Source organism: Dyella agri (assembly GCF_044904705.1).
Classification (GTDB): Bacteria; Pseudomonadota; Gammaproteobacteria; order Xanthomonadales; family Rhodanobacteraceae; genus Rhodanobacter_A; species Rhodanobacter_A agri.
The window spans coordinates 340,130-395,220 of record NZ_JADIKL010000001.1 but is presented as its reverse complement, the minus strand read 5'-3'; the positions used below and the strand labels follow the sequence as shown (position 1 = coordinate 395,220).

Sequence of the window (55,091 nt, the reverse complement as noted above, 5' to 3'; positions counted from 1 at the left end):
CGCTGATGTTGGTGAGCTTGAACGGCAGCGATGCATCGCGCTGGCAGCCGGCCAGCAGCAGGGCGCCCGCCAATGGCAACAAGAGCAGGGCGAAGCGCAGGAGGCGCGGGAACTTCATGCAAGAATCCGAGGGTCGCAAGCGCCAAGCATACGCCAGCACTTGCGCCGAACGACCGCCTGCATCCGGAGCCTGGCCATGCTGCGACAAATTGCCCGATCCCGTACCGGCCTGCTTGCCGGTATCGCTGGTGCCAGCGCGGTGTTGCTCGGCGCATTCGGTGCGCATGCCTTGCGCGGTGTGCTCGATCCTGCCCATCGCGAGCTGTGGCACACGGCGGTGGAATACCACGTGTGGCACGCGTTGGCGCTGGCCCTGGCGGTGGGGTTCGGCGGCGGACGCGCACGCCGTTGCGCGATCGCGGCGTTTGCTTGCGGCATCGTGCTGTTCAGCGGCAGCCTGTACGCACTGGCCCTGGGTGCGCCGCGCTGGACCGGCATCGTCACGCCGTTCGGCGGCTTGGCCTTCGTGGTCGGCTGGATCGCACTGGGCCTGGCGCTGCGCTGCGCCGACGACTGAATCGCGTGTCATGACGCTGCCATGCGCGGGGCGCAGCATGGCGACATGAACCCCGTACGCAAACGGTCGAACACCTGGTTGCAGGCCAGCGCCTTGTTCGCTGCCTGCGTGGTGCTAGTGCTTGCGTCGGTTGGCGACTTGCGCCACGGCGCATCGTTGCAGGCCGCGGCGTCGTTCGATCTGCGGATGCCCCAAGTCGAGGGCGGCCACGAATGGCTGCAGGTGGCGAACAGCCAGGACGGCTCAGTACGGATGTACGACGCGCGCGACGGCCGCTTGCTGTCCATCGCCGCAGCCAGTTCCAAGTGACGCGTGTGCGGTGGCAGGGCGCCCGCTGCGAGCCGGGTACGGCTTCAGCGGCCGCCACCTGCGCCATTGCCGCTGATGCCTTGCCCCTGCGGGCTGGGTGCGGGTGATGTCTCGACCGGCGTGTCGAACAGTTCGTCGGGAGACTTGATGCTGTCGATGCGCAGCCGGCCGAACAGGTAGGTGGCGCCGTAGAAGTGCCAGGGATCGCCATCGCCGCTGTCGATCGCGATATGCGTGCTGTCGAAACGATGCAACGCGGCGTCATAGCTTTTCCAGCGCGTGCCCAGCCAGGCCTGCACCCAGGCGTGCGGTACGAATACCCGTGAATGGCCGTCGTAGCGGCTCGCGTAGGCCATGCCGGTGACTACGCGCGCGGGAATGCCGGCGGCACGCGCCATCGCCGCGAGCAGCACGGCGAATTCGGTGCAATCGCCCTGGCGGTTGGCGACCACTTCCAGCGCCGAGGCGTAGCCCACGTCCAGGCCGTGCTGCACGATGTAGTCGCTGACGAAGCTGCGCAGGCGCCGCATTTTCTGCTCGGGCGTGCGTGCCGAGCCGATGGCCTGGACGGCCAGCTCGCGGATCGCCGGTGCGTCGGATTGCAGCCAGGCGTTCGCGGCGAGGTCGTCTGCCTGCGGCGGCGGTTGGCCGTTGGCGCGGTAGCCGCCGATGTCGATCTGCCAGTCGCCGTGCCCGAGCGCGGTGACGCCTTGCTCGCTGGTGTCGATGAATGGCTGGGCAATGTCGCCGTCCACGTGGACGCGGTAACGCAGCAAGGTGTTGCGCAAGTCGGCGGTCAGCGGGCGCGGCGCATCCACCGTGGCCGCGCGGTACATGTCCACGTTCTGCGCCGGCGCCTGCGCGCAGGCAGGGTCGCAGGCCAGCATCTCCAGGCGACGGCCGAGCATGCCGATCAGTCCCTTGCGGGCTGTGCCGCTGCTGTCCAGCCACAGATCCATCGTCTGGTCGCCGCGCGACTGGAACAAGCGCTGGCGCTGATGGTTCAGCGATTGCGCACCGTCCGGCAACGTCACCATTTCCTCGCCCAGCACTTCCACCTGCGTCTGCGCCACCTGCCGACTGGCGGGATCGAAGATCGCCAGTTCGTAGTGTGCGCCGGGATGCGCGCTGGCACGCAGCATGGCTAGCCGTTGGCCCTCGGCAAGCAGGGCGCCCGCGGGCCAGTCCATGGTTTCCTGCCGCGTGGCGCCGCCCACGGTGATGTCGACGCGGAAACGGCCGCCGGGCTGGCGCCGGCCCTCGACCGTGCTGTCCATCGCCGACATCGTGCTGCGTGCGCCGAAGCCCAGCGGCTGGCCGTCGGGCGTTTCCACGCTGCGGATCGTGTTGCCCAGCGGGATGCTCTTGCCGTTGCGGGTCAGCAGGATGGCCAGGGTCTGGGTGGTGGTTACCGTCTGTCCGTCGCGCTGGCGCTCGATGTGCAGGCTGCCGATCTTGCGGCCGCCAAGCAGCACGCTCATCCAGGTGTCTTCGGTGTTTGCGGGAGCGGTGGCCGAGACCTGGGCGAGAACCGGCGTGGCGACCGCACAGGTAAGGCAAAGCGCCAACCGGAACAGGGCGATCGGATGACCCATGGAACGGCTCCGCGGGGACGGGTGCGATCAGTGTGGAGCCGGGCCCCGAGGCGCGGTCAATGCGCAGCGCAGCAAAATCTTGCGATGGCGCGACGACCACGGCGCTCCCCCTACAATGCGCTCCCGCCCAACGACGGAGCACCCCCATGAAACCCTTCGGCACGCCCCATTCCGACCATGCCGTGCGCGTGCTGCTGCTGGGTTCCGGCGAGCTGGGCAAGGAGCTGGCGATCGAGCTGCAGCGCTATGCGGTGGAGGTGATCGCGGTGGACCGCTACGCCGACGCGCCGGCGATGCAGGTGGCGCACCGCAGCCACGTGATCGACATGCTGGACGGCGCCGCGCTGCGCCGTACGATCGAGGCCGAGCATCCCGATCTGGTAGTGCCGGAGATCGAGGCGATCCACACGCCCACCCTGGTGGAGATGGAGCGCGAGGGCCTGCACGTGATCCCCACCGCGCGCGCCGCCTGGCTGACCATGGATCGCGAAGGCATCCGCCGGCTCGCCGCGCAGGAACTGGAGCTGCCCACCTCGCCCTACCGCTTCTGCGACAACGAGGCCGATTACCGCCGTGCAGTGGCCGACATCGGCTACCCGTTCGTGATCAAGCCGGTGATGAGCTCCTCGGGCAAGGGCCAGAGCATCGTGCGCGGCGAGTCCGAACTGCAGCATGCCTGGGACTACGCGCAGTCCGGCGGCCGCGCGGGGCAGGGCCGGGTGATCGTGGAAGGTTTCGTCGACTTCGACTACGAGATCACCTTGCTTACCGTGCGTCACAAGGACGGCACCAGTTTCTGCGCACCGATCGGCCATCGCCAGGAAGACGGCGACTACCGCGAGTCCTGGCAGCCGCAGCCGATGAGCGACAAGGCCATGGCCGAGGCGCAGCGCCAGGCCGCGGCGGTGTCGAACGCGCTGGGCGGCTGGGGCGTGTTCGGCATGGAGTTCTTCGTCAAAGGCGACAGCGTGATCTTCTCCGAGGTCAGCCCGCGCCCGCACGACACCGGCCTGGTCACCCTGATCTCGCAGGACTTGTCGGAGTTCGCGCTGCATGCGCGGGCGATCCTCGGCCTGCCGATTCCGGTGATCCGCCAATTTGGTCCCTCAGCCTCGTGTGCGGTGCTGGTGGAAGGCGAGGGCCGTGCGCCGCGCTACCACGGCGTGGCCGCGGCACTGGCCGAGCCGGACACCCAGCTGCGCCTGTTCGGCAAGCCCGAGGTGAAGGGGCGCCGGCGCATGGCGGTGACGCTGGCGCGCGATGCCAGCATCGAGGCGGCGCGCGCGAAGGCCGTGCGCGCGGCGGCGCAGCTGCAGGTGGAGTTGTAATGATTTTCTCCCTCGCCCCGCCAGGGGGAGGGAGACGGCATGCTTCGACTTCGCCCACCACGCGAGCTACGCTCAGCGCGAGCAGTATGTCCTTGCAACGCACGGGAGTCGCACATGCAATCGACGGGTTTTGCGCACTGGCTGGTGGTGCTGGTGGAAACGTTCGCGGCGCTGTTCATGCTGCTGCTGGCGTTGGCCGTGGTGGTGATCGCGGCGGTGTGGGTGGTGGACCGCAACCAGACGTCCAATGCGGTGTTGCGCAACTTCCCGGTGATCGGCCACTTCCGATACGGCTTCCTGCGCCTGGGCGAGTTCTTCCGCCAGTATCTGTTCTCCAGCGACCGCGAGGAATTGCCGTTCAACCGCGCCCAGCGTGTGTGGGTGTACCGCGCGGCGAAGAACGCGGAGAACACCAACGCGTTCGGCTCCACCCGCGACCTGCGCGGCGAAGGCGTGCCGTTCTTCGTCAACGCGGCCTTTCCTTCGCTGGGCGACCACCACGTGAAGCCCAAGCCGGTGCGCATCGGCCCCTACGCGCGCGAACCCTACGACCACGCCGCGTTCTTCAACATCTCCGCGATGAGCTTCGGCGCACTCGGCGCGCCGGCGGTGCGTGCGCTGTCGCACGGCGCTGCCAAGGCCGGCATCTGGATGGACACGGGTGAGGGCGGTCTGGCGCCTTACCACCTCGAAGGCGGTTGCGACATCGTGTTCGAGATCGGCACCGCCAAGTACGGCGTGCGCACCCCCGACGGCAAGCTCGACGACGACAAGCTCAAAGCCATCTGCGCGCACAAGCAGGTGAAGATGGTCAGCATCAAGCTCGGCCAGGGCGCCAAGCCGGGCATGGGCGGCTTGCTGCCGGCGGCCAAGGTGACGCCGGAGATCGCCGAGATCCGCGGCATTCCGGTGGGGCAGGATTCGCAGAGCCCGAACCGGCACCTGGACATCGGCAACGTGCCGCAGCTGCTGGACGCGATCCGCCATATCCGCGAACTCACCGGCAAGCCCACCGGCTTCAAGGCGGTGTTCGGCGACATGACGATGATCGAGGAGCTGTGCGACGAGGTGCGCAAGCGCGGCATCGAGAGCGCGCCGGACTTCATCATCGTGGACGGTTCCGAGGGCGGCACCGGTGCGGCGCCGCAGACCTTGATGGAAGGCGTGGGCCTGCCGTTGCACGAAGCCTTGCCCGCCCTGGTCGACACGCTGGTCGTCAAGGGCTTGCGTGAACGCGTCAAGGTGATCTGCTCGGGCAAGCGCATCACCGCCTACGATGTGGCGTGGGCGCTGTCGATGGGCGCCGACTTCGTCAACTCCGCGCGTGGCTTCATGCTGGCGCTGGGTTGCATCCAGTCACTGCAGTGCAACCGCAACACCTGCCCCACTGGCATCACCACGCAGGACCCGAAGCTGCAACGCGGTCTGGTGGTCACCGACAAGAGCGAGAAGGTGGCGAACTACGCGCACAACGTGATGCACGAGGTGGGCATCATCGCTCACAGTTGCGGCGTGGATGACCCGCGCCAGCTCGACCGCACGCATTGCCGCGTGGTCGGCGACGACGGGATTTCGGTGCCGCTGGTGAAGCTGTTTCCGTATCCGGAAATACCCGAGGCATGAATCTGTAGGAGCGCACCCTGTGCGCGAATGCTCCGGTGCTTGATCGAAGCCAAAAGCATTCGCGCACAGGGTGCGCTCCTACATCAAGGCATGAGCTGCCAACCCTCGGCCGTGCGCAGCTGCAGCGGCCGGAAGCGCCGCTTGTAGTCCATCTTCGGGTGGCCCTCGATCCAGAAGCCCAGGTATACCCAGGGCAGGTTGCGGCGGCGGGCCAGTTCCACCTGCTTGAGGATGGCGAAGGTGCCGAGGCCACGGCTGTCTTCTTTGGGGTCGTAGAAGGTGTAGACCGCCGACAGGCCGCTGCGGCAGATGTCGGTGACCGCCACGCCGAGCAGGCGCCCGCGCAGGCGGAATTCCAGGAAGACGGTAGGGCTCCACGGCGCGGTAAGGAAGCGGCGGAAGTCGCTGGCGTCGGCCTCGTCCATGCCGCCGCCCGGGTGGCGCTGGCGCAGGTAGTTCTCGTACAGCGCATGGCGCTCGGCGTTGTAGCCGGCCAGGCATTCGGTCACCACGAGGTCGGCGTTGCGTTTCAGGCAGCGCCGCTGCGAACGGTCGGGCTCGAAATGCAGCGCGTCGATGCGGCAGGGCGTGCAGGCGCGGCATTCCGGGCAGTGCGGAAAGTACAGGTGCCCGCCGGCGCGGCGGAAGCCGCGTTCCAGCGCCGGCCCGTACAGCCGGTCCAGCTGCGGCGCGGCCGGATCGATCACCAGATTCTGTGCCGTGCGCTCGGCGTAGTAGCCGCAAGCATGCGGCAGGGTCTGGAACAGCCGGACTTGTTCGGAGCGCATGGCCGGATTCTAGGCCGGAGTTGCGGCAGGCGCACGCCGCATGGCGCAAGCGTCAGACGATGTGAAGGTAGCGCAGCGTCATCATCGCGATGATGCCCAGTATCGCCAGCATCACGATGCGGCGAACGCGCGCCACGGTGTGCCGGCGCCGGGCCAGCGGCGTGGGATTGCGCGCCTCGGCCAGGTCCTGGCCGTGGCGCACCACCGGTTCGATGCCCAGGTCGCGCAGCAGGGCGCGGGCGCGGGGATAGTCGTCGGCGCGAGTGATCCACACCTGCTCCCAGCCGCTGCGGTCGTAGTCCGGCTCGCGGTAGCTGAAGCGGCGGTGGCCGGGCTTGCGCCAGTTGGAACGGTTTTCCACCGAGGCCTCGATGCCGTGCTCGGCCATCAGGGCGATCACGCGGTCGATGTTTTCGGGGCGGGGCGAGGTGTAGATCTGGCGCATGTCAGAACCTGCTTATGGCCTCCGCGCCGGGAACGGTTTGCGCGCGGGCCAAGGAAGAACGAAGGAGTGGACGTCCGTCCACGAGGGAGTGATGACGCGGGCATGCGGGCAAACAGACCCGGCCCGATGGCAACGCGAGGTACCTGGCGGCCATAAGCAAGCGCCTGCCTACTCGCCGCGCAGGCGGATCAGGCCTTCCTGCGCGGTGGAGGCGACCAGCCGGCCGTCGCGGCTGAAGATCTGCCCGCGCGCCAGTCCCCGGCCGTCCTGGGCGGTGGGACTGTCGAAGGAATACAGCAACCATTCGTCCACCCGGAACGGGCGGTGGAACCACAGTGCGTGGTCGAGGCTGGCCATCTGCACGTTGTGGGTGAGATAGGAGATGCCGTGCGGCAGGGTGGCGGTGCCGATCAGGTGGAAGTCGGAAGCGTAGGCGAGCAGGGCGCGGTGCAGGACGGCCGAATCGCTGATCGGCGCGGCCAGCCGGAACCAGATGTGCTGGATCGGCGGCCGCTTCACCGGGTGCAACTCGTCGCGCGGCCACACCAGGCGGAACTCGAACGGGCCGTCGATGCCCAGCCAGCGTTGCAGCTTCACCGGCAGCTTGGCCAGTTCGTCGGCCGGCAGCGGGCGCATCGGCTCCACGTCCTCGGGAGCGGGCACCTCGGGCATCGCGGTCTGGTGCTCGAAGCCCTTTTCCGGAATCTGGAACGAGATCGAGCCGTTGAGGATGGGTTGGCCATGCTGGATCGCCACCACCCGCCGCGAGGAGAACGAGCCGCCATCGCGCGCGCGTTCCACGCTGTAGACGATCGGCGCGTCGATATCGCCCGCACGCAGGAAGTACGCATGCAGCGAATGCGCTTCGCGCGAGGGGTCGACAGTCTGCTGCGCCGCCGACAATGCCTGCCCCAGCACTTGCCCGCCGAACACGAAGCGCGTGCCTATGTCGCGGCTCTGGCCGCGGAACAGGTTGTCCTCCAGCCGCTCGAGCTGCAACAGCTCGACCAGTTCGTTGACGTGTGCTTCGCGCATGGCGGGTCCTTGGCGGGGATTCGCCAGTATACCGGGGTGCCCGCCGGGGCCGTGCCAGGAGGTGTCCGCCTCCGCCCCGGCGACAGCCCCCAGCGTTATCGCAACGCCGGTGTGGCCATAAGCCCGTATACCGCGATGCGATGGGAGCGGGCTGCGTTCATGCCTGTTCCTTCCAGAGTTTGAGTGCTTCTTCGGCGATCACGTCCGGGCGTTCCTCGGGCCAGAACAGCTTGCTTTCGGGCAGCCGGCGGACACCTTGCGAATGCCCGAAAGCGCGATCGAGAAAGTCGGCGTTGTTGGGGGCAAAAATCGTGTCGGCCTCGCCCCAGACGATGCGCACCGGCATCGTGGCACGCGCCAGCGCGGGGCCAACGCCGGCCAGCGGGTTGTGCTCCAGCGCGGTGGCGTAGGCGTGCGCCAGGTCGCGGCTGTGCTGCGACGCCAGCAACGGCCCGAAATACGTATCGATGGCCTCGTCGCTGGGGTCCGCGGGATTGGCGTAGCACATGCCGCCGATGCCTGCCGCCGAGCGCGCCAGGGCATGGTCGCGGTACCAGTGGCCCAGCCAGTCGTCGACGAAGCGCCCCTGCTTGGCCAGTTCGATCACCGGCAGCATGGCCGGCGGCGGGCAGTCCTGCTCGGTGTCGCAGTTGGCCAACAGCAGGCTGCGCACGCGCTCCGGGTGGTGGGCAACCAGCAGTTGGGCCACGGCGCCGCCGCTGTCGCTGGCGATCACGTCGGCGCGTTGGACGCCCAGCGTGTCGAGCAGGGCGACCAGCATCGCCACTTGCGCGGCGGGCGCGCATGACTGCCCTTCGGCCACGCGGGTGTAGCCCAGGCCGAGGAAATCCGGCGCGATGCAGCGCCGGTACGGCGCCAGCCTTCCCAGTGCACCGCGCCACTGGAAGCTGTTGAGCGGGAAGCCGTGCAGGAACAGCGCCGCCGGCCCGTTGCCGCGCTCGACGTAGGCGATGTCGCCGAACGCAGTGTGCTTGTAACGGCGCGCGGCGTGGAACGACGCGGCATCCATGGCTGTAGCGGTTGCGGCGGTGGAGCGCGGCCAGCGGGCACAGCCGGCGATGCCGGCCGCGCAGACGGCCGTGGCGAGGGCGAGGAAACGGCGCCGACCAAGATCCGGCGCCATGGGTGAAAGGATTCCATTGCTCACGACTGTGCTTCCGCCTCGCGCAGCTTCTGCGCGCACTCTTCGCAACAGACTTCGACGGTGCGGCCGCCGATGGTCACCTCGATGGCGTTGCCGTCGAGCGGATAGTCGCAGGCAGCGCAGGTGGCTTCTTTCGCTTGCATGGTGATGCTCCGGTGATGCCCGTGATCGGGCAAGCAAGATGAGACCACGCACCGCTGGCGGTGGCTGTCAGGATCTTTAGCTCTTCGCAGCGCCCGGGGTCAGCGCAGCCTGGCGGAACTCGCTGGGCGTACGCCCATAGGCCTGGCGGAACGCGGCGCTGAAGTGGCTGTGGCTGGAGAAGCCCAGGTCCAGCGCCAGCGCGGCGACGTCTTCGCAATCGGCGATCCGGTCCAGTGCCTGCGCCAGCCGCAGGCGCAGGTGGTAGCGGTACAGCGGCAGCCCCTCGACCTGCTGGAAGGCCTGGGTGAGGTAGACCGGCGAGCCGCCGACTTCCGCCGCGATGTCGGCCAGGGTCCAGCGCCGGGTAAGGTCGCTGGCCAGCAACAGCTTGGCCCGGTCCACCAGCCGTTGCCGTGCGTGGGTGGCGCCGGGCGCGTGGGTGGTGCGCGGGCCGAGGCTGCGGCACACCAGGGTCAGCGCCAGGCTCTCCGCTTCCAGCGCCTCGATGCTGCCGTTGCGCAGGCTGTGGCGCAGCAGCGCCACCAGCACCTGGGCGCGTTCGTCGATGCGCAGCGACTGGCCGTGGAACACGGGGACGTCGCGTCGCTGCAGCAGCGCTGCCGGCGCCAGCTCGCTCAGCAGCGGCTGCGAGATCGACAGCGACAGGCAGGCGTCGCCGCCGGTCGTAGGATGGCTGACCTGGTAGCCCTGGCCGGCGTTGAAGAACAGCACATGGTTGGCGTCGGCCACCGACTGCGTGCTGCCGACGTGGCGCAGGAACAGGCCGCGGTAGGGAAACACCAGCTGGGTGGCGTTCGCGCATTCCTCGGCACTGCGGTGGCGGCACTCGCCACGGCAATGCACGTCGTGCGCCGAGACAGTGGCCGACCGCATCAGCGTCTGGACGGTGAACTCAGGCATGCGGCGCGAGCCGGGGGAAGGTCGGCGCAGTCTAGGTGTTCGGGCAGCAGAAAGCATTCGGGCGGCAAAGCCCGCCATGCAGTGCAACCTTCGGTCGATGCTATGCCCCATGGAGCCCGTCGAGGCTGCGAACGGCTGAAAATCTGCCCTCGCATGGCGAGCTTTTCGCCTTGGGTATTTCTACCGCTCAAGCTCCGGGCGCAGCCGCTCCAGTCCGCAGGCAGGGACGATGGCGCCCCACGGGAACAGCGGGCCGGGGTCGAGTTTGCGTGGTACCTGCGCGGCTGGGTCGTCGCTGGCCGCCACGCGGGCGGTGTCCAGATCCTCGTGACCGGCGATCTGGCGCAAGTTGGGGAATTCGCTGCGAAGCAGGGCCAGCAGCGCTTGCAGTGCGGCGATTTGCGCCGCGGTATACGGCTCGGCCATGGTCTGCCGGTGCGAGTCGAACCAGTCGGGGTAGCGGCCGGTGTTGACCAGCTCGATGCCGATGGACTGCGGGTTCCAGCCACGCACGTGGTGCGCCACGCGGGTACCGGGCACGTAGCGGTACACCGCGCCGTCGCGGTCGATGTAGTAGTGGCCGCTGTTGCCGGCGCCACTGTCGTACAGCACCTTCTCGCCGTACTCGCGTGCCATCGCGAGATCGGGCAATTCGGTGCAGTGGATCACCACCAGGGTTACCGCGTCGGCAGGCCGCTCGGGCAGTTTCGCCGCGTAGGGCAGGGGCTGGTCGTGGATGGAAAAGGCGGGCATCCGGCTAGTCTCGCATGGCGGCCAGCTATCATGAGCGTCCTGCCACCTGTACCGGAGACCGCCATGCGCGGCCAGATCATTCTTTCGCACGGTTCGGATGCCGGTCCGGGCGCCACCAAGATCAGCACGCTGGCTGCCCAGGCCGGTTCGCTGGGCTGGCGTACCGAACGCCCCGATTTCCGTGCGGACGATGCCGCGGGCTACACCGCTTCGGTGGCGCCGCGTGTGGCACGCCTGCGTGCCGCCGCGGCCGCCTGCGACACGCCGCCGGTGCTGGTGGGGTCGAGCATGGGGGCGTTCGCCTCGGCCCTGGTTTCGCTGCAGGTGCCAGTGGCGGCGTTGTTCCTGATCGCCACGCCGCCGGCGATTCCCGGCTGCCCGCAGGCGTTGGAGCTGCGCACGGGCGTGCCCACCTTGCTGATCCACGGCTGGCGCGACGAGTTGTGTCCGGTGGAGGGCGTGCAGGCCTTTGCCGCGCGCCACCGCCTGCCGCTGTTGCTGCTGGACGACGACCACCGCCTGCTGACCAGCATGGACATGATCGTCGCGCAGTTCGGCGCGCTGCTGGGAGCCCTGGCATGAGCCGCTGGTTTGCCACCTGCCCGAAGGGGCTGGAATACCTGTTGCGCGACGAGTTGGTGGCGCTGGGCGCGCAGGAGGTACGCGAGGCATTGGCCGGCGTGCATTTCGAAGGTCCGCTGGAAACCGCCTACCGCGCCTGCCTGTGGTCGCGGCTGGCCAGCCGTATCCTGCTTCCGCTGGCCGAATTCGACGCCGCCACCGACGATGCTTTGTACACCGGCGTGCAGGCCATAGCCTGGTCGCAACACCTCGCCGCGCACGCCACGCTGGCGGTGGATGCGCACACCGCGCTGAGCAAGCTCACCCACAGCCAGTTCATCGCCCAGCGGGTGAAGGACGCGGTGGTGGACCAGTTCCGCCAGCAGGGCGGCACCCGCCCCGGCGTGGACACCGAGGAGCCGGACGTACGCCTCAACCTGCGGTTGAAGCGCGACCGCGCCACGCTGTCGCTGGATCTCGCCGGCAGCCCGCTGCACCGGCGCGGCTGGCGCGAGCTGCAGGGCGAGGCGCCGCTGAAGGAGAACCTCGCCGCCGCGATGCTGCTGCGCGCGCGCTGGCCGGAAACCTACGCGGCGGGCGGCGCCTTGCTCGATCCGATGTGTGGCTCGGGCACTTTGCTGGTCGAGGCCGCGCTGATGGCCGCCGACGTGGCGCCGGGCTGGCGCCGCGACTACTACGGCTTCCTCGGCTGGCAGCAGCACGACATCGCGCTGTGGCGCAGCCTGCTCGACGAGGCGCGGCAGCGCGCCGAAACGGGACTCAAGGCGTTGCGCAGCTGCTTCTTCGGCAGCGACGCCGACCCGCGCATGGTGCAGACCGCCAAGCGCAATGCGCAGGAAGCCGGTGTCGCCGGTTTCCTCACGCTGGAGAAGCGCGACATGGCGCACGCCGCGCCGCCGCAGGGCGAGGAACGCGGTCTCGTCATTACCAATCCGCCGTATGGCGAACGCTTGGGCGAACGGGCGCAGATGCCTGCGCTGTACCACGCTTTGGGCGAGCGCCTGCGCACGCAGTTCGCGGGCTGGCGCGCGGCCGTGCTGGCCGGCGATGCGGAACTGGGGCGTGCGCTGGGCCTGCATGCGGAGAAGAAATACGCGCTGTACAACGGCGCGCTGGAGACCCAGCTGCTCACGTTCGAAATCCGTCCACGCGACGCGGCGCCGCGCGAACCGAAGCCGTTGTCTGCCGGCGCGCAGATGCTGAAGAACCGGCTGGAGAAGAACCTCAAGCATCTGCGCAAGCGGCTCGCGCGCGAGGACATCCACTGCTGGCGCGCCTACGACCAGGACCTGCCCGAGTACGCCGCCGCGATCGACGTTTATGCGCGTGAGGGTGCGGAGCCCTGGCTGCATGTGCAGGAATACCGCGCACCCGCCGAGGTGCCCGCGGAGACGGCGCGCATCCGCCTGCGCGAGATCGCCCGCGCTGCCGGCGAGTTGTTTGCGGTGCCGCGCGAGCGCATCGCGATCAAGACCCGCGAGCGCGGCAAGGGCGGCTCCAAGTACGGCCAGTTCGACCAGCGCGGCGAGTTCGTCGAGGTGGCGGAGGGCGGGCTGAAGTTCCTGGTCAACCTCAACGACTACCTCGACACCGGGTTGTTCCTCGACCATCGCCTGGTGCGCGCCAAGCTGCGCGAACTGGCGGCGGGCCGGCGCTTCCTCAACCTGTTCGCCTATACCGCCACCGCCAGCGTGTACGCGGCGGCCGGTGGTGCGCGCGATACCACCAGCGTGGATTTGTCGGCCACCTACCTGGACTGGGCTTCCAGCAACCTCGCGCTGAACGGCTTCACCGGCGCGAAGCACCGCCTGATGCAGGCCGATGCCTTGACCTTCCTGCGCCAGGACCGCGCGCACTACGGCTTGATCTACGTCGATCCGCCGACCTTTTCCAATTCCAAGCGCGCCGACGACTTCGACGTGCAGCGCGACCACGTGGCGCTGCTGGAGGCCTGCGGCGAGCGGCTGGTCAACGACGGCGTGATCGTGTTTTCCAACAATTTCCGCCGCTTCAAACTGGACGAGGCAGCGCTGGCGGAGCGCTTCGATATCGAGGACTGGAGCGCCGCCAGCATCCCGTTCGACTTCGCCCGCCGGGCCGATATCCACGGCTGCTGGCTGCTGCGTCACCGGAAGGCTGAAGCGGCGTTCAATCCGTGGAATGGGGCGCATCCGAAAAACTGAACCCTTCAGTCCGGATTAAGCGCCAGGAGTCGAGCATCAGCACCGCAGATCAACAGAGGTGTATGTCATGTCCAAGCGCAATGTCGGCAAGGTGATGGCGATCGGTCTGGCCGTGGCCGCTGCAGTGGCGATGCCGCTGAGCGCGTCCGCGCACGGCTGGGATCATGGCGGTGGCTGGGGTCATGGCGGCGGCTGGGGCCACGGCGGTTGGCATGGTGGCTATTACCATCACGGCGGTTACTGGAGCGGTGGCCGCTGGATCGCGGGTGCGATCGTCACCGGCGCGGTGGCGGGCATCGTCAGCGACGCGCTGGCGCCGCGGCCGGTGTATTACGGGCCGGCGCCGGTGGTTTACGGGCCGCCCGCCGTGGTTTACGAAAACGCGCCGCCGGTGCGTGTGGTTACCCGCACCGTGGTGTACGACAACGGCTACCCCACGCGCTATGTGCGCGACGACGGTTACGATGGCGATTGATTGCCATCACCGCTGGCAGTGAAGAAAGAGCCCGGCTAATGCCGGGCTCTTTTCGTTTGGCAGGTGATCCGGCTCAGGGCTTGGTAGGCTGATTCGCACCGCTGCCACTGCGGCCGGCATGTGCGCCCAGCTTGTCGAACTCGGCCTTGTCGATCTTGCGCACCGACTGGATAGGGCAGGACGGCGGTTGCGTGGAGCGCACGGACTCGCCGGCTTCGCCGCAGATACTGAACGGAGCCACCGCCTTGTTCGCATCGCTGGCCCGGAACAGCAGGGTAGGCGCGCCGTAGCTCAGTTGCGGGCAGGAGGCCCGCAGCTTCACCAGGTAGCGGTCGGGGCCGGTACGCACGGTGACCGTGCGCGAGTTCACGATGTGCCATTCGTTGATGCGATCGGTGCGCAGGCAGTCGGAAACCGGGCGCAGCGGCGTGTAGGCAGGGGCGTGCGGTTTCGTCTGGGCGTTCGCGGCGTTCGTGGCGAGCGTGATCGAGAGCGCGAGCAGACCGGTCAGTACGGACTTCATGGGAACACCTCATCAGCGGATGTGGTGGATCGGGATGGTGCACGGTGGCGGCACCGTGCGCAATCATCGACCGGCCGGGTACCACAGAAAGTGAACGGCTCGAGCGAAAGCACCCCTCCCCCGCATGCGGGGGAGGGGCGAAGTCGCGTCACGGTGCGCCGTACAAGGCCTTCACGTCGCGCAGCAGGTCGGCCTGGCTGGACGGGCGGGCGTAGAACATGTGGCCGCCGGGGTATTCCTTCACCTGCACGCGGGTGGGGTCGCCCATCGCCGGCATCTGGTCGACGATCAGCACCGAGGCCATGAACGGGCAGGAGAGGTCGTCCCAGCCATGGGCGATCAGCACGCGCAGGCCTGGATCGTTCGCCACCGACTCGCGCAACTGCTTCACCGAGCCCAGGTTGGCGTCGTCGTCGTCGTGCCACAGCCGCCCCACCTCGTAGCTGAGCGCGTTGTAGCGGCCGTCGTACTTCCAGCCCACGGTCTGGGTGACGAAGTTCACCATCGCGGTGGTGGTGGGGGCGATGATCCCGTTGAGGATGGGGTCGCCCGAGCGCTGGTGCGGCGCATAGGGGAACGGGTCCCAGGCGGTGACGTTGGAGTCGTAGCGGCTGCCCAGCTTGCCCTCGGCGCGGTACACCTCGCGCAGATAGGCCTGGGTTTCCAGCCGGCCGCCGGAGCGCTTCACGAACAGCGGGTCGAGGCCGGTGAGTTCGGCGACCTTTCCGATCATCGCCTCGGTGGCGGCTGTGTTGCTGCGGCCGCCCATCAGCGTAGTGGCGTAGGTGGTGCGGGTGTAGTCGACGATGGACTGCATCGCCTCAGCCGTGAGCTTGTGCTCGCGCTCCAGGTGGGCGGCGGCGATCGAGGGCAGGGTGAGCATCCAAGGCAGCGGCGAGACGTTCTCGTCGTCCGAGGCGGCCGGGTCGAGGTAGGGCGACAGCAGCACTACGCCGTTCATCGCGACGCCGAGCTGGGTCTGCAGGTAGTCGGTGATGCGCGGGCCACGGAAACCACCGTAGCTCTCGCCCACCAGGTACTTGCGCGATTCCATGCGGCCGTTCTTCACCAGCCAGTCGTAGACGATGCGCGAGAGGTACTGGATGTCGCTGTCGGTGCTGTAGAAGTCCTTGGTGGCCTGCTTGTCGTCCACCAACGCGCGGCTGAAGCCGGTGCCCACCGGGTCGATGAACACCAGGTCGGTGAAGCCCAGCCAGGTGCCCGGGTTGTCGCGCAGCACGGCCGGGTCGGAGGGGTTGTCGCCCTCCACGCCGAAGTTCACCTTCTTCGGGCCGATCGCGCCGAGGTTGAGGTAGACCGAGGAAGCGCCGGGGCCGCCGTTCAGCGCAAAGGTCACCGGGCGGTTCTTGCCGGGCATGGTGTAGGCGGTGAACATCACCTGCGCGATCACCTTGCCCTTTTCGTCGCGTACCGGCAGCGAACCTACCGTGGCGGTGTATTTCAGCGTGCGGCCGTCCGCGGCGGTGGACTGGGAAACATGCGCGTCGGCGGGGAAGGGCGGCAGGTGGAAGCCGTCGCTGGTGCCAGGCGCTTCCGCCGCGGCCGGCGGCTTGCCGTCGGCAGCCAGCGCGGGGGGGTGGAATCCGGCCAGCAGCAGGGCTGCCAGCAAGCTCGTCTGCAGCGGCTTGCGCACGGGTGTGTCCTCACGAGAAAAGCATTTAGCCTAGCGACCAAGGGGGGGCCGCGTGACCGTGCCTGAAGGCATGGGTGAGCCGGCGTGGGGTGCTATGACTTGGCCATCCGGGCATGCGATGCTTGCCTGGCTGAGGGGGCGGGCAACGGAAGGTCGCTGGGGCCGGAGGCCGGGTGCGACACGTCGTTGCACGAGTTCATGGGGGTTGGGCATGGCTTGGCTATCCGGCGGCATGGGAACCCGGCTCGCGTGGGCAGGCCTCGCCGGTTGCCTGTGTTGGCAGGCCGGCTTTGCCGCCGCCGCCGACCCGGATGCCTTGATCAAGCAGATCTACCAGTTGCAGGTCACGGATCACGCACGATCCCTGCAGGTGCTGGCCCAGCTCAACGACGAAGCTGCCAGCCTGACGCCGGCCCAGCAGTGGCAACGGCGCTATCTCAATGCCTGGGAGGTCATGTACCAGGGCGACTACGCCAAGTCGGAGGCCATGCTCGACGACGTCATCGAGCACTCCGGCGATCCGCATCTGGCGAACCATGCGTCGGCCGTGCTGCTCAGCCAGCTCGGAGCCAGCCGGCATTACACCGAGGCGTTCGAGCTGGCCAACCGCATCGCGGCACGCCTGCCGCAGGTCACCGACGCCAAGGATCGCCGCCTGCTGCTGTCCAACCTGTCGCAGGTGATGGGGTCCGCCGGCCAGACCGACCTGGCCGTGCACTATGCGCGCATGGCGTTGGCCACCGTTCCTGCTGGTGAAAGCCGGTGTTATCCCGCGTCGATCCTGGTCGAGGCGCTTTACTACGGCAAAAGGCTCAAGTCCGACAGCCCGGCATTGCAGGAAGCCTTTGACGACTGCCCGGCGGCCAAGGCCCCGCTGTACAACACCAATCTGCATTTCATGCTCGCCGACCAGCTCCTGCACGAGGGGCAGCCGCGCAAGGTGCTCGCCCTGCTTGAGCGGATCCAGCCCAGTGTCGATGCCAACGGCTACGTTCCCGCCAAGTTGTCGGCGCTGGTGGACAAGGCCACGGCGCTGGCTGCCGTGGGCGAAGGCGACGCGGCTAGGCGATTGGCCTTGGCCGTGATCGCCGAAGGGAAATCGGGCGACATCGACGCGTGGCTGAAAGACGCCTACGAGACGCTTTACCAGGTCGAGAAGAAACAGGGCCATGCCGCTGCCGCGCTGGGGTACTACGAGAAGTTCGCTGCGCTGGACAAGGCCTATCTCGACGACATCAACGCGCGCACGATGGCCTACGAGACGGTGCAGCAGCACGTGCTGGCGCAAAAGCTGGAGACGGAAAAGCTGAGCCAGCAGAACACCGAGCTGCTTGCGCAGCAGAAGCTGGGCGCCAAGACGGCCGAAGCCAACCGCCTGTATCTCCTGCTGCTGCTCCTGGTGCTGGGCTTTGGCGCGCTGTGGATGTTCCGGCTCAAGCGCTCGCAGCTGCGCTTCAAGCGGTTGTCCCACCTCGATGGCCTGACCGCCATCTACAACCGCCAGCACTTCATGGGCGAAGCCGAGCGGGTGCTGCACCAGCTGGAGAAACGGAAAGGCGCGGCCTGCGTCGCGATCATCGACCTCGATCACTTCAAGCGCATCAACGACACCCATGGCCACGCCATGGGCGACCAGGTGCTGTGCCGCATGGTCGCTGCCTGCAAACAGCACCTGCGCCCCGTCGACCTGTTCGGCCGCCTTGGCGGCGAGGAGTTCGGCATCCTGCTGGTGGATTGCACGCGCGAACAGGCTCTGGCGATCGCCGAACGCATCCGCGCGGCCATCGAGGCCGCCGTGGTGGAGCGTGACGGCGCGGCCGTGACGGTTTCCACGAGCATCGGCCTGGCCTTCACCGACCGCGCCGGTTACGACCTGCAGCACCTCTGCACCGGGGCCGACGCGGCGCTGTACCGTGCCAAGCACGACGGGCGCAACCGCGTGGTGACCGGAGTCGGGGATCCCATGGCGGCCTGACGCATGAATTTCATGAAGATGCGACGGAAAGGCGAGCCCTATTCCAATCCTCCCTGACGACCAGATGGCATGATCGCCAGGAGGCCAACCATCGGGTTGCCTATGCGGCGAGGGCGGCCCTCGCGGACCGGGGTACTTATGTGACGGTACCTCGACGCATGTATCTGCACGATGTGTGCCCCTGGTAGCCGGGGGTTCAAGCTAATGTATGGTCTTTGCGTGGCTCGTTGCACGTAACCAATGCCTTGTCGCAATTTGGAGTTGCACTATCATCGCGCGACTAAAGTCATCGACTAGGTAAAAGGGGGGGGGGATGGTTGATCTATTGAAAACCGCGGGTGATGGGGCATCTCTGCTGGCGGAATCCAATCGCGGCAGACTGAGTTGTGTGGGGCTGGGCATGACGCTAGGCTCACATCTCACCCCGCTGGCGCGCAGTCATATTCAGCAGGCGGATGTAGTGTTCGCTGCACTTTCCGACGCCATTGCGGAAGAGTGGCTGAAGCGCATGCACTCTGATGTGCGCAGCCTGCAGCCCTACTATGGCGAGGGCAAGCCGCGCATCAAGACGTACCGCGAATGGGTGGCGCTGATGATGGACGAGCTGCGCGCGGGCAAGCGGGTCTGCGGCGTGTTCTACGGTCATCCCGGGATTTTCGCCTGGTCGCCGCACAAGGTGATCGAGGAGGCCCGCGCGGAAGGCTACGATGCACACATGGAGCCGGGCATCTCCGCTGAGGACTGTCTTTATGCGGACCTTGGCTTCGACCCCGGCCGCTACGGTTGTCAGCATTTCGAGGCCAGCCAGTTGCTGTATTGCGATCGGCGCATCGATCCTGCTGGTTACCTGGTGCTCTGGCAGGTGGGGGTGATCGGCAATCGCTCCGTGGGACGTTTTGACAACGGGCTGGCCTATCGCGCTTTGTTGGTGGAGCTGCTGGGTAAGGACTACCCGATGGACCACGAGGTCATCATTTATCGAGGGGCAACCCTGCCCATCGAGCGGCCGCGCATCCAGCGCATTACCCTGCGCGAGCTGGCCGAAGTGCCAATGACTGCCGAGGAAACTGTGGTGCTGCCACCGGCCGTGACCTTGCAACCGAACCGTGCCATGCTGGAGCGGCTGAAGGCGCTGGATGCAGTGACGCAAACTGGAGCCGCAGCCTAGAAGTCGCGGTGATGTCTTCGAGATGCGTTAGATGTCGACACAATTCACTGGAAACACATAGGGGAGTGCCATGTTCGATATGACCGATACGATTGAGTGTCTGGAAGCCATTGGCAGCGATGCATCGCTGCGTTACGCGTCAGCTGACGAGCTAACGGGCATGTTGGAGCAGGCGCAGATCAGTACCGAGCTCGCCAAGGCGGCAGCATCGGGTGACGGTAAGGTATTGCGCCAGATGATGTATGGGCCCAATCAAGTGATTATGTTTGACCCGCCGCCGACACAACAGGTGATCATGTTTGATCCTCCTCCGACACAGGCGCCCGCGTTCCTGGACTCCGAATAAGTCACGAGCCAGTCGGGCAAATGCGTACTGGCTTCTACCGGGGAGAGAGGGCTATGACCGATACGATCGAACTGTTGGAAGCCATCAGCGGCGATGCATCGCTGCGCTATGCGTCGTCCGATGAGCTAAAGGGTGCGTTGAATCGCTCGCAGACGAATGCCGAACTCACGCTGGCAATGGCATCCGGTGATAGTGTGCTGTTGCGTCAAATGCTTTCATGCAACGGAATAGTTCAGCAGGTAGAGCAAGCCCCCCAGATTCAATCAGTTGCGCTCTTGGAATTGGACTGGGCGAGGTCTGCGGCCTGATCGGACTGGCTGCGCTGGTTTCATTGGAGACGGGGAGTGAACCATGAACGATACGATTGATCTGCTGGAAGCCATTGGCAGCGATGCATCACTGCGTTATGCGCCCGCCGAAGAGTTGAATAGCGTGCTGGAGCAGGCGCAGGTGAGTGCAGAGTTTGGAAAGGCTGTGGCATCGGGGGATGGTGCCCAGTTGCGTGAATTGCTTGGGTGCATGCGTGTAGAAAATGCCCCCCAGTTGCACGCGGTTACGTTTCTGGATCCGGGCTGAAGTACGCCAGAAGCCTGACCAAGTCAGCGAGTGCCGCTTCGCCATGAAACAGCGGCAACATGATTGATACGACCAAGTTGCTGGTAACCATCGGCAGTGATGTCCCGCTGTGCTACGCATTACTTGGCGAGTTGATTTGCGTGTTGCAGTAGGTGCAAGCAGGTGTCAAGTTCGCGATGGTTGTAGTGCTGACGTACACAGCCTGCAGCTCTGCGATGCGGAGGGCGGGCCGCGCATCAAAAACCACCGCGAATGGGTGGCGCTGATGATGGCCGAACTGCGCGCTCGTAAGCGGGTCTGTGGTTTGTTCTACGGGCCACCCATGCATCTTCGCGTTCGCTGCACAAGGTGATCGAACAGGCTCGTGCGGAAGGCTCATAATGCAGAGACGAAGTCGGGCATCTCTGCCGAGGGCTGTCCTTACGCCGACTTCGGCTCCGCCCCTTGGTCGCTACGGCTGCTAGCACTTCTAGGCCGGCCGCTGCTGTGCCGCGAGCGGCGCGTCGACCTCTTCGGTTATCTGGTGCTTCGGCAGGTAGGGGGGGGCGGCAATCGCTCCGTAGGGCGTTTCGACACTGGGCCAGCTTGCTGATAACGCAGCTGGGACGGGACTGCTCACCGGACCACGAGGCCATCATCTATCGCGGCGCCACCCTGCCCATCGAACGGTCGCGCATTAGGCGCATCATCTTACGTGGACTGGCCGTGGTGCCGTTGACCATCAAGGAAACCGTAGTGCCGCCGCCGGCCGTGACCTTGCAGCCGAACCGTGCCATGCTTGAGCGGTTGCAGGCGCTGGATGCGCAGGAACAGGAGGGCAGGGCGGCCTGAAGGAGCGGACGATGCGTTAGGGGCGTTCGAATATGAGAACAGGGGGAACAACATGACAGATACGATCGAGTTGCTGGAAACTATCGGCAGCGACGCATCGCTGCGTTATGCGCAGACTGCGGAGTTGAAGGACGTGCTGGAGCAGGTCCAGGCGAGCGCTGAGCTCACGATGGCAGTGCTAGCAGGAGATAGCGCGCCGTTGCGTGTGGAACTGGGGATTCAACAGTTGCCACAAACGCCTCAAACAAACGCGCCTGGTCATGGGGATGACGAAGAAGAAGCTGACGTTCCTCTGCCGGAAGAGCCTCAGCCCGATCGATCTTCTCCCCCTCCTGCTAAGAACGGTCCCTCGGGCTGAAAGAGACAGTCGGTGTAGTCATATGTCCCGTTGGTCGCGCAGCCTACGGAGATATGTCGCATGGGCGGGCCTCGCCAGCTGTCTGTGTGGGTGGGGGGATTTGGCCGCCTCCCCCGTCATTGCCGATCCGGATACCTATCTCCGGCAGACCCAGGCTCTGGCGACCGTGGATCACCCGGGCTTCCTTCAGCGGTTGGCATTGCTCAATCGGGAGGCATCCAGGCTGACGCCGGATCAATTGTGGCTCCTGCAATTTTCGAACGCGTGGGAAGCTATGTATGAAAGCGATTACGTTAGGTCGGATGCGCTGTTTCAGGACATCATCCGACATTCCGGTAATCCGCTGCTGGCCGATCGCGCGTCTGCCATGCTGCTTAGCCAGCTTGGGCTGACGCGGCATTACACCGAGGCATTTGAACTGGCCAATCGCCTTGCGGCGCGCTTGCCAGAGGTCACGGATACCAAGGTTCGCTTCTCGCTGTTGCTGAATCTGTCGCAATCGCTTGGTCTAGCCGGTCAGACGGATTTAGCCGTGCGCTATGCGCGTATGGCGATGGCAGACGCAGCTGCTGGGGAGGAAGCGTGTTTTTCTGCCTCAAGTCTGGTCCAGGCGCTCTCCAGTGGTCACCGGCTCAAGCCAGCTAGTCCGGAATTGCAACAGGCCGTTGATGTTTGCTCGGCGGCCAAGGTGCCGGTGTACAGCGCAGATTTGCAACTCACACTTGCGGATCTTTACCTGCGTGAGGGGCAGCCTCGCAAGGCGCTGGCCCTGCTCGACCAGGTTGCGTCTGAAATCAACGCCAATGGCTATACCCCTAACAAGCTGGCGGCCTTAGTCTGCCGAGCGCAAGCACTGGCAGCCATCGGTGACGACGACGATGCTCGGACGGCAGCTTTAGTCGTTATTGCTGCGGGGCCATCCGGTGATTTCGGTGTGTGGCTGAAAGACATCTATGAGGTGCTTTACCACATCGAAAAGAAGCAGGGTCATACCGCCGCTGCACTCGATTACTACGAGAAGTACGCCACGCTGGACAAGGCCTATCTCGACGATGTCAACGCGCGGGCGATGGCCTACCAGACAGTGCAACAGCACGTGTTGGCGCAAAAACTGGAGACGGAGAGCCTGAGCCGGCAGAACGCGCTGTTGCGCATGCGGCAGACGCTAGATGCGAAGACGGCGGAAACCAATCGGCTGTATCTGGCGTTGCTGCTGATGGTGCTGATCTCCGTCGTGCTGTGGATGTTCCGGCTCAAGCGCTCGCAACTCCGCTTCAAGAAACTCTCCCACCAGGACGGCCTGACCGCGATCTTCAACCGCCAGCATTTCATGAGCGAGGTCGAGCGCAGCTTGCGCTTGCTGGAGCGACGTGCCGGCACGGCCTGTCTGGTCTTCATCGATCTGGACCATTTCAAGCACATCAACGACACCCACGGCCACGCCATGGGTGACGAGGTGCTGCGCCAGGTGGTGATGGCCAGCAAGCAGCACCTGCGTCCGGTGGACTTGTTCGGACGGCTGGGCGGCGAGGAGTTCGGCATCCTGCTGGTTGATTGCACGCGCGCACAGGGTATGGCGATCGCCGACCGCATCCGCCTTGCGGTGGAGGCGACGGTGGTGGAGTGCGAAGGGGTCACCATTGCGATCTCCACCAGCGTGGGCCTGGCCTTCACCGACACCTACGGCTACGATCTGCAGCGCCTGTGTTGTGAGGCCGATGCTGCGCTGTACCGCGCCAAGCGCGGCGGCCGCAACCGCGTGGCGGCCGATGTCGAGTGTGGCATTCCCGCCGAGGCCTGACGCGCTGTAGCGACCATATGGCCGCACATGGGCGTACGGCGACGCTGGAGCCAGGATGGCTGATGCCAACCTGTCGTACCTGCTGCTTCGGGTGCTGGGCTTCGGTGCGCTGCGGATGTTCCGGTTCAAACGCTCGCAGCTGCGCTTGGCGGCTGTCCCAACTCAATGGCCTGACCGCCTCTACAACCGCCAGCATTTCATGGGTGAGGTCGAGCGGGTGTTGCATCAGCTGGAGAAACGGGAGGGCGCGGCCTGCGTCGCGATCATCGATCTCGATCACTTCAGGCGCATCAACGACACCCACGGCCACTCCATGGGCGACGAGGTGCTGTGCCGCCTAGTCGCTACCTGTGAACAGCACTTGCGCTCCGTCGACCGGGGCCTGCTGTAACCCTGAATTGCCGTACCATCGGCGCTGGGGGAAAAGGAAGGGGGATGCAATGGTTGATTCGTTGAGTGCGGCTAGCGGTGGGTCGTCGTCGCTTGCTTTACCAGCTCGCGGCAGACCGAGCTGCGTGGGCTTGGGCATGACACTTGGCTCGCACCTCACACGCTGGCGCGCAGCGATATCGCGCAGACGGGGGTGGTATTTGCCGCGCTCTCCGATGCCATTGCGGAGGAGTGGCTGAAGCGCATGCACTCGGATGTGCGCAGCCTGCAGCCCTACTACGCCGAGGGCAAGCCGCTCATGCGGACGTATCGCGGTGGGTGGTGCTGATGATGGCTGAACTGCGCGCCGGCAAGCGGGTCTGCGGCGTGTTCTACGGCTATCCGCGCATCTTTGCGTGATTCGCCGCTCAAGTTGATCGAACAGGCCCGTGCGGAAGGCTACGGGGCGCACATGGGGCCGGGTATCTCCACCGAGGACTGCCTGTACGCCGACCTTGGCTTCGATCCCGGCCGTTACGGCTGTCAGTACGTCGAGGCCAGTCAGTTGCTGTATTGCGAGCGGCGCATCGACCCGGCCGGCTATTTGGTGCTGTGGCAGATGGGAGTGGTCGGCAATCGTTTTGTAGGGCCTTTAGACAATGGACCGGGCTACCGCGCGCTGCTGGCGGAGCGCCTGGAGCAGGACTACCCGCCGGACCACGAGGTGATCATTTACCGGGGTGCCACCCTGGCCATCGAACGGCCGCGCATTAATCGCATTATTTTGCGAGAACTGGCCGAGGTGCTGTTGACCGCCGAGGAACCCGTGGTGCTGCCGCCTGCAGTGACCTTGCAACCAAACCGTGCCATGCTGGAGCGGCTGCAGGCGCTGGATATAAGTGCGAAAACCGGCGCTGCAGCCTGAAGCGGGCGCCTACTCGGCACATGTGTGTCAACACAATCGCGGAAGGGGAAAGTTATGACCGATACGATCGAATTGCTCGAAGCCATCGGTGGCGATGCATCGCTGCGTTATGCCTCGGCTGACGAGCTGAAGGGTGTACTGGAGCAGGCGCAGGCGAGCACCGAGTTCGAGAAGGCAGTGGCATCGGGGAATGGTGCCTCGTTGCGCCAAATGCTCGGGAGTATGGAAGTAGAGAATGTTCCCCAGACGCACGCAGTTGCGCTCCTGGAACTGGATTGGAGTGAGCCAAAAGCCTGATTAGGTCGACGAGCGCTGCTTCATCGTGGGACAGGGGGAAACAACATGGCCGATACGATCAAGTTGCTGGTAGCCATCGGCAGCGATGCCTCGCTGCGCTACGCATCGCCCGACGAGCTGAAATGCGTGCTCAAGGAGGCAGGAGCAAGCGTCGAGCTTACGCTGGCGGTGGAGTTGGGCAATAGCGCATCATTGCGTGTGGAACTGGGCATCCAACAGGTAGAGCAAGTACCCCAGATAAATGCCCCGGGTCATGGGGATGATGAGGAAGAGGAGACTAACGTTCCTCTGCCAGAGCCGCCCAAGCCCGATCGCCCTTCACGGCCCTCCACCAAGCGTCGCCGATCGCGCTGAGAGCGACAGGTGTATCCATGCCACGCTGGTCACGCAACCTGCAGCGATGGACCGCTTGGGTAGCCTTCGCCAGTTCCCTGTGCTGGCGGGCTGGCTTGGCCGTCCAGCACATTGCCGACCCGGATACCTATCTCGAGCAAACCCAGTCGTTGGCGACCGTGGATCATCCGCGCTTCCTGCAACAACTGGCTTTGCTCAATCAGGAAGCTGCCCGACTGACGTCGGATCAGTTGTGGCGGCTGCGGTATTCGAACGCATGGGAGGCCATGTACGAAAACGATTACCCGAAGTCGGAGGCGTTGTTTCAGGACATCATTCGACATGCCGGTAACCGGGCCCTGGCTGACAAGGCGTCAGCTACCCTTCTGAGCCAGCTTATGCTCACCAGGCATTACCCGGAGGCGTTCGAACTGGCCGATCGCCTCGCGGCGCGCTTGCCAAAGGTCGCGGACGCCGAGGTTCGCCGCTCGATGCTGTTGAATCTCTCCCAATCGCTAGCTTTGGCCGGCCAAATTGATCTGGCCGTGCAATATGCCCGTGTAGCGCTGACAGAGGCTGCTTCAGGCAAGAGTTCATGCTATTCCGCCGCCAGTCTGGTCGCGGGGCTTTCCCTCGGGCATCGGCTCAAACTCGACAGCCCAGAGCTGCAGCAAGCCATCCAAGCCTGCACAGCGGCCAAGGTGCCGGTATTCAGTACCGACTTGCAGCTCACTGTTGTCGACCTGTACAGGCTTGCGGGGCAGCCGCATAAGGCGCTTGCACTGCTTGATCGCATCGCACCCTCAGTCGAGGCCGACGGCTATGCCGCCAACAAGCTTGAGGCTCTGGTGCTCCGAGCGCAGGCGCTGGCCGCTATCGGAGACGATGACGCCGCCCGGAAGGCGGCCCAGGCCGTCGTCGCCATGCAGAAAACCGGCGACTGGCCGAGGGATGCTTACGAGGTGCTTTACCGCATCGAGAAGAAGCAGGGCCATACCGCTGCCGCACTCGACTACTACGAAAAGTACGTCGCGCTGGACAAGGCCTATCTCGATGACGTCAATGTACGCACGGTGGCCTATGAGACAGTGCAACAGCACGTGCTGTTGCAGAAGTTGGAGACAGAGAGCCTGAGCCGACAGAACGCGCTGCTGCGCATGCGGCAGACGCTGGATGCCAAGACGGCCGAGACCAATCGGCTGTACCTGGCGCTGCTGCTGATGGCGCTGGTTTCCGCCGCGCTCTGGATGTTCCGGCTCAAGCGCTCGCAACTCCGCTTCAAGAAACTTTCCCACCTGGATGGCTTGACCGCGATCTTCAACCGCCAGCATTTCATGAGCGAGGTCGAGCGTACGCTGCGCCTGCTGGAACGGCGTGCCGGTACGGCCTGTCTGGTGTTCATCGACCTGGACCACTTCAAGCACATCAACGACACCTATGGCCACGCCGTGGGCGACGATGTGCTGCGTCAGGTGGTGGTGGCCAGCAAGCAGCACCTGCGTCCGGTGGACTTGTTCGGGCGGTTGGGCGGCGAGGAGTTCGGCATCCTGCTGGTCGAGTGCACGCGCACACAAAGCATGGTGATCGCCGACCGCATCCGCTTGGCCATCGAGGAAACCCGGGTGGAGGACGACGGCGTCGTCGTCGGGGTATCTGCCAGCGCCGGCCTGTCCTTCACCGACGCTTGTGGCCACGATTTGCAGTGCCTGTGCAAGGAAGCGGATGCCGCGTTGTACCGGGCCAAGCGCGGTGGCCGCAATCGCGTGGTGGCTGGTGCGGAGTATGGCTGCCCCGTCGAGGCGTGAAGCCTTGTCGCTATCGCCGTTGCCGGCGCATGTTGCGCTCAGTGCACCCCAACCAGCTCCACGTCGAACACCAGCGCGGCGTCCGGCGGAATGTCTTCGCCGGCGCCGCGGCTGCCGTAGGCGAGCCGGGCCGGGATCACCAGGGTGCGCTTGCCGCCCACGTGCATGCCACGGATGCCCTGGTCCCAGCCGGCGATCACTTGGCCCGCGCCCAGCGTGAAGCTGATCGGTTCGCCGCTGTCCAGCGAGCTGTCGAACTCCTTGCCGTGGTGGTCCTTCGCGTTCGCGTCGTACAGCCAGCCGGTGTAGTTCACCTGCACCACGTCTCCGTCGTTCGCCACCGTGCCGCTGCCGACCACGTGGTCGATCTTCTGCAGTTGAGTGACCTTGTCGGCCGCCAGTGCTGCGGGCGCGGCAACGAAGGCGCCGAGCAGGACAGCGGCGAACGCGGCGGAAAGAAGGCGCATGCGGTGGATTTCCGGTAACGAAGTGCGCGCAGTCTAGCGCAGGCCCCGGGCCGGCCGCGGCGCGGCCCGGGACCTGCCGATGGACTCAATGATCCTGGCGGTCGCCCTTGTCCTTGTTGGGGACTGGCTTGCCGTGCTCGCCGGCTGCCGGCTTGCCGTTGCCGGCGGGCAGCGGGTGCGCGAGGTGGCATGGCCGGCCGCGACGCGGGTGGCGGCGCCATCTGTGGGCGTTGCGGCATCGGTTGCGGCCGGCGATCCGGCATCGGTCCTGCCGGCCGTTGCGGCGGCATCGGGCGATACACCGGCGAAGGTGGCGGCCGCCGCGGCATCGGGCGTGCGTACCAGCGGCCCCGTTCGCGATAGAACGGCCGGTTGCGGTAGTAGCTGTCCCAGTAGGTCCCGATCACGAAGGTGACGATGGGAATGCCGATCTGCACGCCGTACTGGGGCACCAGCACGTACTGGTTGTTGTAGTCGTACTGGATGAAATTGCCGGCGACCCAGCCGCGCTCGTCCTGGAAGATCACGTCGCACCACTCCCAGCCGCTGGTGCAGCCCTGGATGTCCAGCGGGGCGCCGGCCGGAATGGTGTCGATCAGAGGGTAGCCGGGGTCCGGGCCGGCGCGGAGGTTGACGTTGCCGGTGGTATAGCCGTCCGCGGCCAGCGCGAGTGCCGGCAGCGCAAGCAGCGGGAGCGTGGCGAGCCAGGCGATGTGTCTCATCGGACTCCTCCGTGGGCGAGGCATGGCGCCCCACGGGAAAGCCTGTGCCCCTCCAGGTGAATCTGGCGAGACGGGTGCTCAGGCCGGCGGTGCGAGCTGCGCCTGCACCTCGTTGATCGAGTCGCGGATACGCCGCGAGAACACCGAGTCGAGGTGATGGATCAGCACCAGCCGTTCGGTCGCGCGGGTCATCGCCACGTAGAGCAGGCGGGCCTCGTCGGCTTCGTGCTGGCCTTCGCGCGGCAGCGAGCCGAGGCCGGGCACGATCACGAACGGAAATTCCAGGCCCTTGCAGGAGTGCATGGTGAGCAGCTTCACGCTGTCTCTCACCACGAACAGTGCCTGCTTGCCGCGCTCGTCGGCGAGGCTGGAGGGAATGTCGATGCGCGACAGCGCCTCGTACAGCTTCTCGCCCTCCCAGTTGTTGCGGTAGATCACCGCCATCTCGCCCCAGGGGCGGCCGTGGGCATGTTCGTCGCGCAGCTGGGCGATCAGCGCATCGAGCTGCGCCGGCGCGCTGTCGGTGCGGATCAATTCGGGCAGTGGGCCACGCCGGCCGGCGCTCTCCGGCGCGATCAGCGGCACGCCGTCGTCGTCGTCGCTGCGCGCGGCGAGCAACTCGCTGGCGAAGTTGCGCGCCACCGCGAGGATCTCCAGCGTGTTGCGGTAATTGAGCTTGAGAATGGTGGTGCGGCCCTGCGCCTGGATGCCCAGGCTTTTCCAGCTCAGCTTGCGGCGGTCGGCCTGGCCATAGATGTTCTGCGCGTCGTCGTACAACACCAGCAACGAGTTGGTGGCCGGGTCGATCATCTGCACGATCAGCTTGTACCAGTCCGGCTCGAAGTCGTGGCCCTCGTCGATCAGCACGGCGCCGTACTGGAAGCGCGGGATCTGCCCCTTGTCCACGCCCTCGATCACGCGCTCCACCATCTGCCCGAAGAAGTGCTCGCCCTTGGGCGGCAATTCCACGTGGTAGCTGGTCAGCATGCGGCGGCACCAGCGATGGAAGTTGTACACCTGCACCTTGTCGCCGAGGCCGCGTTCGCCGATCAGCTGTTCCAGCCGCGCCGCCAGCGCCTTGTTGTAGCAAAGCACCAGGATCGGCCGGTTCATCGCGCGCGCCAGCTGCATCGCGCGGAAGCCCAGGATCATGGTCTTTCCGGAGCCGGCGACGCCGTGGATGATGCGGTGCTCGTCGCCCAGCGATCGCGCAAGCTGTTCCTGCTGGGCGTCCATCACCTTCACCAGATCGGGAATCTCCAGTGCGCGTGCCTCCTTGTTCTCGGCAGCGAACAAGCCGAACTGGCCGCTGCCCGGCTCCAGGCGGATCTCGGGGAACAGGTGCCAGCGCACGCGGTCGATCTGCGGCAGCGTGAGCGCCACCGGGAAGACCTGCGGGAACATCGCCCACAGCCTTTCCTGGAACGCCTCGGCCTCCACTGTCTCGTATATCTCGTCCTGGCAGATCGCCAGGTGCGGCGCGATGACCTGGTCGAGGCCGCCTTCCTCGAAGCGCTTGCGGGTGATGTTGGCCAGCACCACGCCGAAGCCCCAGGGCATCAGCAACTGGCCGGCGTGGCGACTGCCTTGCGGATGGCACAGCGCCGGATCCTGTTCGAGCGCCATCTTGATCGTCACGGCGTACGAGCGGGCCTGCAGCAGGGGATTGTTCTCGGTCGCCAGGCCGCGGTCGGTGACCAGGGTGAACTGGGTCTTGTCGGCATGGCGGATGGTGTCGGCCTTCCAGTCCTTCACTTCCAGCACCAGCAGGCCGCGGCGCGGGTGCATCACCACGAAGTCGGGGTGGAGCTGGCGCGGGCCCACGGGCACGTCGTACCAGAGCAGGTAATCGTCTTCGAGCTTCTGCTCCAGCCGTTCGGACACGCGCTTCTCGCCGCCGGTCATCCGTGGCAGGCAGCTGTTGCGGGAAGGTATGAGCGTGGCCACTGGCGTCCCCTGGTCGGTCCATCGGAAATTAGCGGAAGCCGCGGATATGCGCAAAAGGACTTTGCACGCGATGAAAGCCTGTGCTATCACTGTTTTCCCATGACCCACACCGCCCGCCAGTATTTTTGGTTTTATGGCTATCCGAAGCCGCTGGCGGAGGCATGGGTGCGATCGTCCTGACGAAACACTGAAACCCCATTCCGAAAGCCGCCAGCAACATCGAGGCGGCTTTTTTCATGGCCGCCGCACCCCACACGAGGAGCCGCCGCCATGTCCCAGTCAGCCACCGACGATCTGCGCATCCGCACGATCAACCCGCTCGCCACGCCCGCCGAGGTGATGGACGAGTGCCCTGCCACGCCGACGGCGCTCGCCACCGTGGGCAATGCACGCGTGGCGCTGCACCGCATCCTCGCCGGCACGGACGATCGCCTGGCGGTGGTGATCGGCCCGTGCTCCATCCACGATCCCCGCGCGGCGCTGGAGTATGCGCAGCGGCTGGTGGCGCAGCGCGAGCGCCTCGGCGGCGAGCTGGAGATCGTGATGCGGGTGTATTTCGAGAAGCCGCGCACGACGGTGGGCTGGAAGGGTCTGATCAATGATCCGGACCTGGATGGCAGCTTCCACATCAACAAAGGCCTGCGCATCGCACGCGGCCTGCTGCACGACATCAACGCGCTGGGCGTGCCGGCCGGCAGCGAGTTCCTCGACATCATCTCGCCGCAGTACCTCGCCGACCTGGTGGCCTGGGGCGCGATCGGCGCGCGCACCACCGAGAGCCAGGTGCATCGCGAGCTGGCTTCGGGGCTGTCCTGCCCGGTGGGCTTCAAGAACGGCACCGACGGCAACGTGAAGCTGGCGGTGGACGCGGTGCAGGCGGCCTCGCATCCGCACCATTTCCTCGCGGTGACCAAGCAGGGCCAGGCGGCCATCGCCGCCACCAGCGGCAACCGCGACTGCCACGTGATCCTGCGCGGCGGCAAGGTGCCGAACTACGACGCGGCCAGCGTCGAGGCCGCCTGCGCCGCAATAGCCAAGGCCGGCCTGCCGGCGCGGGTGATGATCGACGCCAGCCACGCCAACAGCGGCAAGAACCCGGAAAACCAGCCGCGCGTGATCGCCGACATCGCCGCCCAGCTCGAAGCGGGCGAATCGCGCATCGTCGGCGCGATGGTGGAAAGCCATCTTGTCGGCGGCCGCCAGGACCTGCTGCCCGAGCGCCCGTTGACCTACGGCCAGAGCATCACCGACGGCTGCATCGGCTGGGACGACTCGATGCGCGTGCTGGAACAGCTGGCAGCGGCGGTGCGTCGCCGTCGCGAGGTGGCGCGGAACGAACTGGCGGCCTGAGCATCGGCGAGCGGTGCGCCGTATGCTTGGCGGCATCGCTCATGGAGATCGCCATGCAACTCGACATCCGACACGACCGCGCCGAGCATCGCTTCGAAGTGGAGGTGGAAGGCGTGCGCTGCGTGCTCGAATACCTGCTTGCCGGCGGCGTGATGACGATTACCCATACCGGGGTGCCCTCGGCGGTAGGCGGTCGTGGCGTGGCCGGCGAACTGGTGCGCAGGGCGCTGGATACCGCACGCGCCGAAGGCTGGAAGGTGCAGCCCGCCTGCTCGTACTCCGCGGCCTGGATGAAGCGTCACCCCGAGTATGCGGAGTTGCGCGCTTGAGCGGCAGGGCAGCCGGCAAGGACGGCGCGACGAAACCGCGGCACTGGCGGCCGTTCCGCTATGTGACGGCGCGGCCACGGCTCAGCGTGTCGTTCGCGATCTTCGTAGCCACCGGCACCGTGCTGATCGCGCTGGGCCTGCGCGTGGCCACGGCGATCCTGCTGGGCTTCGACCTGGCCGCGGTGATCTACCTGCTGACACTGGCGCGGCTGTTCAACAAATCCACGCCCGCGCACATGCGCCTGCAGGCGAAGGCGCAGGACACCGGTCGCTGGGGCATCCTGTGGAGCGCGGTGGTGCTCTCCGGCGTGGTGCTGGTGGCGCTGGGCACCGAGCTGCACGCGGCCAAGGGCGGCGGCCTGCCCGCGCTGGGCGTGGGCGCGCTCAGCGTGGTGCTGAGCTGGCTGTTCCTCAACATCATGTTCGCGCTGCACTACGCGCACGGCTTCTACGGCGATTTCGGCGAGAAGCATGCCGGGCTGGAGTTTCCCGACACCCCCAAGCCCGACTACTGGGATTTCACCTATTTCGCCATCGTGATCGGCATGACCTTCCAGGTCTCCGACGTGCAGATCAGCAGCCGCTACCTGCGCCGCGTGGCGCTGCTGCACAGCGTGATCGCGTTCTTCTTCAACGTATTCATCATCGCGATCACGGTGAACATCGTGGCGGGGATGGGGGGCTGACACCCCGTAGGAGCGCACCCTGTGCGCGAAAGCTTTTGGCTTCGATCAAGCGCCAGAGCTTTCGCGCACAGGGTGCGCTCCTACCGGTGTCGTGGTGCGGGTGCGCTCAGTCGCGCAGATTGTCGAATTGCAACGGCAGCTCCACGTCAGCCTTGCGCAGCACCGCCATCGCGGCCTGCAGATCGTCGCGCTTCTTGCCGGTGACGCGCAGCTTGTCGCCGTTGATCTGCGCCTCGACCTTGAGCTTGGCCTCCTTCAGCGTGGCGACCAACTTTTTGGCAACCGGCTGCTCGATGCCTTGCTTCACGGTGATCTTCTGACGTGCGCCGGCGAGATTGGTCTCCACCTCGCCGATGTCCAGCGCACGGACATCGATCTTTCGCGAAATCAGCCGGCCGCGCAGGATGTCCAGCATCTGTTGCAGCTGGAAGTCGCTGGGCGCGCTCTGCGTGATCACGAAACTGTCCAGTTCGAACTTCGCGTCCGTGCCCTTGAAATCGAAGCGGCTCGTCAGCTCGCGGTTGGCCTGGTCGACCGCATTGGTCAGTTCGTGCTTGTCGACTTCGGAGACTACGTCGAAGGAGGGCATGGCGGCGGCTCGCGGATGGGAAGGCGCAAAGTGTACGCGATGCGATAATGCCCGCCTTGCGCAACATGGGGCATGAAGGGTGAAAACGGATGTGCTGATCGTCGGCGCGGGCGCCGCGGGCCTGATGTGCGCGATCGCGGCCGGCCGCCGCGGCCGCCGCGTGCTGGTGGTCGACCATGCGAACAAGGTGGGCAAGAAGATACTGATGTCCGGCGGCGGACGCTGCAATTTCACCAATCTCGGCGCCGGGCCGGCGAATTACCTCAGCGCGAATCCGCACTTTGCCAAGTCCGCGCTGGCGCGCTACACGCCGGCGGATTTCGTCGCACTGGTGGAGCAGCACCGCATCGCCTACCACGAGAAGGAACTGGGCCAGTTGTTCTGCGACGACTCGTCGAAGCAGATCGTGCGCATGCTGCTGGACGAGTGCGCCGCGGCCGGCGTGCGCATCGAGACCCAGTGCAGCGTCGAGCGCGTACGCAAGACGGATGAAGGGTTCGCTGTACTCACCGCGCATGGCGAAGTGCATGCCGAATCGCTGGTGGTGGCCTCCGGCGGGCTGTCCATCCCCAGCATGGGTGCCAGCGGCTTCGGCTACGAACTGGCGCGCCAGTTCGGCCACACCGTGCTGCCGTTACGCGCCGCGCTGGTGCCGCTGACCCTGAGCGGCAAGCATCAGGAGCACTACCAGGACCTCGCCGGCGTGGCCTTGCCCGTGGCCGAGGCGCGGGTGGGCAAGCGCGGGTTCCGCGCCGGCCTGCTGTTTACCCATCGCGGTATCAGCGGGCCGGCGATCCTGCAGATTTCCTCGTACTGGCAGCCGGGTGACGACCTGCGCCTCGACCTTGCCCCCGACGCCGGGCTCGGCGCGTGGCTGCTTGCGCAACGCGCGGCGCGTCCCGCGGCCGAGCTGAAGAACGTGCTGGCCGATGCCTTGCCGAAGCGGCTTGCGCAACGCCTGTGCGAGCAGTGGTTTCCGAGCCGCCCCATGCGCCAGTACCGCGATGCCGAGTTGCACGAGATCGGCCGCCAGCTGCACGACTGGCCCATCGTCGCCAGCGGCACCGAGGGCTACCGCACAGCCGAGGTCACCCTGGGCGGCGTGGACACCGACGGTCTCTCCTCCAGCACGATGCAATCCAAGCTGGTTCCCGGCCTGTACTTCATCGGCGAGGTGGTCGATGTCACCGGCTGGCTGGGCGGCTACAACTTCCAGTGGGCCTGGGCCTCGGGTCATGCGGCGGGCGAAGTGGCGTGATGCCGCGGTTTCGCAGGAGCTGAACGTCCCCGGTGTTTCACTGCACGAAATCAGTCCAGCCTTGGAGTGCAACACATGAAAGTCGGTTTTCTCGGTCTAGGCGCGATGGGCGCCGCGATGGCGACGAACCTGCTCAAGGCAGGTCACGAAGTGACGGTGTGGAACCGCTCGCCGGCAGCGACGCAGCCGCTGGCCGCACTGGGCGCGGCGGTCGCGCCGACGCCTGCCGAAGCGACGCATGGCGATGCCGTACTGAGCATGCTGGCGAACGACGACGCGGTACGTGGGGTGATCCTCGATGACGGCGTGCTAGGCGCGATGGCGCCCGGCACGGTGCACGTGAACCATGCCACGGTGTCGGTGGCGCTGGCGAAGGAACTGGCACGGATGCATGCCGCGCGCGGTGTCGATTATGTCGCTGCGCCGGTGTTTGGCCGGCCGGATGTCGCCGCCGCCGGCAAGCTCAATATCCTCGCTGCGGGAGAGATGCATGCGATCGAACGCGTGCGTCCGTTGCTGGATGCGATGGGTGGCCGCGTGTGGCCGCTGGGCGAGGCGCCCGAGCGCGCCAACGTGGCGAAGATCGCGGGCAACTTCATGTTGGCGGCGGCGATCGAAAGCATGGCCGAGGCGTCCGCGCTGGTGCGCGCGCACGGTGTCGGCGCGGCGGATTTCCTTGACGTGATGACGACGACCCTGTTCGCCGCGCCGGCCTACCAGGGTTACGCGAAGCTGATCGCCACGCAGCGCTTCAAGCCGGCCGGTTTCGCGCTGCCGCTGGGCTACAAGGATGTGGGGCTGGCGTTGCGCGCCGGCGAGGCGGCGCGCGTGCCGCTGCCTTTCGCCGGCGTGTTGCGCGACAGCCTGCTGGAAGCGCTGGCCGATGGCGACGAGGACGTGGACTGGTCCGTGCTGTCGCAGGTGGCGGCGCGGCGCGCGCGCCTCGACGAGCGCGGTTGTTAGCGTCTGTTCGCGGCCCGGATGGCAGCGGCCACGGCGGCGAGGCGACCCCGGCTATGCGGAGATCGCGAACAGGGGGTTAGCCGCGCCGCTGCTGCAGCCAGCGGTCGAGCTGGTTGGCGAAGGCCTGCTTGTCGCGCGGGTGGAACGGCGCATGGCCGCCGGTGTCGACGCCGGCGCCGCGCAATTCCTCCATGAAATTGCGCATGCCGAGGCGCTGGGCAATGGTCTCCGGGGTGAACAGCTCGCCGCGCGGGTGCAGTGCCAGTGCGCCTTTCTCGATGACGGCGGCGGCCAGCGGAATGTCCTGCGTCACCACCAGGTCGCCGGCGGCCACACGGCGGGCGATCTCGTGGTCGGCCACGTCGAAGCCACCGGGTACCTGCACGGCGCGCACGAAGCGCGATGGCGGCGTGCGCAGGTACTGGTTTGCCACCAGGGTCACCGGCACCTGTTCCCGTTCGGCGGCGCGGAACAGGATCTCCTTGATGGCGACCGGGCAGGCATCGGCGTCGACGAGGATTTGCGCCTCGGAGCTCACGCGTCGTTCCAGTCCAGCGTGCCGTCGATGATGGTGTGGGTACGGCCGCCGATCCACACGGTGCCGTCCACGATGCGGGCGACGAGCTGGGCGTCGTGGCCGATCTCGCGGCCTTGGCTCACCACGTAGCCGCCGGCCAGCGGGCCGTGTGGTTCGGCGTGTGCGATGTATGCGGCGATCAGGCCGTTGGCGGCGCCGGAGGCGGGGTCTTCGATGATGCCCACGCCGGCGGGGAAGGCGCGCACCACCAGTTGATAAGCGGGATTCGTGCTGCGCGCGAAAGCGCACAAGCCCATGCTGTCGCTGGCGTGGGCCAGTGCGCCGATCGCGCTGTGGTCGGGCTTCCAGGAACGCAGCGCGGCCTCGCTCTCTACCTCGGCCAGCCACCAGCGGCGGCCACCGTCGACCAGGGCAGGCGGCAGCATGCCGCTGCAGATGCCACCCAGCGCGGCGGCGAGCAGCGGATGCGCGTCGCGACCCGTGTGCAGCACACGCTCGCCGGGGGATTTCAGCAGCAGGCGCTGGTCCGCGCCGTCGCCTCCCGCCCGGCTTTCCTCGACGCGAATGGGCAGCACGCCGGCGCCGCACTCCTGCCAAAGCAGGCCGTCGGTGGGCTGGACCAGTCCGCAGGCCAGCGCCGCATGCGCGCTGCCGACGCTGGGGTGGCCGGCGAACGGGATCTCCTTGTGCGGCGTGAAGATGCGCACGCGGTAGCTGGCGTCGCTGGTGACGGGCGGCAGCAGGAAGGTGGTCTCGACGAGATCGGTCCAGCGCGCGAAGCGCTGCATCGCCGCACCGCTCCAGTGTTCCGCGCCGATCACTACGCCGAGGTGATTGCCGCCGCCGTGAGTGGCGGCAAAGACGTCCAAATGAAGGTAACGCAGCGCGGGCATGATGGCAGGGTTCGTGGGGGAACGCGCATGATAGCCGGCCCGGCCGGAAGTGGTGCGGATTCGACAAGCGCCCGTGCTGCCGCCAAGATGCGCCACTTCGTCACCCGGACGCGGAAACGCCCATGCCGATCACCCTCATCATCCTCGCGGTCACCTGCATCGTCTCGTTCGTGGCGTTCAGCAACAGCCGGCTGATGAACGACCTGATTCTGTGGCCGCCGGCGATCAGCCGCCGGCACGAGTACCACCGGTTGGTGACCTACGGCTTGGTACACGCGGATGCCGGCCATCTGTTGTTCAACATGATCACGCTGTTCTTCTTCGGGCGGGTGATGGAAGGTTTCTATACCAGCCAGCTGGGCACGTTCGGTTTCGCGCTGTTCTACCTCGGTGGCCTGGTGTTCTCGATCCTGCCCACCTATCTGAAGAACCGCGGCAACCCGAACTACCGCAGCCTGGGTGCCTCGGGAGCGGTGTCGGCGGTGCTGTTCGCGTACATCCTGCTGGCGCCCTGGCAACGCATCATCGTGTTCGTGGTACCGATGCCGGCGATCGTCTACGCCGTGCTGTACACCGCCTATTCGATCTACATGGATCGGCGCGGGCAGGACAACGTCAACCACAGTGCGCACCTGTGGGGCGCCGCCTACGGCATAGTGTTCACCCTGTTGGTGAATGGGCGGGTGTTGCCGCATTTCCTGGGGGCGCTGCTGCAGCCGCGATTCTGAACCCCAGGCCGGCGAGGGCATCAGCGCCGGTTCAAACGAACGGGCGCAGGCTGGCGCCATCGTCTCCGACGGAGGCTGTGCCATGAAACGTCTGCTGAGCGGTTTCGTCCTTGTCGCGTTCGCCGTGCTGCTGTCTGGTTGCTACTACGACCCGGGTTACAGCTATGTGCGTGCCACCCCGTATGCCGGTCCGGCCTATTACGGCAACGGCGTCGTATACGGCGACGGCTACTACGCGGCGCCGGGCTGGTATGGCGGTTGGTACGACGGCTGGTACGGCTGCTGCTACGCGCCGGGCGTGACGGTCGGCGGGGTGTGGTACGGCCGCGGCGGTTATCGCCATTATCACGGCGGTGGCTGGCGTGGCGGTGGCCAGGGACACTGGAACGGCAGCCATAGCCACACCAGCAGCCATGGCAACAGCGGCTATCACCACTGAGGCTTTGAACCGGACTTGAGTTTCCAGCCGGCCGCTGCGGCATCATGGCCGGCATGATCCGGTTTCCGGCGACCGTCCCCGAATACCTGCCCAGGCTCATCGTGTTCGCGGCGATGGGCTTGGGCCTGTGCGCTTGCGGCAGCATCCGCTATTACGCGCAGGCGGTGCACGGGCAAGGCGAACTGGTGTTCAAGCGGCAGCCGGTGCGCAAGCTGCTGCGCGACCCGGCCATCGATCCGAAGCTTGCTGGGCGCCTGACCCTGGCGCTGGCCGCACGCGAGTTCGCCAGCCAGCGGCTGGACCTGCCCGACAACCGCAGTTACACCAGTTACGTGGCCCTGGATCGGCCCTACGTGGTGTGGAACGTGTTCGCCTCGCCGCGCTACTCGGTGGAGGCGATCCGTCACTGTTTCCCGGTCGCCGGCTGCGTGGCTTACCGCGGCTGGTTCAGCGAGGCCGCTGCCGAGGCCGACGCGACGCAGATGCGGAGCAAGGGCGACGACGTGTGGGTGGGTGGGGTGTCGGCGTATTCCACGCTGGGCTGGTTCGCCGACCCCATCCTCTCCAGCATGCTGCGCTGGGATGACGACGAGCTGGCCGGCACGATCTTCCACGAGCTTGCGCACCAGCTGGTCTACGCCAAGGACGACACCGCGTTCAATGAATCCTTCGCCACATTCGTGCAGACCGAGGGCTTGCAGGAGTGGCGCGCCGCACGCCGTCTGGCGCCGGACGACGGCCACGCAAAGGCGATGGACGACGGTTTCACGAAACTGGTGCTGGACCTGCGCGGCCGCTTGAAGGCGCTGTACGCCAGCGGCGTGGACGCCGAGGCGATGGAGACGGGCAAACAGCGCGAGATCGCTGCGTTCCGCCAACGTTACGCCGAATGGCGCGACGCGTATTGGCCGCAAGACCATCGCTACGACGCCTGGGTGGCCAAACCGATCAACAACGCGCGGCTGCTGCCGTTCGGCCTGTACGACCAGTGGACGCCTGCCTTCGGCCAGCTGTTCCGCGAGAGCGGCGCGCAGTGGCCGGCGTTCTACGCGCGGGTACGGGCGCTGGCGCGCAAGCCGAAAGTGGAGCGTGATGCCGCGTTGCAGGCCTTGCTTCGCGGGCATCCCTGATCGCCGAGATCAACCGGGCGGCCATCTTTGGTCGCGCGTTTCAATGCGCCGCTTTGTGTTTCGCCATGTAGCGCAGATAGGCCAGCACTGCGTCGAGGTCGGCGTCGGACAGTGCCTGCCGGGTGGGAAAGCCCTGCATTTTCGCCTCCGGCCAGCGACGCAGCGACTGCGGGTTGCGGATGAAGCCGCGCAGCAGGTCGGCACGCAGGTATTCGGTGGGGTTGTACGGCAGGTTGAGGTCCGGCCCCAGTTGCGCGTCGCCTTCGCCGTTCATCGTGTGGCAGGCAAAGCAGCTGCGCTTGAACGCCGCGAAACCCTGGCGCACCTCGGCGCTGGCGTCGGCCTGTGGAACGACGGCCGGGAAACGCGCGGCCACATCGGGGAGCGCGCGAATCGAAGCCAGCTGGTAAGGCCATTGCTCGGGACCGATGCGGGCGGCTTGGGGGGCCGTCCACACCAGGTAGAACGGGCCGGCAGCCTTGCCGCTCCCGGACAGCGCGGGCCACGGATGTGTCGGGTCTTCCACCGCCAGCCAGGCCTGCGCGCCCTGGCGGTTGAGGATCGTTTCGGCGGGAATCTCGGCGGCGAAGCCGTCCGCGGCCACGAACTGCAGGTGCTGATCCGGGCCCAGCCCGGGCAGCAGTGCGCGCAGCGGCACGGCGCGGTAAGTCATGGAGTGGCGAAACGCCACGTCGTCCGGAATCGTCACGGCGGCGGCGTCGGGACGGGCCAGCAGTTGCGCGGTGGTCCAGATCCTGGCGCCGTGGCCGAGGTCGATCCGCAGCTCGGCCGCATGGGCAAGCAGCGGCAGGCATAGCCAGAGCAGGCAGCAGCGCAGCAACGGTTTCATGGGATCTCCCTCGGCGCGGCATTGTAATCGCGCGGTGCCGCCCCCACGTCTTTTTCAAGGCTGCAGGTGGCTGGCTGGAAACTGAATCATTTTGCACGGTTTCCTTGAACTTCCGCCGCAGCGGCTACACTAAGCATCACGTATCGCCGTGAGGCGACAGGAGACGGGGCAAAACATCGCACCGTCGGGGGGTCGGCCCCTCTCTCCCCTCTTGACGCGCCGACCTGACGAATCCCGGTAGCTACTCCCCTGGCTACCGGGATTTTTTATGCCCGCGATTTGCCGCCGGCATGGATAATCGCGTATTCGGCGCCGTTGGCGCCGCCGTGCCGAACGGCCGACGCATGATCATCGAATCGCTGCTGGACACCGACCTCTACAAGTTCTCGATGATGCAGGTGGTACTGCATCACTACCCGGCCGCGCAGGTCGAATACCGCTTCAAGTGCCGCAATCCCGGCATCGATCTCGTGCCGTACATCGACGAGATCCGTGGCGAGCTGGATGCGCTGTGCCAGCTGCGTTTCAGCGTTGAAGAACTGGACTACCTGCGTGCGATGCGCTTCATCAAGAGCGATTTCGTGGATTTCCTCGGGCTGTTCCAGCTCAACGCCAAGTACGTGACGATCGCGCCGGCGGAGGCGGGCAACGGCGAGATCGAGATCCGCATCAAGGGACCTTGGCTGCACACCATCCTGTTCGAGGTGCCGCTGCTGGCCATCGTCAACGAGGTGTACTTCCGCAACACGCAGCCGGACCACGACTTCGCCGAGGGGCGCCGCCGGCTGCAGGCGAAGATCGCGCTGTTGCGCGACACCCCCGGCTACGAGCACTGCCGCATTGCGGACTACGGCACCCGCCGGCGCTTTTCGCGGCTCTGGCACGAGGAGGTGCTGGCGGCGCTGCGTGACGGCCTCGGCACCCAGCTCGCCGGCACCAGCAACGTGTGGTACGCGCAGAAGCTGGGGCTCACCCCACTGGGCACGCTGGCGCACGAATACCTGCAGGCGCACCAGGCGCTGGGTCCGCGCCTGCGCGACTCGCAGGTGGCCGCACTGGAGGCCTGGGCGAAGGAATACCGCGGCGACCTCGGCATCGCGTTGTCGGACGTCTATGGCCTGGACGCCTTCCTGCGCGATTTCGACATGTATTTCTGCAAGCTGTTCGATGGTGCTCGCCACGATTCCGGCGACCCGTTCGACTGGGGCGAGCGCATGCTGGCGCATTACCGCGCCAATCGCGTCGACCCGCGCAGCAAGGTGCTGGTGTTCAGCGACGGCCTGGACATCCCCAAGGTGATGCAGCTCTACGAGCACTTCCGCGGCCGTTGCCTGCTGGCCTTCGGCGTAGGCACCAACCTCAGCAACGACACCGGGCCGGTGCCGCTCAACATCGTGATCAAGATGGTCCGCTGCAACGGCCAGCCGGTGGCCAAGCTCAGCGACTCGCCGGGCAAGAACATGTGCGAGGACGAGGCCTACGTGACTTATCTGCGGCAGGTGTTCGGGATACCCGCCACGCAGGGCTGACTCAGCCGGCCTGCTGCGCCAGCGCCCAGGCCACGTGCTCACGCACCACGGGCGAGGGATGGCCGGCGCGGGTGTTCAGCGCATCGCGGATCGCGGAGGATTTCGGTGCATTGCCCAGCGCCACCGCGATGTTGCGCAGCCAGCCTTCGTAGCCAGTGCGGCGGATCGCCATGCCCTCGGTGCGCTTCAGGAATTCTTCTTCGCTCCAGGCGAACAGTTCGACCAGCTTCGCGCCGTCGAGGCTGTGGCGCGGCGCGAAATCCGGTTCGGCGGCGTCCTGCGCGAACTTGTTCCAGGGGCAGACCAGCTGACAGTCGTCGCAACCGAAGATGCGGTTGCCCATCGGCGCGCGCAGTTCCTCGGGGATCGAGCCCTTCAGCTCGATGGTGAGGTAGGAGATGCAGCGGCGCGCGTCGAGCTTGTACGGCGCGAGGATCGCCTGAGTGGGGCAGATGTCGATGCAACGCCGGCAGGAGCCGCAGTGTGCGCTGGCGGGCTCGTCCACCGGCAGCGGCAGGTCGGTGTACAGCTCGCCGAGGAAAAAGTACGAGCCGGCGCGGCGGTTGATCAGCACGGTGTGCTTGCCGATCCAGCCCAGTCCCGCATTGCGCGCCAGCGCTTTTTCCAGCACCGGCGCGGAATCGACGTAGGCGCGGTAGCCGAAGTCGCCGACTACGCCGTGGATGCGCTCGGCCAGCTTCTGCAGGCGGTTGCGCATCAGCTTGTGGTAGTCGCGGCCCAGTGCGTAGCGCGCCACGTAGCCGGCCTCGCCGTCGCGGATCACCTCCCAGGCGTTGCGCGTGCCGGGCGGCACGTAATCCATGCGCACCGAGATCACCCGCTGCGTGCCCGGCTCCAGTTCGGCCGGGCGGGCACGCTTTGCGCCGTGACGCGCCATGTAGTCCATCTCGCCATGGTGGCCGTCGGCCAGCCAGCGTTCCAGGTGCTGCTCGTCTTCGCCCAGCGCCACGCCGCTGATGCCGGCATCGGCGAAACCCAGCTCGCGCGCCCATTGCTTGATGTCGCGGGCGAGGGTTGCGTAGTCGATGGCGGGGCGGGGGGGCATGTGCACATTGTAGGTGGGTAGTGCGTGTGCATGGCTGTGGTTCGGGGGTCTGGTGCTGGTGTGGCGTTTGCGTGGGATGCTGAGATTCAAAGCGTTTCGGACGCCGTCGGCGCCCGAGTTACTTCTCCTTTGCTTGTCCACGCACGCGCAGGAGCGCGAGCGAACGGCGAAGCCGGCCCGCAGGGCGTAGGGCAGGATGTCCGCAGTCAAGGAGAAGTAACCAAGAGGAAACGACACCCCGGTTGGCGCTTGCCGGGCATCCTGCCCGGCAAGTCCGTAAGGCGGGGCCGGGCTTTTCGAGCGGGCTCCTGCCCGCGCGATAAGGCGAGGCCATCCTTGGCCTCGCCCGCTGCGCGGCCTGGTCGTCCCCGCCTCACCGCCGCCTAGGGGCCCCAGAAAAGCAGGCGCGCGTCGTGCGCGCCAGAAGCAGTGGCCAAAGCCCTCAAGCTCGTAGCCGTCGCTGTTGCCTCTCTGCTGTGGCGAACGCTGCGCTCAAGCAGTGCATCCCTATAATCCCCGCATGCCGACACCTACTCACCGCCACGAGCTCTACACCGTCGCCCAGGTGCGCGCGCTGGATCGCCATGCGATCGAGGGGCTGGGCGTGCCGGGTTTCGAGCTGATGCGTCGCGCGGCTTGGGCGGCGCTGTCCAGTCTGCGCCGGCACTGGCCGCAGGCGCGGCGCATCGCGGTGCATTGCGGGCCCGGCAACAATGGTGGCGACGGTTTTCTGCTGGCGACGCTGGCGCGGGAAGCCGGTTTGCACGCCGAAGTGCTTGCGCTGGACGAGACGTCTTCGGGCGATGCAGCCCTGGCGCGGCAGGCGTGGAAGGATGCTGGTGGCTCTGTGCGGATCTGGCGGGTCGGCGAGGCTCTGCCCGAAGCCGACGTGCACGTCGATGCGCTGTACGGTACCGGCCTGCGTCGTGCGCCGGAGCCGGCGACAGCTGTGCTGATCGGGGCGATCGGTGCCAGCGGTGCGCCGGTGCTGGCACTGGACGTGCCGTCGGGTCTCGATGCCGATACCGGCAGCGTGCCGGGCGCGGCGATCCGTGCTGACGTCACGGTGAGTTTCATCGCCGCCAAGCGCGGCTTGCACACGGGGCATGCCGCGGCGCATGTCGGTGTGCTCGAACTCGATGTGCTGGGCCTGCCCGAGTCGTTGTGGCAAGGCGTGTCGCCCGATGCCCGCTTGTTGGTCGCCGAGCAGCTGCCGCCGCGTCCGCGCGACGCGCACAAAGGCATGAACGGCCATGTGCTGGCGATCGGCGGCGAGCACGGCATGGCTGGCGCCATCCGCCTGTGCGGCGAAGCCGCGCTGCGCGCCGGCGCCGGCCTGGTCAGCGTGGCGACCCGCGCGGAGCATCTGTTCGCCCTGAATGCCGCGCGGCCCGAACTGATGGCGCACGGCGTGGATGGTCCGCAGGCGTTGGAGCCGCTGCTGGCCCGCACCAGCGTGCTGGCCGTGGGGCCGGGACTGGGGCAGGGCGCGTGGAGCCATGCGTTGTGGTTGACCGCGCTGGATAGCGGCAAACCGCTGGTGCTCGATGCCGACGGTCTCAACCTGCTGGCGCGCGAGCCACGCCGCTTCACGCAGCCGGCCGTGCTGACGCCGCATCCCGGCGAGGCCGCGCGCTTGCTCGGCAGCACGGTGGCCGAGGTAGAGGCGGACCGTTTCGCCGCTGCGCGCACGCTGGCGGATCGTCAATGCGCCGTGGTGGTACTGAAAGGGGCAGGCAGCCTGATAGCCGACCCGGATGGACGTCTAGCCGTCTGTCCGTGGGGTAATCCCGGCATGGCCTCGGGCGGCATGGGCGATCTGCTCACCGGCATCATCGCCGCCTTGCTCGCGCAGGGCTGCGAGGCGTGGCAGGCGGCGTGCCTGGGCGCGGCATTGCACGCGCGTGCTGGCGATCGTGCGGCGCGGCACGGCGAGCGCGGCCTGCTTGCCAGTGATTTGCTGGCGCCCTTGCGCGCCCTGGGCAATGGACTCGACGATGACTGAGCGGCTCTGGACCCTGGCCGACGAGGCCGCCACCCATGCCTTGGGCCGCAGTTTCGCCGCGGCGCTGGATGGCGGCGGCATGGTGATCAACCTGCACGGTGAACTGGGTGCGGGCAAGACTACGTTCGCCCGTGCGCTGCTGGGGGCGCTCGGAGTGGGCGAGCGCATCAAGAGCCCCACCTACAGCCTGATCGAGCGTTACTACGCCCAGGGCCGGTCGGCCTGGCACCTGGACCTGTACCGCATCGCCGACCCGGGCGAACTTGAATGGCTGGGGCTGGACGCACTGGCCGATCCAGCCGCGCTGGTGCTGGTGGAGTGGCCCGAGCGTGGCCGGGGCGCCTTGCCGGCGGCGGATCTCACCCTGCACCTGGCGTATGCCGGCGACGGCCGCCAGGCAAGGCTGCAGGCGCATACCGCGCGAGGCCACGACTTTCTGGTGCGCGCGCACTGAGTCGCCACAGCAAGTGACGGTTTCTATTGGAAAAAATATCCTGGCTTCGATGAGGCTCGCCGGATTTGCCGTGTCCGCGATTCAGGCGGGACTTACAAGCTTTAGCTAGACGGCGGCTGATGAATGGTCTGCAGGTTATGGATATTCAAGGGAAAACTTCTTGCAATCCACGGATGCCTGCGATTCAATGCGCCACATGCGCGCTTACCTGAACAGCCTGGGTGGGGTATTGATCGTTGCGTTGGCGTCCGTGCTGGCGCCAGCTGGCGCGCGCGCAGCCGACGTGACGGCGGTGCGAGTCTGGGCCGATGCCAGCCATACCCGGCTGGTGTTCGATCTGGACGGCGTCCCGGATTACCGCATCGATCGCGGCAGCGACCAGGTGATCGTGGATTTCGCGGGCAGCAAGCTGGCCGACGGCTTCGCCAATCCCGCGGCGCAAGGCCTTTATCGCGGCATGAGCCAGAGCCGACAGGGCGATCGCCTGCAGCTCACCACGCGTATGAGCGCCGGCAGCAGTGTGCGCAGCTTTGTGCTCAAGCCTGCCAATGGCGACCATTACCGGCTGGTGCTGGATCTGCTGCCGGGCAGCGGTGCGGCCACGGCTGCTGCCGCGCCGGTCGCGACGCCGCCGCCGGCCAGCGTGCCGGTGGCTGCGCAGCGCCCGGCAACCGTCGCGGTCGCGCCGGTGAGTGGGCGCCACGGCGGCAAAACCATTGGCGCTACCCGCCAGATCACCGAGCAGGCCGCCGCATTGCTGGACGGCCAGCGCAAGGTGGTGGTGTGCATCGACGCCGGCCATGGCGGCAAGGACCCGGGTTCGCACGGGCCGGATGGCACGCTTGAGAAGAACGTCACCCTGGCGGTGGCGCGCAACCTCGCGGCGCAGATCAACAAGCAGCCGGGCATGAAGGCCATCCTCACCCGCGACGGTGACTATTTCATTCCGCTGGCGCGCCGCTACCAGATCGCGCGCGAGCACGACGCCGACCTGTTCGTCTCCATCCACGCCGACGCTTTCACCAGCGGCGATGCGCGCGGCTCCTCGGTATGGATGCTGTCCTCGCGCGGCAAGAGCTCGGTGGCGGCGCGCATGCTGGCCGACCGCGAAAACAGCTCCGATCTGATCGGCGGTGTCTCGCTGGACGACAAGAGCGACGGCCTGGCCAAGGTGCTGCTGGACATGCAGCAAGGCTGGGCGGTCCAGGCCAGCGGCGCGGTGGCCGGCAACGTGCTGAAGGCGCTGGGGCAGCTTGGTCCCACCCATCGCGGCTACGTGGAAAGCGCGAACTTCGTCGTGCTGCGGTCGCCCGACGTGCCCTCGATCCTGGTCGAGACCGCCTTCATCAGCAACCCGACCGAAGAGCGCAAGCTGCGCGATCCGTCGCACCAGAAGGCGCTGGCCGAGGCGGTGATGGGCGGCATCAAGAATTATTTCGAGTCCACGCCGCCGCAAGGTACCTGGTTCGCGGCCCAGGCCGCGCGCCGCAACGGCACCGAGCTGGCTTCGGCTGCGCCGGGCAAGCCGCAGGACGCCGACACCGTGGCCGACGATACGGCGTCTGCTGCCGATGCCAACGTGCGCGACGTACATCGCGTGGGCGAAGGCGAAAGCCTGGGCAGTATCGCGCGCCAGTACGGCATCAGCGTCGGTGCGCTGAAGAGCGCTAACCACATCGACGGCAATGCCGTGCGTACCGGCACCGTGCTGGCGATTCCCGCGGGCTGAGCGTCGCGCAACTGCTAAAGTGCGCGGATGCCCGTCATCCGTCCGTTGCCCCCCGAGCTCATCAACCAGATCGCTGCCGGCGAGGTGATCGAGCGTCCCTCGTCCGTAGTCAAGGAACTGGTCGAGAACAGCCTCGACGCCGGCGCCAGCCGCATCGAGGTGGAGATCGAAGCCGGCGGTGCGCGGCTGATCCGCGTGCGCGACGATGGCGGCGGCATCGCGCCCGATGAGCTGCCGCTGGCGGTGGCCTCGCACGCCACCAGCAAGATCGGCAGCTTCGACGACCTGGAACACGTCGCCAGCATGGGCTTCCGCGGCGAGGCGCTGGCCTCGGTGTCCTCGGTGGCGCGCTTCGCGCTCACCTCGCGCCGGCGCGAGACCGACGCCGCATTCCGCCTGGAGGTGGACGGTGGCAAGCTGCAGGCCGCGCGGCCCGCGCAGCATCCGCCGGGCACCAGCGTGGAAGTGCGCGACCTGTTCTACAACGTGCCCGCGCGCAAGAAGTTCATGCGCGCCGAACGCACCGAGTTCGCCCACATCGACGATCTGCTGAAGTCGTTGGCACTGGCGCGCGGCGGGGTGGAGTTCCGGCTCGCCCACAACGGCAAGCCGGTGCGCATCTGGAAAGCCGCACGCGACGAACAGGCGCAGTTGCAGCGCGTGGCCGAGGTGCTGGGTGAGGATTTCCCGGCGCAAAGCCTGCGCGTGGACCACGCCGCCGCCGGCATGCGGCTGTCCGGCTGGGTGGGCCTTCCCACGGCCTCGCGCTCGCAGGCGGACCAGCAGTATTTCTATGTCAACGGCCGGCTGGTGCGCGACCGCGTGGTCGCCCATGCGGTGCGCCAGGCGTATGCCGATGTGCTGTTCCACGGCCGCCATCCGGCCTTCGTGCTGTATCTCGAACTCGATCCGGCCGGTGTGGACGTGAACGTGCATCCGGCCAAGCACGAGGTACGCTTCCGCGAGCAGCGACTAGTGCACGACTTCCTGTTCCGTACCCTGCACGAGGCGCTGGCGCAGACCCGGGCGGGGCAGGTGGAGTCGCACGCGCAGGCCGACGACGGGCGCCTGCACATGAATACCGCCAGCGCCGGAGTCGCATACGCGCCCGTGCCGGGCCTGCCGGCCGTGGCCCGTGCCGCGTCGTGGCCCGCCCGCGCCGACCAGAGCCGGCTGGCGCTGGGCGTGCGCGACGAACCACTGGCAGACTACGCCACGCTGCTGGGCGAACCGCCGCGTGCGGTCTCCGTCGCCGCACCGATGCTGGCCCCCGAGGAGGGCGAGGCGCCGCCGCTGGGCTACGCCATCGCCCAGCTCAAGAGCATCTACATCCTCGCCGAGAATGCGCAGGGCCTGGTGCTGGTGGACATGCACGCCGCGCACGAGCGCATCACCTACGAAAAGCTGAAGGCCGGCCGTGTTTGCAGCAACCTGCGCTCGCAGCTGTTGCTGGTGCCGCTCAACCTCGCGGTAAGCGCGAAAGAGGCCGCGGCCGCGGAGGAGCACGCCGATGCACTGGCCGACTGGGGGCTGGAGCTGTCGCGCAGCGGCCCGTCTGGCGTGGTGGTGCGGCGCATTCCCGCCCTGCTCGAAGGCGCCGACGTGACCCGGCTCACCCGCGACGTGTTGGCGGAACTCGCCCAGCACGGCAGCTCGCGCCGCTTGCAGGAGCTGGAGAACGAGCTGCTTTCCACCATGGCCTGCCACGGCTCGGTGCGTGCCGGGCGGCGTCTGACGGTTCCCGAGATGAATGCACTGCTGCGCGAGATGGAAGCCACCGAGCGCTCCGGCCAGTGCAACCACGGACGCCCCACCTGGACGCAGCTTTCGCTGTCGGAGCTGGATCGCTTGTTCATGCGCGGGCGGTGACAGCGCTTGCTTGCCGATCCGGCATTTGGATGTCCATACTCAAGCCTTCCATTGCCGCGGATCGTCCCCATGTCGCGAATCGCCGCTTTCCTGTTTGCCTCGCTTTTCGGAGTCGTCGCCGTGTCTTTCGCTGAAACCCCGTCGTCCTACACGCATGAAATCGAACAGTGGCGCGTCGACCGCGTGGCGCGGCTCACCGGGCCAGATGGCTGGCTCAGCCTGATCGGGCTGGAATGGCTGCACGAAGGCGCGAACCGCGTGGGCAGCGCCGCGGGCAACGACATCGTGCTGAAGGCCGGCCCCGCGCACCTCGGCACCGTGACGCAGACGACGGACGGTGCGCTGCGCATCGCGCTGGACAAGGACAGCGGAGCCACCGTCGACGGCAAGTCCGTCGCCGAGGCTGCGCTGATCGACGACATACATGCCGGCGCGGACGCCGCGCCCACTACCGTGCGCTTCGGCAATGCGAACTTCTACGTGATCGAACGCGATGGCCGCATGGCATTGCGCGTGAAGGACAGCGACGCAGAGGCGCGCCGCGACTTTCTCGGTATCGACTATTTTCCGGTCGATCCGTCCTGGCGCGTCGAGGCCGACTGGGTGCCCTTCGTGCCGGAGCACGATCTCGAGATCGGCACCGCCATCGGCACCATCGACAAGGTGAAGGTGCCGGGCAAGGCAGTGTTCCACCGCGACGGCCATACCTTCGAGCTGCTGCCGTACCAGGAGGAGCCAGGTGGCGAGCTGTTCTTCGTGCTGGCCGACCGGACCTCGGGCAAGGAAACCTACGGTGCGGCGCGCTTCCTTTACGCCGCGTTGCCTGCCGGCGGCGTAACCAAGCCGGGCAAGGTGGTGCTGGATTTCAACAAGGCCTACAACCCGCCCTGCGCGTTCACGCCGTTTGCCACCTGCCCGCTGGCGCCGCCGGAGAATCGGCTGGATCTGGCGGTCACCGCGGGCGAGAAGAAGTATCGCGGCGGGCACCACTGAAAACTCCCTCCCCCAGCGGGGAAAGGGAGAGCGGCGGGCTCAGGCGCCCTTGAAGGCTGCCTTGCGCTTCTCCAGGAACGCACCGGTGCCTTCGCGCATGTCCTCGGTGGAGAACATCAGCGCGAAGCCCTGGGTCTCGAACTCCAGCCCCTGGTCAAGCGAGGTTTCGCCGCCCTGCAACACCGCGTCAAGGATGCCGGCGGCGGCCAGCGGCGCCGCGGCGGCGAGCTGGTCGGCCAGCGCGTCGACGGTCTCGTCCAGCGCTTCGGGCGCCACCACGCGGCTGACGACGCCAAGCTCGTAGGCGCGCTGTGCGTTGATGGTCGCGCCGATGAGGCAGAGTTCCAGTGCGGCACTGCGGCCGGCGAGGCGCAACAGGCGCTGGGTGCCGCCGAAGCCGGGGATCAGCCCGAGGTTGATCTCGGGCTGGCCGAACTTCGCCTTTTCGCTGGCCACGCGCAGGTGGCAGGCCATCGCCAGCTCCATGCCGCCGCCCAGCGCGAAGCCCTGGATGCGCGCGATCACCGGCTTGCCCAGTCGCTCGATGCTCGTCATCAGGCGCTGGCCGGTGCGTGAGAAACCCTGCGCCTGCACTGGCGTGTAGCCGTTCATTTCGGCGATGTCGGCGCCGGCCACGAAGGCTTTTTCGCCCGCGCCGGCCAGCACCACCGCACGTACGGCGTCGTCCTGCGCGGCTTGCGCGAAAGCGATGGTGAGCTCGTTGAGTGTGTCGCGGTTCAGCGCATTGAGCTTGTCGGGGCGGTTCACGGTGATGGTGCGTACCGCGCCGCGGTTGCCGATCTCGAGGTTGCGATAGGCCATGCTGGAAACTCCGACTGTGCCGAAACGCGCATGGTAGCAGCGGGAACCTTTACCGCTGTCGGGTTTCTCAAGGCGTGGACGCTGCATGCGCCAAGCGAAACCCTTACGATGTGGTATCCCGGAGCGGCCGCGGCATGCGGCGCGAGGCATGAGTCGCGATGGAGAACGGCATGACACGACTGCGTTGGCTGCTGCCCTGCCTGCTGCTGGCCGGCGCGGCCCATGCGCAGACCAGTCCGCAGCCGGCGGCTCCGGTGAAGCTGGACAAGTCCAAGCTCTCCTATGCGATCGGCTACCAGATCGGCAGTCAGTTCATCGATAGCCGCACCCAGGCCGGCATCCCGGAGATCGACATCGCCACCTTGCAGCGTGCGATCCAGGACGCCTACAACAAGCGGCCGCCGACCGTGTCGATGCAGGCGATGCACCAGCAGCTGAGTGCCTTCAACCAGCAGCTGCGTACCGATGCGCAAGCCGAGTTCGAGCAAGTCGCGGAGGCCAATGCGCGCAAGAGCGTCGCGTTCATGGCGCGCAACGCCAAGCAGCCCGGCGTGGTCCAGCTGCCCTCCGGCATCCAGTATTCCGTGATCAAGCGGGGCGACGGCACGGCCAGCCCCACGGTGACCAGTACGGTGGTGATCAACTACCGCGGCATGCTGGTGGATGGCACCGAGTTCGACAGCACCTGGGCGCACGGCGCGCCAGTGAGCTTCGCCGTGGACCATGTGATCTCCGGTTGGCGCGACGTGATCCCGCGCATGCACGTGGGCGACCGCTGGAAGGTGGTGATCCCGCCGCAGCTGGCTTACGGCAAGGAGGGCATGCTGCCGCGCATCGGCCCGAACGAGGCGCTGGTGTTCGATATCGAGCTGCTGGCGATCAAGCCGCCCTCGGCGGAGCAGGACTCGCCCTGATCGCGCGGGACCCTGCCGTCGGGAGCCTGTTCGATACCTCCGCATGGCCCGCGCCGGGAGCTGTTTGCGCGCAGACCAGGGAAAGACCCGGCCCTTCGGGTCGCCTTGCCGCGGCCGCCATGCGCCTGCACGCGGCTTGATCTGCCGGCCGGTGGGCTACGGCCACCTGGCAGCCAACGCGAGCCATGCGGAGATATCAAGCAGGCTCTAAAATGGTGGGACATGTCGAACGAATCGCCCGCCGAACCACCATCCCCCGCCACGCCTTGCATCGGCATCTGCCGGCTGGATTCCCAGGGCTATTGCATCGGTTGCCGCCGTACGATCGAGGAGATCGGCCGCTGGCGCGGCATGAGCGAAGCGGAGCGGCTGCGCGTGATGCGCGAGGTGTTGCCCGCGCGTGCGCATCCATGAACGATGCGCTGTTGCAGGCCTTGCGGCCACTGTCCTCGCCACCCGGCGCGCCAGGCTGGAACCACGCCGAGATGAGCGAGCTGCTGGGTAACACGCAGCGTCGGCCCGCGGCGGTGCTGATCGGCCTGCGCGAAGGCGTGCAACCGCGGCTGGTGCTCACCGTGCGCACCAATCACCTGCAGTCGCACGCAGGCCAGGTGGCGTTTCCCGGCGGCGGCACGGATCCGGGCGATGCCGACGCGCTGGCCACCGCGCTGCGCGAGAGCGAGGAGGAGATCGGCCTCGACCGCGCACTGGTGACGCCGCTGGGTTACCTCGACTGTTTCGAAACGATCAGCGGCTATTGCATCACGCCGGTGGTGGCGTGCATCGCCGCGAACGCCCAACTGCGCGCCGCACCCGCGGAAGTGGCCGAGGTGTTCGAGGTGCCGCTGGCGTTTTTCCTTGAACCGGCCAACCTGCGCCGCTATGTCATGGAATACCGTGGCCACCAGCGCGAGATGGTGGAGTTCGTGCACGGCGGGCATCGCATCTGGGGCGCCACCGCGGCGATCCTGCTCAATCTGCTGACGAGGATGGGACGCGCATGAAGACCACGCTGATTTCCGCGGCCGAACTCGCCGCCTTGCCGCCAGACGAAGTGCTGATCGTCGATTGCCGCAAAGACCTCGCCGATCCCGCGAAGGGGCGGCGCGATTACCTGGCCGGCCATATCCCGGGCGCGGTGTATGCGGAGTTGGACACCGATCTCTCTGACCTCTCGCGCCAGCCGGAAGGCCTGGGCCGCCATCCGCTGCCGTCTGCGGCGGCGTTTTCCGCCGTGCTGGCTCGCTGGGGCTGGCGGCCGGGCCTGCAGGTGGTGTGCTACGACGCGGCGAACGGCGCGCTCGCGGCCGCAAGGCTGTGGTGGCTGCTGCGCCTCGCCGGTGAATACGCCGTGGCCGTGCTCGACGGCGGTTATGCCGCGTGGCAGGCAGCGGGCCTGCCTACGGAAACCGCCGTGCCGCAACGCGCGGCGACCACGGCTGCGCTGTCGTTCGATCCTGCCCAGGTGCTGCTCGACCACACCGCGCTGCATGCTACGCCCGCGCCGTTGCTGCTCGACGCTCGCGCCGCGCCGCGCTATCGCGGCGACACCGAGCCGCTCGATCCGGTCGCCGGCCACGTGCCCGGTGCGTTGAACCGTCCGTTTGCCGACAACCTCGCCGCTGACGGCCGCTTCAAGCCGGCAACGGAGTTGAGGCACGAATTCCTAGACTTGCTCGGCACGCGCACACCGGCCGAAGTCGTGCACATGTGCGGCTCCGGCGTCACCGCCTGCCACAACCTGCTGGCGATGGAACACGCGGGGCTCGCCGGTTCGCGCCTGTATGCGCCGTCGTGGAGCGGCTGGGTCAGCGACCGTTCGCGGCCGGTGGCGACGGGTGGGGCGTGAGCGGCGGAGCTGGGTATGACCACGAAATCCCATGGCATCCGCATCGTCGGCTACGACCCGCGCTGGCGCGAGGCGTTCGCCACGCTGAACATCGAATGGCTGGAGCACTGGTTCGTGGTGGAGGACTACGACCGCGAGGTGCTCGGGAACCCTGAAGAGCACATTCTCGCGAAGGGCGGACACATCCTGTTCGCGGTCGACGAGGCGGAGCGTGCGCTCGGCACCGTTGCGCTGAAGCATGAGGGCGGCGGCGTCTACGAACTCACCAAGATGGCGGTGTCGCCCGAGGCGCGTGGTCGTGGTGTCGGTCGCCTGTTGATGGACGCGGCGCTGGGCCTGTACCGCACGCTCGGCGCACGCGAGCTGTTCCTGGAATCCAGCCGCCTGCTCGGACCTGCGCTGGCGCTGTATGAAAGCGTCGGCTTCCGCCATTACCCCGCGCCGCGCGCTGGCTCGCACTACGCGCGAGCAGACGTGCACATGATCTGGGAGCCCTGAGCGGGCTTCGTCGTTGCCCTTCGACTGTGCGGGGATCGTGAACAGGCTCTAAGCTGGCCGGCGTCCCCACGGAATCGAGAGGCGCCGCATGTCGAGACTGCTGCCGAAGACCGCCTTCGCGCTGGGCTTGTTCGCCGGCGCCACGCTGGCCACGACAGCACCCGTTCCGCCTGCCGCAACGACGCAGGTCACGGCCGAACGGATCGGTGACGGTATCGCCGCCTTCTTGCCGCCGGGCGTGACGGCCTATCCGCATTCGTTGGCGCTGCTGCGCACGCCGGAGGCCGAAGGTGCAGTGCCCGCGGACTGGCCGATCCGCCCGCGCTTCGATCGCCACGACGGCAAGACCCGCGTCACCGTGACGGTGCCGCAGGGCGCCGACCTGTACGGCACCGGTGAGGTCACCGGTCCGCTGCGCCGCAATGGCGAAAGCATCACGCTGTGGAACACCGACAACTTCGAGTACGCCAAGGACGATGGCAAGCGGCTCTACCAGTCGCATCCGTGGGTGCTGGGCGTGCGGCCGGACGGCAGCGCGTTCGGCGTGCTGTTCGATTCCACCTGGCGCGCCACGCTGGCCACTGGCAGCGACATCGTGTTCGAGTCTAGCGGGCCTGCGATGCCGGTGATCGTGATCGACCGCGCCTCGCCACAAGCCGTGCTCAAAGGGCTGGCGGAACTCACCGGCACGATGCCGCTGCCGCCGCGTTGGGCGTTGGGCTACCAGCAGTCGCGCTGGTCGTACACGCCCGATACGCGCGTGCTGCAGATCGCCGACGAATTCCGCAAACGCCGCATCCCGGCCGACGTGATCTGGATGGACATCGACTACATGGACGGCTTCCGGGTGTTCAGCTTCGACCCGAAGACCTTCCCCGACCCGAAGCGGCTCAACCGCGAATTGCACGCGCGCGGTTTCCATAGCGTGTGGATGATCGATCCGGGCGTGAAGATCGATCCCGGCTACAAGGTGTATGACAGCGGTACCGCGCAGGATGTGTGGGTGAAGGATGCGCAGGATCACGACTACCGCGGCACGGTGTGGCCGGGTGCGGTGGTCTTTCCCGATTTCACACGGCCGCAGACGCAGCAGTGGTGGTCGGACCTGTACATGGACTTCATGGCGCAGGGCGCGGATGGCGTGTGGAACGACATGAACGAGCCCTCGGTGTTCAACGTCGATGGCCAGACCATGCCGGATGACAACCGCCACCGCGGCGGCGGCGAACTGGTGCCGGGGCCGCACCTGGAATACCACAACGTGTACGGCATGCTGATGGTGCATGCCACGCGCGAAGGCATCCAGGCGGCGAACCCGGACAAGCGGCCGTTCGTGCTGACGCGCTCCAACTTCCTCGGCGGCCAGCGCTACGCGGCCACCTGGACCGGCGACAACGCCTCGACCTGGGACGACCTCAAGCTGTCGATCCCGATGTCGATCAACCTCGGCCTGTCCGGCCAGCCGTTCAGCGGTCCGGACATCGGTGGTTTCAGCGGCGTGGCCACGCCCGGGTTGTGGGCGAACTGGATCGCGGTGGGTGCGTTCTATCCGTTCTCACGCGGGCACACCATCAAGGCGCCGCAGCAGAA

At 66.9% G+C, this 55,091-nt stretch carries 56 protein-coding genes and 3 pseudogenes (2 of these 59 running past the window's edge); 39 read left to right on the top strand and 20 right to left on the bottom strand.

What is annotated here, in order from left to right; all coding sequences use genetic code 11:
* On the bottom strand, positions 1–118 hold the beginning of the coding sequence (locus ISP14_RS01745) for an SCO family protein (RefSeq protein WP_404535656.1). 500 nt of this gene lie to the left of the window's left edge; the window shows 118 of its 618 coding nt (coding positions 1–118); its start codon is at positions 116–118; its stop codon lies off the left edge, out of view.
* Between the two features lie 81 nt (positions 119–199).
* Between ISP14_RS01745 and ISP14_RS01740 the strand changes: the two genes are divergently transcribed.
* Together ISP14_RS01740 and ISP14_RS01735 are read left to right on the top strand one after the other, a co-directional pair.
* Entirely contained in the window at positions 200–577 is a 378-nt protein-coding gene (locus ISP14_RS01740) for a DUF423 domain-containing protein (RefSeq protein ID WP_404536095.1), read from the top strand.
* Positions 578–622: 45 nt separating this feature from the next.
* The gene (locus ISP14_RS01735; RefSeq protein ID WP_404535653.1) at positions 623–886 is read left to right on the top strand and encodes a hypothetical protein; all 264 of its coding nucleotides are present in this window, start codon (positions 623–625) and stop codon (positions 884–886) included.
* Between the two features lie 44 nt (positions 887–930).
* On the opposite strand, the gene ISP14_RS01730 is transcribed toward ISP14_RS01735, so the two are convergent.
* Positions 931–2,481 carry a transglutaminase-like domain-containing protein gene (locus ISP14_RS01730; RefSeq protein WP_404535650.1) on the bottom strand — a complete coding sequence of 517 codons (1,551 nt, stop codon included), beginning with the start codon at positions 2,479–2,481 and terminating at the stop codon, positions 931–933.
* 146 nt (positions 2,482–2,627) lie between these two features.
* Between ISP14_RS01730 and purT the strand changes: the two genes are divergently transcribed.
* Both purT and ISP14_RS01720 read left to right on the top strand, forming a co-directional pair.
* A complete protein-coding gene (gene purT / locus ISP14_RS01725) occupies positions 2,628–3,809 on the top strand; it encodes a formate-dependent phosphoribosylglycinamide formyltransferase (protein WP_404535647.1) in 1,182 nt (393 codons plus the stop codon).
* A gap of 114 nt (positions 3,810–3,923) precedes the next feature.
* Positions 3,924–5,432, top strand: a complete 1,509-nt coding sequence (locus tag ISP14_RS01720; RefSeq protein WP_404535644.1) for an FMN-binding glutamate synthase family protein — start codon at positions 3,924–3,926, stop codon at positions 5,430–5,432.
* An 83-nt stretch (positions 5,433–5,515) separates the two neighbouring features.
* Here ISP14_RS01720 and ISP14_RS01715 read toward each other — a convergent pair whose 3' ends face one another.
* The 7 genes from ISP14_RS01715 to ISP14_RS01685 all read right to left on the bottom strand — a co-directional run bounded on the left by ISP14_RS01715 (position 5,516) and on the right by ISP14_RS01685 (position 10,683).
* Positions 5,516–6,220, bottom strand: a complete 705-nt coding sequence (locus ISP14_RS01715) for an arginyltransferase (protein ID WP_404535641.1) — start codon at positions 6,218–6,220, stop codon at positions 5,516–5,518.
* A 52-nt stretch (positions 6,221–6,272) separates the two neighbouring features.
* Positions 6,273–6,665, bottom strand: a complete 393-nt coding sequence (locus ISP14_RS01710; RefSeq protein WP_404535638.1) for a hypothetical protein — start codon at positions 6,663–6,665, stop codon at positions 6,273–6,275.
* A 168-nt stretch (positions 6,666–6,833) separates the two neighbouring features.
* A complete protein-coding gene (locus tag ISP14_RS01705; protein WP_404535635.1) occupies positions 6,834–7,700 on the bottom strand; it encodes an acyl-CoA thioesterase in 867 nt (288 codons plus the stop codon).
* Positions 7,701–7,857: 157 nt separating this feature from the next.
* Positions 7,858–8,844 (bottom strand): alpha/beta fold hydrolase, encoded by a 987-nt coding sequence (locus ISP14_RS01700; RefSeq protein WP_404535632.1) that lies wholly within the window; start codon positions 8,842–8,844, stop codon positions 7,858–7,860.
* Between the two features lie 20 nt (positions 8,845–8,864).
* A complete protein-coding gene (locus ISP14_RS01695) occupies positions 8,865–9,008 on the bottom strand; it encodes a hypothetical protein (RefSeq protein ID WP_404535629.1) in 144 nt (47 codons plus the stop codon).
* 76 nt (positions 9,009–9,084) lie between these two features.
* A complete protein-coding gene (locus ISP14_RS01690) occupies positions 9,085–9,930 on the bottom strand; it encodes a helix-turn-helix transcriptional regulator (RefSeq protein ID WP_404535626.1) in 846 nt (281 codons plus the stop codon).
* 180 nt (positions 9,931–10,110) lie between these two features.
* Positions 10,111–10,683 (bottom strand): N-acetylmuramoyl-L-alanine amidase, encoded by a 573-nt coding sequence (locus ISP14_RS01685; RefSeq protein ID WP_404535623.1) that lies wholly within the window; start codon positions 10,681–10,683, stop codon positions 10,111–10,113.
* Positions 10,684–10,746: 63 nt separating this feature from the next.
* On the opposite strand from ISP14_RS01685, the gene ISP14_RS01680 reads away from it, so the two are divergent.
* From ISP14_RS01680 to ISP14_RS01670, 3 genes are all read left to right on the top strand, one after another.
* Positions 10,747–11,265 (top strand): alpha/beta fold hydrolase, encoded by a 519-nt coding sequence (locus ISP14_RS01680; protein WP_404535620.1) that lies wholly within the window; start codon positions 10,747–10,749, stop codon positions 11,263–11,265.
* Positions 11,262–13,448 (top strand): bifunctional 23S rRNA (guanine(2069)-N(7))-methyltransferase RlmK/23S rRNA (guanine(2445)-N(2))-methyltransferase RlmL, encoded by a 2,187-nt coding sequence (gene rlmKL / locus ISP14_RS01675; protein ID WP_404535618.1) that lies wholly within the window; start codon positions 11,262–11,264, stop codon positions 13,446–13,448. The genes ISP14_RS01680 and rlmKL overlap by 4 nt, the downstream gene beginning before the upstream one ends.
* Before the next feature lie 67 nt (positions 13,449–13,515).
* Positions 13,516–13,923, top strand: coding sequence for a hypothetical protein (locus ISP14_RS01670; protein ID WP_404535615.1), 408 nt, complete (start codon positions 13,516–13,518; stop codon positions 13,921–13,923).
* Between the two features lie 73 nt (positions 13,924–13,996).
* On the opposite strand, the gene ISP14_RS01665 is transcribed toward ISP14_RS01670, so the two are convergent.
* Together ISP14_RS01665 and ISP14_RS01660 are read right to left on the bottom strand one after the other, a co-directional pair.
* Positions 13,997–14,446, bottom strand: coding sequence for a DUF6491 family protein (locus ISP14_RS01665; protein ID WP_404535613.1), 450 nt, complete (start codon positions 14,444–14,446; stop codon positions 13,997–13,999).
* A 148-nt stretch (positions 14,447–14,594) separates the two neighbouring features.
* Positions 14,595–16,100, bottom strand: coding sequence for a S10 family peptidase (locus ISP14_RS01660; RefSeq protein WP_404535611.1), 1,506 nt, complete (start codon positions 16,098–16,100; stop codon positions 14,595–14,597).
* A 211-nt stretch (positions 16,101–16,311) separates the two neighbouring features.
* On the opposite strand from ISP14_RS01660, the gene ISP14_RS01655 reads away from it, so the two are divergent.
* From ISP14_RS01655 to ISP14_RS01595, 13 genes are all read left to right on the top strand, one after another.
* Positions 16,312–18,075 (top strand): tetratricopeptide repeat-containing diguanylate cyclase, encoded by a 1,764-nt coding sequence (locus ISP14_RS01655; RefSeq protein ID WP_404535608.1) that lies wholly within the window; start codon positions 16,312–16,314, stop codon positions 18,073–18,075.
* Between the two features lie 313 nt (positions 18,076–18,388).
* The gene (locus ISP14_RS01650) at positions 18,389–19,243 is read left to right on the top strand and encodes an SAM-dependent methyltransferase (protein ID WP_404535605.1); all 855 of its coding nucleotides are present in this window, start codon (positions 18,389–18,391) and stop codon (positions 19,241–19,243) included.
* A gap of 70 nt (positions 19,244–19,313) precedes the next feature.
* Complete coding sequence (locus ISP14_RS01645) at positions 19,314–19,589, top strand: hypothetical protein (RefSeq protein WP_404535602.1); 276 nt, start codon at positions 19,314–19,316, stop codon at positions 19,587–19,589.
* Between the two features lie 53 nt (positions 19,590–19,642).
* A complete protein-coding gene (locus ISP14_RS01640; protein ID WP_404535599.1) occupies positions 19,643–19,897 on the top strand; it encodes a hypothetical protein in 255 nt (84 codons plus the stop codon).
* A 43-nt stretch (positions 19,898–19,940) separates the two neighbouring features.
* Positions 19,941–20,165 (top strand): hypothetical protein, encoded by a 225-nt coding sequence (locus ISP14_RS01635; RefSeq protein ID WP_404535596.1) that lies wholly within the window; start codon positions 19,941–19,943, stop codon positions 20,163–20,165.
* Positions 20,166–20,750: 585 nt separating this feature from the next.
* The gene (locus tag ISP14_RS01630) at positions 20,751–20,996 is read left to right on the top strand and encodes a hypothetical protein (RefSeq protein ID WP_404535593.1); all 246 of its coding nucleotides are present in this window, start codon (positions 20,751–20,753) and stop codon (positions 20,994–20,996) included.
* A 52-nt stretch (positions 20,997–21,048) separates the two neighbouring features.
* Positions 21,049–21,354 carry a hypothetical protein gene (locus ISP14_RS01625; RefSeq protein ID WP_404535590.1) on the top strand — a complete coding sequence of 102 codons (306 nt, stop codon included), beginning with the start codon at positions 21,049–21,051 and terminating at the stop codon, positions 21,352–21,354.
* A 100-nt stretch (positions 21,355–21,454) separates the two neighbouring features.
* Positions 21,455–23,155 (top strand): tetratricopeptide repeat-containing diguanylate cyclase, encoded by a 1,701-nt coding sequence (locus ISP14_RS01620; protein WP_404535587.1) that lies wholly within the window; start codon positions 21,455–21,457, stop codon positions 23,153–23,155.
* Positions 23,156–23,210: 55 nt separating this feature from the next.
* Positions 23,211–23,546, top strand: a complete 336-nt coding sequence (locus tag ISP14_RS01615; protein WP_404535584.1) for a diguanylate cyclase — start codon at positions 23,211–23,213, stop codon at positions 23,544–23,546.
* Between the two features lie 411 nt (positions 23,547–23,957).
* Complete coding sequence (locus ISP14_RS01610) at positions 23,958–24,449, top strand: SAM-dependent methyltransferase (RefSeq protein WP_404535581.1); 492 nt, start codon at positions 23,958–23,960, stop codon at positions 24,447–24,449.
* Positions 24,450–24,503: 54 nt separating this feature from the next.
* The gene (locus tag ISP14_RS01605; RefSeq protein WP_404535578.1) at positions 24,504–24,746 is read left to right on the top strand and encodes a hypothetical protein; all 243 of its coding nucleotides are present in this window, start codon (positions 24,504–24,506) and stop codon (positions 24,744–24,746) included.
* Positions 24,747–24,791: 45 nt separating this feature from the next.
* Entirely contained in the window at positions 24,792–25,100 is a 309-nt protein-coding gene (locus ISP14_RS01600) for a hypothetical protein (RefSeq protein ID WP_404535573.1), read from the top strand.
* Positions 25,101–25,195: 95 nt separating this feature from the next.
* Positions 25,196–26,884 carry a GGDEF domain-containing protein gene (locus ISP14_RS01595; RefSeq protein ID WP_404535568.1) on the top strand — a complete coding sequence of 563 codons (1,689 nt, stop codon included), beginning with the start codon at positions 25,196–25,198 and terminating at the stop codon, positions 26,882–26,884.
* Between the two features lie 38 nt (positions 26,885–26,922).
* Here the strand turns inward: ISP14_RS01595 and ISP14_RS01590 are convergent, their stop codons facing one another.
* The 3 genes and pseudogenes from ISP14_RS01590 to ISP14_RS01580 form a co-directional block, all read right to left on the bottom strand.
* Positions 26,923–27,351, bottom strand: coding sequence for an FKBP-type peptidyl-prolyl cis-trans isomerase (locus ISP14_RS01590; protein WP_404535565.1), 429 nt, complete (start codon positions 27,349–27,351; stop codon positions 26,923–26,925).
* Between the two features lie 494 nt (positions 27,352–27,845).
* Positions 27,846–28,073: pseudogene (locus ISP14_RS01585) on the bottom strand (SH3 domain-containing protein); the annotation flags it as partial.
* Positions 28,074–28,151: 78 nt separating this feature from the next.
* Positions 28,152–30,020 (bottom strand): DEAD/DEAH box helicase, encoded by a 1,869-nt coding sequence (locus ISP14_RS01580; RefSeq protein WP_404535562.1) that lies wholly within the window; start codon positions 30,018–30,020, stop codon positions 28,152–28,154.
* Positions 30,021–30,290: 270 nt separating this feature from the next.
* On the opposite strand from ISP14_RS01580, the gene ISP14_RS01575 reads away from it, so the two are divergent.
* From ISP14_RS01575 to ISP14_RS01565, 3 genes are read left to right on the top strand one after another with little or no spacing between them, the layout of a single operon-like run.
* Positions 30,291–31,370 (top strand): 3-deoxy-7-phosphoheptulonate synthase, encoded by a 1,080-nt coding sequence (locus ISP14_RS01575; protein ID WP_404535557.1) that lies wholly within the window; start codon positions 30,291–30,293, stop codon positions 31,368–31,370.
* A gap of 53 nt (positions 31,371–31,423) precedes the next feature.
* Complete coding sequence (locus ISP14_RS01570; RefSeq protein ID WP_404535552.1) at positions 31,424–31,699, top strand: GNAT family N-acetyltransferase; 276 nt, start codon at positions 31,424–31,426, stop codon at positions 31,697–31,699.
* Positions 31,696–32,385: a DUF1345 domain-containing protein gene (locus ISP14_RS01565; RefSeq protein WP_404535549.1), complete on the top strand. Its 690-nt coding sequence runs from the start codon at positions 31,696–31,698 to the stop codon at positions 32,383–32,385. The genes ISP14_RS01570 and ISP14_RS01565 overlap by 4 nt, the downstream gene beginning before the upstream one ends.
* Before the next feature lie 106 nt (positions 32,386–32,491).
* Here ISP14_RS01565 and ISP14_RS01560 read toward each other — a convergent pair whose 3' ends face one another.
* Entirely contained in the window at positions 32,492–32,974 is a 483-nt protein-coding gene (locus ISP14_RS01560; protein WP_404535546.1) for a YajQ family cyclic di-GMP-binding protein, read from the bottom strand.
* A 79-nt stretch (positions 32,975–33,053) separates the two neighbouring features.
* Here ISP14_RS01560 and ISP14_RS01555 point away from each other — a divergent pair, with 79 nt between their 5' ends.
* Together ISP14_RS01555 and ISP14_RS01550 are read left to right on the top strand one after the other, a co-directional pair.
* Positions 33,054–34,232 carry a BaiN/RdsA family NAD(P)/FAD-dependent oxidoreductase gene (locus tag ISP14_RS01555; RefSeq protein ID WP_404535543.1) on the top strand — a complete coding sequence of 393 codons (1,179 nt, stop codon included), beginning with the start codon at positions 33,054–33,056 and terminating at the stop codon, positions 34,230–34,232.
* 63 nt (positions 34,233–34,295) lie between these two features.
* Positions 34,296–35,195, top strand: a pseudogene (locus ISP14_RS01550) (NAD(P)-dependent oxidoreductase); the annotation flags it as partial.
* Positions 35,196–35,271: 76 nt separating this feature from the next.
* On the opposite strand, the gene ISP14_RS01545 reads toward ISP14_RS01550, so the two are convergent.
* Positions 35,272–35,733 (bottom strand): YaiI/YqxD family protein, encoded by a 462-nt coding sequence (locus ISP14_RS01545; RefSeq protein ID WP_404535540.1) that lies wholly within the window; start codon positions 35,731–35,733, stop codon positions 35,272–35,274.
* A complete protein-coding gene (locus ISP14_RS01540) occupies positions 35,730–36,626 on the bottom strand; it encodes a PhzF family phenazine biosynthesis protein (RefSeq protein WP_404535537.1) in 897 nt (298 codons plus the stop codon). The genes ISP14_RS01545 and ISP14_RS01540 overlap by 4 nt, the downstream gene beginning before the upstream one ends.
* Positions 36,627–36,748: 122 nt before the next feature.
* Here ISP14_RS01540 and ISP14_RS01535 point away from each other — a divergent pair, with 122 nt between their 5' ends.
* The 3 genes from ISP14_RS01535 (at position 36,749) to ISP14_RS01525 (ending at position 38,923) form a co-directional block, all read left to right on the top strand.
* Positions 36,749–37,354, top strand: coding sequence for a rhomboid family intramembrane serine protease (locus tag ISP14_RS01535; protein WP_404535534.1), 606 nt, complete (start codon positions 36,749–36,751; stop codon positions 37,352–37,354).
* Between the two features lie 82 nt (positions 37,355–37,436).
* Entirely contained in the window at positions 37,437–37,793 is a 357-nt protein-coding gene (locus ISP14_RS01530; RefSeq protein WP_404535532.1) for a hypothetical protein, read from the top strand.
* A gap of 113 nt (positions 37,794–37,906) precedes the next feature.
* Complete coding sequence (locus ISP14_RS01525; RefSeq protein ID WP_404536093.1) at positions 37,907–38,923, top strand: aminopeptidase; 1,017 nt, start codon at positions 37,907–37,909, stop codon at positions 38,921–38,923.
* A 40-nt stretch (positions 38,924–38,963) separates the two neighbouring features.
* Here ISP14_RS01525 and ISP14_RS01520 read toward each other — a convergent pair whose 3' ends face one another.
* Entirely contained in the window at positions 38,964–39,773 is an 810-nt protein-coding gene (locus ISP14_RS01520; protein ID WP_404535529.1) for a cytochrome c, read from the bottom strand.
* 344 nt (positions 39,774–40,117) lie between these two features.
* Between ISP14_RS01520 and pncB the strand changes: the two genes are divergently transcribed.
* Positions 40,118–41,302 carry a nicotinate phosphoribosyltransferase gene (gene pncB, locus ISP14_RS01515; protein WP_404536092.1) on the top strand — a complete coding sequence of 395 codons (1,185 nt, stop codon included), beginning with the start codon at positions 40,118–40,120 and terminating at the stop codon, positions 41,300–41,302.
* Between the two features lies 1 nt (position 41,303).
* On the opposite strand, the gene queG is transcribed toward pncB, so the two are convergent.
* A complete protein-coding gene (queG, locus tag ISP14_RS01510) occupies positions 41,304–42,368 on the bottom strand; it encodes a tRNA epoxyqueuosine(34) reductase QueG (RefSeq protein WP_404535526.1) in 1,065 nt (354 codons plus the stop codon).
* A gap of 520 nt (positions 42,369–42,888) precedes the next feature.
* Here queG and ISP14_RS01505 point away from each other — a divergent pair.
* The 5 genes from ISP14_RS01505 to ISP14_RS01485 all read left to right on the top strand — a co-directional run bounded on the left by ISP14_RS01505 (position 42,889) and on the right by ISP14_RS01485 (position 49,418).
* Positions 42,889–44,373, top strand: a complete 1,485-nt coding sequence (locus tag ISP14_RS01505; protein WP_404535523.1) for an NAD(P)H-hydrate dehydratase — start codon at positions 42,889–42,891, stop codon at positions 44,371–44,373.
* On the top strand, positions 44,366–44,827 hold the full coding sequence (gene tsaE / locus ISP14_RS01500) for a tRNA (adenosine(37)-N6)-threonylcarbamoyltransferase complex ATPase subunit type 1 TsaE (protein WP_404535520.1): 462 nt from the start codon (positions 44,366–44,368) through the stop codon (positions 44,825–44,827). The genes ISP14_RS01505 and tsaE overlap by 8 nt, the downstream gene beginning before the upstream one ends.
* Positions 44,828–45,023: 196 nt before the next feature.
* Positions 45,024–46,556 (top strand): N-acetylmuramoyl-L-alanine amidase, encoded by a 1,533-nt coding sequence (locus ISP14_RS01495; RefSeq protein WP_404535516.1) that lies wholly within the window; start codon positions 45,024–45,026, stop codon positions 46,554–46,556.
* Positions 46,557–46,583: 27 nt separating this feature from the next.
* Positions 46,584–48,425: a DNA mismatch repair endonuclease MutL gene (gene mutL, locus ISP14_RS01490; protein WP_404535513.1), complete on the top strand. Its 1,842-nt coding sequence runs from the start codon at positions 46,584–46,586 to the stop codon at positions 48,423–48,425.
* Between the two features lie 69 nt (positions 48,426–48,494).
* Positions 48,495–49,418 (top strand): DUF1684 domain-containing protein, encoded by a 924-nt coding sequence (locus ISP14_RS01485; protein WP_404535510.1) that lies wholly within the window; start codon positions 48,495–48,497, stop codon positions 49,416–49,418.
* A gap of 39 nt (positions 49,419–49,457) precedes the next feature.
* Here the strand turns inward: ISP14_RS01485 and ISP14_RS01480 are convergent, their stop codons facing one another.
* Positions 49,458–50,240 (bottom strand): enoyl-CoA hydratase-related protein, encoded by a 783-nt coding sequence (locus ISP14_RS01480; protein WP_404535507.1) that lies wholly within the window; start codon positions 50,238–50,240, stop codon positions 49,458–49,460.
* Positions 50,241–50,410: 170 nt separating this feature from the next.
* On the opposite strand from ISP14_RS01480, the gene ISP14_RS01475 reads away from it, so the two are divergent.
* The 5 genes and pseudogenes from ISP14_RS01475 to ISP14_RS01455 form a co-directional block, all read left to right on the top strand.
* Positions 50,411–51,154 carry an FKBP-type peptidyl-prolyl cis-trans isomerase gene (locus ISP14_RS01475; protein WP_404535504.1) on the top strand — a complete coding sequence of 248 codons (744 nt, stop codon included), beginning with the start codon at positions 50,411–50,413 and terminating at the stop codon, positions 51,152–51,154.
* 222 nt (positions 51,155–51,376) lie between these two features.
* Positions 51,377–52,158, top strand: a pseudogene (locus ISP14_RS01470) (CoA pyrophosphatase).
* Positions 52,155–53,003 (top strand): sulfurtransferase, encoded by an 849-nt coding sequence (locus tag ISP14_RS01465; RefSeq protein ID WP_404535501.1) that lies wholly within the window; start codon positions 52,155–52,157, stop codon positions 53,001–53,003. The pseudogene ISP14_RS01470 and the gene ISP14_RS01465 overlap by 4 nt, the downstream one beginning before the upstream one ends.
* A gap of 15 nt (positions 53,004–53,018) precedes the next feature.
* Positions 53,019–53,501 (top strand): GNAT family N-acetyltransferase, encoded by a 483-nt coding sequence (locus ISP14_RS01460; RefSeq protein WP_404535498.1) that lies wholly within the window; start codon positions 53,019–53,021, stop codon positions 53,499–53,501.
* Positions 53,502–53,589: 88 nt separating this feature from the next.
* Positions 53,590–55,091: the 5' portion of a TIM-barrel domain-containing protein gene (locus tag ISP14_RS01455; RefSeq protein ID WP_404535495.1), read on the top strand. The gene runs 661 nt beyond the window's last position; only the first 1,502 of its 2,163 coding nucleotides appear in the window; the start codon lies at positions 53,590–53,592; its stop codon lies beyond the right edge, outside the window.

Excerpts from the sequence above, each read along its gene's own strand:
- ISP14_RS01735 (WP_404535653.1), top strand. The coding sequence starts at position 623 with ATGAACCCCGTACGCAAACGGTCGAACACCTGGTTGCAGGCCAGCGCC.
- ISP14_RS01730 (WP_404535650.1), bottom strand. The coding sequence starts at position 2,481 with ATGGGTCATCCGATCGCCCTGTTCCGGTTGGCGCTTTGCCTTACCTGT.
- purT (WP_404535647.1), top strand. The coding sequence starts at position 2,628 with ATGAAACCCTTCGGCACGCCCCATTCCGACCATGCCGTGCGCGTGCTG.
- ISP14_RS01720 (WP_404535644.1), top strand. The coding sequence starts at position 3,924 with ATGCAATCGACGGGTTTTGCGCACTGGCTGGTGGTGCTGGTGGAAACG.
- ISP14_RS01715 (WP_404535641.1), bottom strand. The coding sequence starts at position 6,220 with ATGCGCTCCGAACAAGTCCGGCTGTTCCAGACCCTGCCGCATGCTTGC.
- ISP14_RS01710 (WP_404535638.1), bottom strand. The coding sequence starts at position 6,665 with ATGCGCCAGATCTACACCTCGCCCCGCCCCGAAAACATCGACCGCGTG.
- ISP14_RS01705 (WP_404535635.1), bottom strand. The coding sequence starts at position 7,700 with ATGCGCGAAGCACACGTCAACGAACTGGTCGAGCTGTTGCAGCTCGAG.
- ISP14_RS01700 (WP_404535632.1), bottom strand. The coding sequence starts at position 8,844 with ATGGCGCCGGATCTTGGTCGGCGCCGTTTCCTCGCCCTCGCCACGGCC.
- ISP14_RS01695 (WP_404535629.1), bottom strand. The coding sequence starts at position 9,008 with ATGCAAGCGAAAGAAGCCACCTGCGCTGCCTGCGACTATCCGCTCGAC.
- ISP14_RS01690 (WP_404535626.1), bottom strand. The coding sequence starts at position 9,930 with ATGCCTGAGTTCACCGTCCAGACGCTGATGCGGTCGGCCACTGTCTCG.
- ISP14_RS01685 (WP_404535623.1), bottom strand. The coding sequence starts at position 10,683 with ATGCCCGCCTTTTCCATCCACGACCAGCCCCTGCCCTACGCGGCGAAA.
- ISP14_RS01680 (WP_404535620.1), top strand. The coding sequence starts at position 10,747 with ATGCGCGGCCAGATCATTCTTTCGCACGGTTCGGATGCCGGTCCGGGC.
- rlmKL (WP_404535618.1), top strand. The coding sequence starts at position 11,262 with ATGAGCCGCTGGTTTGCCACCTGCCCGAAGGGGCTGGAATACCTGTTG.
- ISP14_RS01670 (WP_404535615.1), top strand. The coding sequence starts at position 13,516 with ATGTCCAAGCGCAATGTCGGCAAGGTGATGGCGATCGGTCTGGCCGTG.
- ISP14_RS01665 (WP_404535613.1), bottom strand. The coding sequence starts at position 14,446 with ATGAAGTCCGTACTGACCGGTCTGCTCGCGCTCTCGATCACGCTCGCC.
- ISP14_RS01655 (WP_404535608.1), top strand. The coding sequence starts at position 16,312 with ATGGCTTGGCTATCCGGCGGCATGGGAACCCGGCTCGCGTGGGCAGGC.
- ISP14_RS01650 (WP_404535605.1), top strand. The coding sequence starts at position 18,389 with ATGGTTGATCTATTGAAAACCGCGGGTGATGGGGCATCTCTGCTGGCG.
- ISP14_RS01645 (WP_404535602.1), top strand. The coding sequence starts at position 19,314 with ATGTTCGATATGACCGATACGATTGAGTGTCTGGAAGCCATTGGCAGC.
- ISP14_RS01640 (WP_404535599.1), top strand. The coding sequence starts at position 19,643 with ATGACCGATACGATCGAACTGTTGGAAGCCATCAGCGGCGATGCATCG.
- ISP14_RS01635 (WP_404535596.1), top strand. The coding sequence starts at position 19,941 with ATGAACGATACGATTGATCTGCTGGAAGCCATTGGCAGCGATGCATCA.
- ISP14_RS01625 (WP_404535590.1), top strand. The coding sequence starts at position 21,049 with ATGACAGATACGATCGAGTTGCTGGAAACTATCGGCAGCGACGCATCG.
- ISP14_RS01615 (WP_404535584.1), top strand. The coding sequence starts at position 23,211 with ATGGCTGATGCCAACCTGTCGTACCTGCTGCTTCGGGTGCTGGGCTTC.
- ISP14_RS01605 (WP_404535578.1), top strand. The coding sequence starts at position 24,504 with ATGACCGATACGATCGAATTGCTCGAAGCCATCGGTGGCGATGCATCG.
- ISP14_RS01600 (WP_404535573.1), top strand. The coding sequence starts at position 24,792 with ATGGCCGATACGATCAAGTTGCTGGTAGCCATCGGCAGCGATGCCTCG.
- ISP14_RS01590 (WP_404535565.1), bottom strand. The coding sequence starts at position 27,351 with ATGCGCCTTCTTTCCGCCGCGTTCGCCGCTGTCCTGCTCGGCGCCTTC.
- ISP14_RS01575 (WP_404535557.1), top strand. The coding sequence starts at position 30,291 with ATGTCCCAGTCAGCCACCGACGATCTGCGCATCCGCACGATCAACCCG.
- ISP14_RS01570 (WP_404535552.1), top strand. The coding sequence starts at position 31,424 with ATGCAACTCGACATCCGACACGACCGCGCCGAGCATCGCTTCGAAGTG.
- ISP14_RS01560 (WP_404535546.1), bottom strand. The coding sequence starts at position 32,974 with ATGCCCTCCTTCGACGTAGTCTCCGAAGTCGACAAGCACGAACTGACC.
- ISP14_RS01540 (WP_404535537.1), bottom strand. The coding sequence starts at position 36,626 with ATGCCCGCGCTGCGTTACCTTCATTTGGACGTCTTTGCCGCCACTCAC.
- ISP14_RS01535 (WP_404535534.1), top strand. The coding sequence starts at position 36,749 with ATGCCGATCACCCTCATCATCCTCGCGGTCACCTGCATCGTCTCGTTC.
- ISP14_RS01530 (WP_404535532.1), top strand. The coding sequence starts at position 37,437 with ATGAAACGTCTGCTGAGCGGTTTCGTCCTTGTCGCGTTCGCCGTGCTG.
- ISP14_RS01525 (WP_404536093.1), top strand. The coding sequence starts at position 37,907 with ATGGGCTTGGGCCTGTGCGCTTGCGGCAGCATCCGCTATTACGCGCAG.
- ISP14_RS01520 (WP_404535529.1), bottom strand. The coding sequence starts at position 39,773 with ATGAAACCGTTGCTGCGCTGCTGCCTGCTCTGGCTATGCCTGCCGCTG.
- pncB (WP_404536092.1), top strand. The coding sequence starts at position 40,118 with ATGATCATCGAATCGCTGCTGGACACCGACCTCTACAAGTTCTCGATG.
- queG (WP_404535526.1), bottom strand. The coding sequence starts at position 42,368 with ATGCCCCCCCGCCCCGCCATCGACTACGCAACCCTCGCCCGCGACATC.
- ISP14_RS01505 (WP_404535523.1), top strand. The coding sequence starts at position 42,889 with ATGCCGACACCTACTCACCGCCACGAGCTCTACACCGTCGCCCAGGTG.
- tsaE (WP_404535520.1), top strand. The coding sequence starts at position 44,366 with ATGACTGAGCGGCTCTGGACCCTGGCCGACGAGGCCGCCACCCATGCC.
- ISP14_RS01495 (WP_404535516.1), top strand. The coding sequence starts at position 45,024 with ATGCGCGCTTACCTGAACAGCCTGGGTGGGGTATTGATCGTTGCGTTG.
- mutL (WP_404535513.1), top strand. The coding sequence starts at position 46,584 with ATGCCCGTCATCCGTCCGTTGCCCCCCGAGCTCATCAACCAGATCGCT.
- ISP14_RS01485 (WP_404535510.1), top strand. The coding sequence starts at position 48,495 with ATGTCGCGAATCGCCGCTTTCCTGTTTGCCTCGCTTTTCGGAGTCGTC.
- ISP14_RS01480 (WP_404535507.1), bottom strand. The coding sequence starts at position 50,240 with ATGGCCTATCGCAACCTCGAGATCGGCAACCGCGGCGCGGTACGCACC.
- ISP14_RS01475 (WP_404535504.1), top strand. The coding sequence starts at position 50,411 with ATGACACGACTGCGTTGGCTGCTGCCCTGCCTGCTGCTGGCCGGCGCG.
- ISP14_RS01465 (WP_404535501.1), top strand. The coding sequence starts at position 52,155 with ATGAAGACCACGCTGATTTCCGCGGCCGAACTCGCCGCCTTGCCGCCA.
- ISP14_RS01460 (WP_404535498.1), top strand. The coding sequence starts at position 53,019 with ATGACCACGAAATCCCATGGCATCCGCATCGTCGGCTACGACCCGCGC.